At 62.8% G+C, this 55,836-nt stretch carries 57 protein-coding genes, 2 tRNA genes, 2 pseudogenes and 1 riboswitch (1 of these 62 running past the window's edge); of the genes and pseudogenes, 23 read left to right on the top strand and 38 right to left on the bottom strand.

The window, feature by feature from the left end; genetic code table 11:
* Positions 1-423: 423 nt before the first annotated feature.
* From AC0L3B_RS29100 to AC0L3B_RS29035, 14 genes and pseudogenes are all read right to left on the bottom strand, one after another.
* Positions 424-1,290, bottom strand: a pseudogene (locus AC0L3B_RS29100) (MFS transporter); the annotation flags it as partial.
* Between the two features lie 135 nt (positions 1,291-1,425).
* Positions 1,426-1,851: a CopG family transcriptional regulator gene (locus tag AC0L3B_RS29095; protein ID WP_473381485.1), complete on the bottom strand. Its 426-nt coding sequence runs from the start codon at positions 1,849-1,851 to the stop codon at positions 1,426-1,428.
* A 6-nt stretch (positions 1,852-1,857) separates the two neighbouring features.
* A complete protein-coding gene (locus tag AC0L3B_RS29090) occupies positions 1,858-3,846 on the bottom strand; it encodes a conjugal transfer protein TraG (RefSeq protein ID WP_473381484.1) in 1,989 nt (662 codons plus the stop codon).
* Positions 3,847-3,883: 37 nt separating this feature from the next.
* Positions 3,884-5,647 carry a relaxase/mobilization nuclease domain-containing protein gene (locus AC0L3B_RS29085; RefSeq protein WP_473381483.1) on the bottom strand — a complete coding sequence of 588 codons (1,764 nt, stop codon included), beginning with the start codon at positions 5,645-5,647 and terminating at the stop codon, positions 3,884-3,886.
* 564 nt (positions 5,648-6,211) lie between these two features.
* A complete protein-coding gene (locus AC0L3B_RS29080) occupies positions 6,212-7,261 on the bottom strand; it encodes an IS110 family RNA-guided transposase (protein WP_473351525.1) in 1,050 nt (349 codons plus the stop codon).
* A gap of 367 nt (positions 7,262-7,628) precedes the next feature.
* On the bottom strand, positions 7,629-8,177 hold the full coding sequence (locus AC0L3B_RS29075; RefSeq protein WP_473351529.1) for a lytic transglycosylase domain-containing protein: 549 nt from the start codon (positions 8,175-8,177) through the stop codon (positions 7,629-7,631).
* A gap of 347 nt (positions 8,178-8,524) precedes the next feature.
* Entirely contained in the window at positions 8,525-9,037 is a 513-nt protein-coding gene (locus AC0L3B_RS29070; RefSeq protein WP_473351524.1) for a S26 family signal peptidase, read from the bottom strand.
* Positions 9,034-9,498 carry a DUF2840 domain-containing protein gene (locus tag AC0L3B_RS29065; protein ID WP_473381482.1) on the bottom strand — a complete coding sequence of 155 codons (465 nt, stop codon included), beginning with the start codon at positions 9,496-9,498 and terminating at the stop codon, positions 9,034-9,036. Before AC0L3B_RS29065 ends, AC0L3B_RS29070 begins: the two co-directional genes overlap by 4 nt.
* Positions 9,499-9,787: 289 nt before the next feature.
* On the bottom strand, positions 9,788-10,669 hold the full coding sequence (locus AC0L3B_RS29060) for a replication initiator protein A (RefSeq protein ID WP_473381481.1): 882 nt from the start codon (positions 10,667-10,669) through the stop codon (positions 9,788-9,790).
* A gap of 21 nt (positions 10,670-10,690) precedes the next feature.
* The gene (locus AC0L3B_RS29055; protein ID WP_473351522.1) at positions 10,691-10,972 is read right to left on the bottom strand and encodes a helix-turn-helix transcriptional regulator; all 282 of its coding nucleotides are present in this window, start codon (positions 10,970-10,972) and stop codon (positions 10,691-10,693) included.
* Positions 10,973-11,099: 127 nt separating this feature from the next.
* Positions 11,100-11,204, bottom strand: a pseudogene (locus AC0L3B_RS29050) (DNA -binding domain-containing protein); the annotation flags it as partial.
* A gap of 23 nt (positions 11,205-11,227) precedes the next feature.
* Positions 11,228-11,485 carry a hypothetical protein gene (locus AC0L3B_RS29045; RefSeq protein ID WP_473351521.1) on the bottom strand — a complete coding sequence of 86 codons (258 nt, stop codon included), beginning with the start codon at positions 11,483-11,485 and terminating at the stop codon, positions 11,228-11,230.
* Positions 11,486-11,489: 4 nt separating this feature from the next.
* A complete protein-coding gene (locus AC0L3B_RS29040) occupies positions 11,490-11,996 on the bottom strand; it encodes a hypothetical protein (RefSeq protein WP_473351520.1) in 507 nt (168 codons plus the stop codon).
* A 115-nt stretch (positions 11,997-12,111) separates the two neighbouring features.
* Entirely contained in the window at positions 12,112-12,288 is a 177-nt protein-coding gene (locus AC0L3B_RS29035) for a hypothetical protein (RefSeq protein ID WP_473351519.1), read from the bottom strand.
* Between the two features lie 286 nt (positions 12,289-12,574).
* Between AC0L3B_RS29035 and AC0L3B_RS29030 the strand changes: the two genes are divergently transcribed.
* Positions 12,575-12,793: a hypothetical protein gene (locus tag AC0L3B_RS29030; protein ID WP_247790053.1), complete on the top strand. Its 219-nt coding sequence runs from the start codon at positions 12,575-12,577 to the stop codon at positions 12,791-12,793.
* On the opposite strand, the gene AC0L3B_RS29025 is transcribed toward AC0L3B_RS29030, so the two are convergent.
* A complete protein-coding gene (locus AC0L3B_RS29025) occupies positions 12,777-13,382 on the bottom strand; it encodes a hypothetical protein (RefSeq protein WP_473351518.1) in 606 nt (201 codons plus the stop codon). The genes AC0L3B_RS29030 and AC0L3B_RS29025 overlap by 17 nt on opposite strands.
* Entirely contained in the window at positions 13,336-13,848 is a 513-nt protein-coding gene (locus AC0L3B_RS29020) for a hypothetical protein (RefSeq protein WP_473381480.1), read from the bottom strand. The genes AC0L3B_RS29025 and AC0L3B_RS29020 overlap by 47 nt, the downstream gene beginning before the upstream one ends.
* Between AC0L3B_RS29020 and AC0L3B_RS29015 the strand changes: the two genes are divergently transcribed.
* Together AC0L3B_RS29015 and AC0L3B_RS29010 are read left to right on the top strand one after the other, a co-directional pair.
* Positions 13,841-14,170, top strand: a complete 330-nt coding sequence (locus AC0L3B_RS29015) for a DUF4238 domain-containing protein (protein WP_473381479.1) — start codon at positions 13,841-13,843, stop codon at positions 14,168-14,170. The two genes, AC0L3B_RS29020 and AC0L3B_RS29015, sit on opposite strands and share 8 nt — an antisense overlap.
* Positions 14,106-14,747 carry a DUF4238 domain-containing protein gene (locus AC0L3B_RS29010; RefSeq protein ID WP_473381478.1) on the top strand — a complete coding sequence of 214 codons (642 nt, stop codon included), beginning with the start codon at positions 14,106-14,108 and terminating at the stop codon, positions 14,745-14,747. Before AC0L3B_RS29015 ends, AC0L3B_RS29010 begins: the two co-directional genes overlap by 65 nt.
* 645 nt (positions 14,748-15,392) lie before the next feature.
* Here AC0L3B_RS29010 and AC0L3B_RS29005 read toward each other — a convergent pair.
* The 4 genes from AC0L3B_RS29005 to AC0L3B_RS28990 form a co-directional block, all read right to left on the bottom strand.
* Complete coding sequence (locus AC0L3B_RS29005; RefSeq protein WP_473351515.1) at positions 15,393-16,190, bottom strand: hypothetical protein; 798 nt, start codon at positions 16,188-16,190, stop codon at positions 15,393-15,395.
* Between the two features lie 2 nt (positions 16,191-16,192).
* The gene (locus AC0L3B_RS29000; protein WP_473351514.1) at positions 16,193-16,573 is read right to left on the bottom strand and encodes a hypothetical protein; all 381 of its coding nucleotides are present in this window, start codon (positions 16,571-16,573) and stop codon (positions 16,193-16,195) included.
* Between the two features lie 62 nt (positions 16,574-16,635).
* Entirely contained in the window at positions 16,636-16,863 is a 228-nt protein-coding gene (locus AC0L3B_RS28995) for a hypothetical protein (protein ID WP_473351513.1), read from the bottom strand.
* The gene (locus AC0L3B_RS28990; protein WP_473381477.1) at positions 16,863-17,081 is read right to left on the bottom strand and encodes a hypothetical protein; all 219 of its coding nucleotides are present in this window, start codon (positions 17,079-17,081) and stop codon (positions 16,863-16,865) included. Before AC0L3B_RS28990 ends, AC0L3B_RS28995 begins: the two co-directional genes overlap by 1 nt.
* A 34-nt stretch (positions 17,082-17,115) precedes the next feature.
* Here AC0L3B_RS28990 and AC0L3B_RS28985 point away from each other — a divergent pair, with 34 nt between their 5' ends.
* The gene (locus AC0L3B_RS28985; RefSeq protein ID WP_473351511.1) at positions 17,116-17,325 is read left to right on the top strand and encodes a hypothetical protein; all 210 of its coding nucleotides are present in this window, start codon (positions 17,116-17,118) and stop codon (positions 17,323-17,325) included.
* Between the two features lie 318 nt (positions 17,326-17,643).
* Here AC0L3B_RS28985 and AC0L3B_RS28980 read toward each other — a convergent pair whose 3' ends face one another.
* Both AC0L3B_RS28980 and AC0L3B_RS28975 read right to left on the bottom strand, forming a co-directional pair.
* The gene (locus tag AC0L3B_RS28980; protein WP_473351510.1) at positions 17,644-17,772 is read right to left on the bottom strand and encodes a hypothetical protein; all 129 of its coding nucleotides are present in this window, start codon (positions 17,770-17,772) and stop codon (positions 17,644-17,646) included.
* Between the two features lie 784 nt (positions 17,773-18,556).
* Positions 18,557-18,844: a hypothetical protein gene (locus AC0L3B_RS28975; protein WP_473351528.1), complete on the bottom strand. Its 288-nt coding sequence runs from the start codon at positions 18,842-18,844 to the stop codon at positions 18,557-18,559.
* Positions 18,845-19,195: 351 nt separating this feature from the next.
* Between AC0L3B_RS28975 and AC0L3B_RS28970 the strand changes: the two genes are divergently transcribed.
* Positions 19,196-19,570 carry a site-specific integrase gene (locus AC0L3B_RS28970; RefSeq protein WP_473351509.1) on the top strand — a complete coding sequence of 125 codons (375 nt, stop codon included), beginning with the start codon at positions 19,196-19,198 and terminating at the stop codon, positions 19,568-19,570.
* Positions 19,571-19,627: 57 nt separating this feature from the next.
* Here the strand turns inward: AC0L3B_RS28970 and AC0L3B_RS28965 are convergent.
* The 9 genes from AC0L3B_RS28965 to AC0L3B_RS28925 form a co-directional block, all read right to left on the bottom strand.
* A tRNA-Ser gene (locus tag AC0L3B_RS28965) sits at positions 19,628-19,732 on the bottom strand.
* Positions 19,733-19,912: 180 nt separating this feature from the next.
* On the bottom strand, positions 19,913-20,659 hold the full coding sequence (locus AC0L3B_RS28960; protein ID WP_007594617.1) for an SDR family NAD(P)-dependent oxidoreductase: 747 nt from the start codon (positions 20,657-20,659) through the stop codon (positions 19,913-19,915).
* A gap of 52 nt (positions 20,660-20,711) precedes the next feature.
* Positions 20,712-21,674 (bottom strand): carbohydrate kinase family protein, encoded by a 963-nt coding sequence (locus tag AC0L3B_RS28955; RefSeq protein ID WP_473351508.1) that lies wholly within the window; start codon positions 21,672-21,674, stop codon positions 20,712-20,714.
* A 36-nt stretch (positions 21,675-21,710) separates the two neighbouring features.
* The gene (locus AC0L3B_RS28950; RefSeq protein WP_473351507.1) at positions 21,711-22,403 is read right to left on the bottom strand and encodes an L-fuculose-phosphate aldolase; all 693 of its coding nucleotides are present in this window, start codon (positions 22,401-22,403) and stop codon (positions 21,711-21,713) included.
* A gap of 19 nt (positions 22,404-22,422) precedes the next feature.
* The gene (locus AC0L3B_RS28945) at positions 22,423-23,187 is read right to left on the bottom strand and encodes a hotdog family protein (RefSeq protein ID WP_473351506.1); all 765 of its coding nucleotides are present in this window, start codon (positions 23,185-23,187) and stop codon (positions 22,423-22,425) included.
* A gap of 21 nt (positions 23,188-23,208) precedes the next feature.
* Positions 23,209-23,778, bottom strand: a complete 570-nt coding sequence (locus tag AC0L3B_RS28940) for a peroxidase-related enzyme (protein WP_473351505.1) — start codon at positions 23,776-23,778, stop codon at positions 23,209-23,211.
* A gap of 14 nt (positions 23,779-23,792) precedes the next feature.
* Positions 23,793-26,105, bottom strand: coding sequence for a molybdopterin-dependent oxidoreductase (locus AC0L3B_RS28935; RefSeq protein ID WP_473351504.1), 2,313 nt, complete (start codon positions 26,103-26,105; stop codon positions 23,793-23,795).
* Positions 26,102-26,860: a CoA-transferase gene (locus tag AC0L3B_RS28930; protein WP_473351503.1), complete on the bottom strand. Its 759-nt coding sequence runs from the start codon at positions 26,858-26,860 to the stop codon at positions 26,102-26,104. The genes AC0L3B_RS28935 and AC0L3B_RS28930 overlap by 4 nt, the downstream gene beginning before the upstream one ends.
* A complete protein-coding gene (locus AC0L3B_RS28925) occupies positions 26,860-27,645 on the bottom strand; it encodes a CoA transferase subunit A (RefSeq protein WP_198288244.1) in 786 nt (261 codons plus the stop codon). The genes AC0L3B_RS28930 and AC0L3B_RS28925 overlap by 1 nt, the downstream gene beginning before the upstream one ends.
* Positions 27,646-27,915: 270 nt before the next feature.
* On the opposite strand from AC0L3B_RS28925, the gene AC0L3B_RS28920 reads away from it, so the two are divergent.
* The 4 genes from AC0L3B_RS28920 (at position 27,916) to AC0L3B_RS28905 (ending at position 32,926) form a co-directional block, all read left to right on the top strand.
* A complete protein-coding gene (locus tag AC0L3B_RS28920) occupies positions 27,916-29,070 on the top strand; it encodes an ABC transporter ATP-binding protein (RefSeq protein WP_473351502.1) in 1,155 nt (384 codons plus the stop codon).
* Positions 29,067-30,863: an ABC transporter permease subunit gene (locus AC0L3B_RS28915; RefSeq protein WP_007594627.1), complete on the top strand. Its 1,797-nt coding sequence runs from the start codon at positions 29,067-29,069 to the stop codon at positions 30,861-30,863. The genes AC0L3B_RS28920 and AC0L3B_RS28915 overlap by 4 nt, the downstream gene beginning before the upstream one ends.
* Positions 30,864-30,889: 26 nt before the next feature.
* Entirely contained in the window at positions 30,890-31,984 is a 1,095-nt protein-coding gene (locus AC0L3B_RS28910; protein WP_339035117.1) for an extracellular solute-binding protein, read from the top strand.
* 120 nt (positions 31,985-32,104) lie between these two features.
* Entirely contained in the window at positions 32,105-32,926 is an 822-nt protein-coding gene (locus AC0L3B_RS28905; RefSeq protein WP_473351501.1) for an IclR family transcriptional regulator, read from the top strand.
* Between the two features lie 733 nt (positions 32,927-33,659).
* Here the strand turns inward: AC0L3B_RS28905 and AC0L3B_RS28900 are convergent.
* The gene (locus AC0L3B_RS28900; protein WP_007594638.1) at positions 33,660-34,064 is read right to left on the bottom strand and encodes a hypothetical protein; all 405 of its coding nucleotides are present in this window, start codon (positions 34,062-34,064) and stop codon (positions 33,660-33,662) included.
* 12 nt (positions 34,065-34,076) lie between these two features.
* A complete protein-coding gene (locus tag AC0L3B_RS28895) occupies positions 34,077-34,277 on the bottom strand; it encodes a hypothetical protein (RefSeq protein ID WP_473351500.1) in 201 nt (66 codons plus the stop codon).
* 721 nt (positions 34,278-34,998) lie between these two features.
* On the opposite strand from AC0L3B_RS28895, the gene AC0L3B_RS28890 reads away from it, so the two are divergent.
* Complete coding sequence (locus AC0L3B_RS28890; RefSeq protein ID WP_473351499.1) at positions 34,999-36,327, top strand: hypothetical protein; 1,329 nt, start codon at positions 34,999-35,001, stop codon at positions 36,325-36,327.
* Positions 36,328-36,622: 295 nt separating this feature from the next.
* Here AC0L3B_RS28890 and AC0L3B_RS28885 read toward each other — a convergent pair.
* A tRNA-Gln gene (locus tag AC0L3B_RS28885) sits at positions 36,623-36,697 on the bottom strand.
* Between the two features lie 283 nt (positions 36,698-36,980).
* Between AC0L3B_RS28885 and AC0L3B_RS28880 the strand changes: the two genes are divergently transcribed.
* Positions 36,981-38,759: an acyl-CoA dehydrogenase gene (locus AC0L3B_RS28880; protein WP_473381476.1), complete on the top strand. Its 1,779-nt coding sequence runs from the start codon at positions 36,981-36,983 to the stop codon at positions 38,757-38,759.
* Positions 38,760-38,851: 92 nt separating this feature from the next.
* On the opposite strand, the gene AC0L3B_RS28875 is transcribed toward AC0L3B_RS28880, so the two are convergent.
* Complete coding sequence (locus tag AC0L3B_RS28875) at positions 38,852-40,093, bottom strand: MFS transporter (protein ID WP_085352688.1); 1,242 nt, start codon at positions 40,091-40,093, stop codon at positions 38,852-38,854.
* 245 nt (positions 40,094-40,338) lie between these two features.
* Between AC0L3B_RS28875 and AC0L3B_RS28870 the strand changes: the two genes are divergently transcribed.
* From AC0L3B_RS28870 to AC0L3B_RS28835, 8 genes are all read left to right on the top strand, one after another.
* A complete protein-coding gene (locus tag AC0L3B_RS28870) occupies positions 40,339-41,097 on the top strand; it encodes an enoyl-CoA hydratase-related protein (protein ID WP_204513897.1) in 759 nt (252 codons plus the stop codon).
* A gap of 200 nt (positions 41,098-41,297) precedes the next feature.
* Positions 41,298-42,956, top strand: coding sequence for a bifunctional metallophosphatase/5'-nucleotidase (locus AC0L3B_RS28865; protein WP_018456263.1), 1,659 nt, complete (start codon positions 41,298-41,300; stop codon positions 42,954-42,956).
* Positions 42,957-43,089: 133 nt separating this feature from the next.
* The gene (locus AC0L3B_RS28860; protein WP_018456262.1) at positions 43,090-44,019 is read left to right on the top strand and encodes a histone deacetylase family protein; all 930 of its coding nucleotides are present in this window, start codon (positions 43,090-43,092) and stop codon (positions 44,017-44,019) included.
* 73 nt (positions 44,020-44,092) lie between these two features.
* Entirely contained in the window at positions 44,093-44,344 is a 252-nt protein-coding gene (locus AC0L3B_RS28855; protein WP_007594646.1) for an exodeoxyribonuclease VII small subunit, read from the top strand.
* A gap of 599 nt (positions 44,345-44,943) precedes the next feature.
* Entirely contained in the window at positions 44,944-46,872 is a 1,929-nt protein-coding gene (gene dxs / locus AC0L3B_RS28850) for a 1-deoxy-D-xylulose-5-phosphate synthase (protein ID WP_473381475.1), read from the top strand.
* Between the two features lie 33 nt (positions 46,873-46,905).
* Positions 46,906-47,460 carry a nucleoside 2-deoxyribosyltransferase gene (locus AC0L3B_RS28845; protein ID WP_247298704.1) on the top strand — a complete coding sequence of 185 codons (555 nt, stop codon included), beginning with the start codon at positions 46,906-46,908 and terminating at the stop codon, positions 47,458-47,460.
* Positions 47,461-47,486: 26 nt separating this feature from the next.
* A complete protein-coding gene (locus AC0L3B_RS28840; protein WP_247298701.1) occupies positions 47,487-48,221 on the top strand; it encodes a TlyA family RNA methyltransferase in 735 nt (244 codons plus the stop codon).
* Positions 48,214-49,461, top strand: coding sequence for a class I SAM-dependent RNA methyltransferase (locus AC0L3B_RS28835; protein ID WP_247298698.1), 1,248 nt, complete (start codon positions 48,214-48,216; stop codon positions 49,459-49,461). Before AC0L3B_RS28840 ends, AC0L3B_RS28835 begins: the two co-directional genes overlap by 8 nt.
* On the opposite strand, the gene AC0L3B_RS28830 is transcribed toward AC0L3B_RS28835, so the two are convergent.
* Positions 49,462-50,061, bottom strand: coding sequence for a hypothetical protein (locus AC0L3B_RS28830; protein WP_018456256.1), 600 nt, complete (start codon positions 50,059-50,061; stop codon positions 49,462-49,464). It abuts the gene before it with no gap.
* 167 nt (positions 50,062-50,228) lie between these two features.
* Here AC0L3B_RS28830 and AC0L3B_RS28825 point away from each other — a divergent pair, with 167 nt between their 5' ends.
* Both AC0L3B_RS28825 and AC0L3B_RS28820 read left to right on the top strand, forming a co-directional pair.
* Positions 50,229-51,287: a class I SAM-dependent methyltransferase gene (locus AC0L3B_RS28825; RefSeq protein WP_018456255.1), complete on the top strand. Its 1,059-nt coding sequence runs from the start codon at positions 50,229-50,231 to the stop codon at positions 51,285-51,287.
* Positions 51,288-51,585: 298 nt separating this feature from the next.
* Complete coding sequence (locus AC0L3B_RS28820) at positions 51,586-52,008, top strand: hypothetical protein (RefSeq protein ID WP_247298696.1); 423 nt, start codon at positions 51,586-51,588, stop codon at positions 52,006-52,008.
* Positions 52,009-52,078: 70 nt separating this feature from the next.
* Here the strand turns inward: AC0L3B_RS28820 and AC0L3B_RS28815 are convergent, their stop codons facing one another.
* Together AC0L3B_RS28815 and AC0L3B_RS28810 are read right to left on the bottom strand one after the other, a co-directional pair.
* On the bottom strand, positions 52,079-52,711 hold the full coding sequence (locus tag AC0L3B_RS28815) for a hypothetical protein (protein WP_018456252.1): 633 nt from the start codon (positions 52,709-52,711) through the stop codon (positions 52,079-52,081).
* Between the two features lie 175 nt (positions 52,712-52,886).
* Positions 52,887-53,771, bottom strand: coding sequence for a DUF1194 domain-containing protein (locus tag AC0L3B_RS28810; RefSeq protein ID WP_018456251.1), 885 nt, complete (start codon positions 53,769-53,771; stop codon positions 52,887-52,889).
* A gap of 286 nt (positions 53,772-54,057) precedes the next feature.
* Positions 54,058-54,135, top strand: a riboswitch (Fluoride riboswitch).
* Positions 54,136-54,261: 126 nt separating this feature from the next.
* Between AC0L3B_RS28810 and AC0L3B_RS28805 the strand changes: the two genes are divergently transcribed.
* Positions 54,262-55,470 carry an MFS transporter gene (locus tag AC0L3B_RS28805; protein WP_473381474.1) on the top strand — a complete coding sequence of 403 codons (1,209 nt, stop codon included), beginning with the start codon at positions 54,262-54,264 and terminating at the stop codon, positions 55,468-55,470.
* A gap of 7 nt (positions 55,471-55,477) precedes the next feature.
* A protein-coding gene (gene crcB / locus AC0L3B_RS28800; protein ID WP_249804690.1) for a fluoride efflux transporter CrcB crosses the window boundary here: on the top strand, positions 55,478-55,836 show its 5' portion. The gene runs 40 nt beyond the window's last position; only the first 359 of its 399 coding nucleotides appear in the window; its start codon is at positions 55,478-55,480; its stop codon lies off the right edge, out of view.

The raw sequence follows: 55,836 nt of genomic DNA, 5'->3' as shown, positions 1-55,836 counted from the left end.
AGAGCCCGACACACGCAACGAGCGTTGCCGTACTCAGGGTCAAGAGCTGCTCGGTGCGCGCTTGCAGATAGCGGTTAACAACCAGCTGATTCAGTTGGTTTCGAAGCCCCTCAGATCGAATTTGCTGGAATGCCAGTTCGTAGAGCGCTCACACCGTCTAATGGGACGTAAGCTCTGACTAATGGGACGTTAGCTCTGACAGATTACGACAGGCGCAAGCAGGAGCCAGCGTGCAGCTTTAAACGTTTATGGGCGTGGATCGATCTCGAAGATGATCGACATGGACCGAACCGAGCGCTTCTTTGCCGGATGACTGTCGTGGGCACGATCTGCCTCTGCGCCGCGTTTACGATGTGGATGCTCGTTTGAGCCGCCACTCATGCCGCCAACGGAGGCGCCCTATTTCGGTGGCTGCCATCTCCCTGCGATCACGGCCAGGACGATCTCTACTCCACCCCCTCTTCGCCTTATCCAATGGACCAGTGTGCCGAACAACCAGGCACCTCCGCAAAGGACGAGTGACATTGTGAACAGCTGCCCGACAAGTCCCGTTCGATCAAATCCTTCGACGTCGGTCAGCCAGGGCGCCGCCCACAATCCTTGCAGAGACCAGGCCGATCCGACGCAAGTGGCTGACAACGGGGCAATTCGCCAAAAACGCCGATCGCCGAAGACGGAGCTCAATGTGCCGGGCATTGATCCTGATGGCTGGATGATGGCTCGTTCAGGAACCACGATATAGATGAGCACGGCCGTGACGCCGGTTGCCGCCGCCAGGATCTCAAAGAGCGGTCGCCAGCCCATCCAGGCGATCAAATGTTCGGCGGGAGCTGTCGCGGTCACCGCTCCGAGCGAACCTAGCATGACCATGTAGCCGTTCAGCAAGGCCACGCGTTCGCTCGGAAACCAGAGAACGATGGACTTCAATCCAGCCGTCAATGCCGCCGCCACCCCAAGCCCGATCATTGCTCGCGATATCAGGAGCGACAGCAAACTCGTGGACATCGCGAACAGCCAGGTGCCTGCGGCGGCGACCAAAAGCAGGCAACTCTGAACCCGGCGGGGACCAAAGCGATCCAGCAAAATGCCGATCGGGATCTGGACCGCCGCGAACACCAGGAAGTACACGGACGTGAGGAGCCCGAGATCGGCAGTGCTGAGCCCGATCTCCGCGACGAGATGACTGGAGATCAGAGCGTTGATCGTTCGGAAGAGATACGAAAGATAGTATCCGGCAGCAAATGGGAGAAAAACGCGCGCGACGAGACGCCATGCCTCCGAATTTTGCATGCTGGCCCTTTTTGCTCCTCAGCTCATGCGAGCCGATACCGCGTCCAGCTTTTCGTCGGGTTGGCTAAATTGGTGCCATCGTAGGCTGGCGTGGAAAAAGAAAGATCGGAAAAGTCTCTGACCTACGTGGTTCAATCAGGTTTGACTGTCCGTCTCCTGACGAACGATGTCCTCTGGAATCTCACGCAGAAAACTCTGCCCCTTCTGCAGCCGGCGCCCAAGCGCCTCGACAAATCCTTCAAAGCGCTCCCTTCCCTTGATCTGCGCGGCCGCCTGCGCATCGTTGGGCAACGGTGGCGTAATGGTCAGCCAGAAGCGGATGAACAGGGCCAGGGTCTCCGCCGTCAGACCGACGTCACGCTCCAGCCTCTGCATCTGACGCGATAGCCGGTCCAGGCGACGGGCAAATGCGGCTTCCCGCCTGTCCTCTCCGTCCGGCGATAAAAATGAAATAACAGCCGCTTCCACGATCGAAGACCGAGAGAGCTTCTTCCGATCGGCGAGGTCCGAGATCTGTTTCAGAAGCTCTGGCGGGAAATACACGTTCATCCGGTCGCGCATATTGCCTCACAGGTCCATACCATCGTTCGGGTCCAAGACGATCTGACGGGCGACACCGCGCATCTGCTGAGGCATAAGTCGAGATTGGCGGACAGCGTCCTCATCGTCGTCAAGCACGACAGCAAACTCTTCTGCCGGCGTTGGCTCGGTCGTCTCCTTGGCGATCGCGACATGGTCGGGGAGTTCGGGCTCGCGACGAAGGCCACTGTTCGCCGTGTCTTCCTCGGCCTCCGCGGCTTTGTCAGTTGGATCTCCCGTCGGATTCGGCGTTCCGAGCGCTGACCATCCATCCGTTCGCGATGACCGGCCGGCGGCCGCGAAATCGGGCGGCGGCAGAACCCGCTCGGTGAATCGCCGATCCTCGTAGTAGCGGACCTTCTTCGCCCGGATCGGCGGCGTGCCCGCCACCATGACGATCTCGTCCATTGGCGGAAGCTGCATGACCTCGCCTGGCGTCAAAAGCGGCCTCGCCGTCTCCTGACGGGAGACCATCAGGTGCCCCAGCCAGGGATTCAATCTGTGACCGGCATAGTTCTTCATGGCCCTCATCTCGGTCGCCGTACCGAGCGCATCGGACACGCGTTTCGCGGTCCGCTCGTCATTGGTCGCGAAGCTGACCCGGACGTGACAGTTGTCGAGGATCGCATTGTTCGGCCCATAGGCCTTTTCGATCTGATTGAGCGATTGCGCGATCAGGAAACTCTTGATGCCGTACCCCGCCATGAAAGCGAGGGCGGACTCGAAGAAATCAAGCCGCCCAAGCGCCGGGAACTCGTCGAGCATCATCAGGACTCGATGCCGGCGGTCACGGGCGTGCAAGTCCTCCGTCAGGCGCCGGCCAATCTGGTTCAGCACCAGGCGGATCAGCGGCTTGGTCCGTGAGATATCTGAGGGCGGCACCACGAGGTAGAGCGTCGTAGGACTGGCATCGGAGATCAAATCCGCGATCCGCCAGTCGCACCGGCAGGTCACCTGGGCCACCACGGGATCGCGGTACAGCCCGAGAAATGACATCGCGGTGGACAGCACGCCAGAGCGTTCATTCTCCGATTTATTAAGGAGTTCGCGGGCGGTCGAGGCGACCACGGGATGAGCACCCTGCTCGCCAAGATGCGCGCTGGTCATCATCGCCTTCAGCGTCGCTTCGATCGGCCGCTTCGGGTCGGACAGAAAGGCGGCCACGCCGGCCAAGGTCTTGTCCGCCTCGGCATAAAGGACGTGAAGGATGGCGCCGACCAGGAGCGAATGACTGGTCTTCTCCCAGTGGTTCCGCTTGTCGAGCGAGCCTTCGGGGTCGACCAGGACGTCGGCGACGTTCTGGACGTCGCGAACCTCCCACTCCCCGCGCCGGACTTCGAGCAGTGGATTATAAGCTGAGGAATTCGCATTGGTGGGGTCGAACAACAGGACACGACCATGCCGCGAGCGAAAGCCCGCGGTCAGTTGCCAGTTCTCACCCTTGATGTCGTGGACGATGGCCGAGCCCGGCCAGGCAAGCAGCGAGGGAACGACAAGGCCGACACCCTTGCCGGATCGGGTGGGCGCAAAGCACAGCACATGCTCCGGTCCGTCATGGCGAAGATAATCGCGGTCGAGCTTGCCCAGCACCACACCATCCGGACCGAGAAGTCCGACTGCTCGAACCTCTTGCGCATCAGCCCAGCGCGCCGAACCATAGGTCTCAACGTTCTTGGCCTCGCGGGCCCGCCAGACGGACATGCCGATCGCCGCCGCGATCGAGATAAACGTCCCCGACGCCGCAATGAAGGCGCCCTCGACAAAGACCTGAGGCGCATAGGCGTCGTAGACGAACCACCACCAGAAGAAGACCGGCGGGTAATAGATCTTGAAGCCCGCCAGTTCGAACCAGGGCCGCCCAAGCTCCGGCTGCCAAGCGAGCCGCCAGGCCGTCCACTCGGTCGCGCCCCAGATGGCCAGCAAGACGATCAGGCCGACAACGATCACCTGCCCCCAGAGGATCTTGGCTCCGGACATCGCGAAGGCCACTTCCGCAACTGCATTGGAGAGAATGCTAGAGGCCGAGGTCGCGCTTGCGACCAAAGTCCCATTCGATGCCACCGCCGTCCTTGACGACGCCAGTGACGTGCTGACCGAGCCTCTTCTCGAGCTCGCGCGACCAGGGCACGAGCTGGAAGCCCAGCCCGTTATCGATCATGGCGAAACGCCCCGAGGAGAGCATCAGACGACGGCGATACGTACCTGCCACATGTTCCCCGGAGGCTGCCTTCACGTGAGGCAGCCCTGTGTCGGCCGAGACTTTTGCGACGACCTCGTCGAGTTCACGTCGGCGCAACGTGTCCAGAAGATCGCGCTGCGAGATGATGCGTTGGCCCTGCCGCCGCGCCAGACCTTCCTGAAGCAGATGCTCGGTACGGGCTTCCATGGCGTCGCGGGTCTCGCGGCCGAATCCGCCCATGGCGAGCGGCACTGGATCGCGTTCGACCAGCCTGTGGTCGAGCCAGGTTGCGCCCTTCGCGGTGACTTGCCCACCGAGATCGAGATCGGAACGGGCTGCCAGCACAATGGTCGGCCGCGGATCACCGGCTTGGCCGAAGCGTCGCACTTCAACGATGCCGCCGACCGGCGGAGCATGTTCAAAGGCCTCGATCCCGCGGAAGCGGACATGGTGGGCGCGGCCGTCTGTGCCGTCGATCAGGGCATAAGCCTCGCCGGTGAGTTCGTCATGCAATCCTCGATCGACAAGTCGTCCGACGATCCCGGATGTCGGCTGTCCGCCTTCGATGACGAAGTCGGAAACGCCACGCGCTTCCCCGCGCTCACAAAAGGCGCGGTGCATCGTGTTGATGATGTCGCCGCGCATCCCGAGGTCGCGCAAGCTGCGCTCGGCCTCGAGCCCGACCATCCATTCCCCCGGTGCGGCGGATGCGGCAAAGCCCAGCTTCTCCAGATGTTGAAGGCGGCCGACCATCAGGCGCCGGATCTCGGGATCGGACTTGCCCGGATTCTCCGGGCGAAGATCGACATACCCGGTCTCATCGGCCGCCAGCCGGATCTCCCGATCGAGCCGCGTCCATCGTTCAGCCGAAACCTCCCTCTCCAGTGAATTACGGATCTCGTGCTCCGGCTTTCGACCCAGTTCAATGGCGACCAGTTCCTCGGCGCGGGAGCGTAGGCCCTGGCTGATGTAGTCGCGGGAGATCACGAGATCGGCCCCTCCCTCATCTACTCCCCGAACGAGAAGATGGACGTGAGGGTTGTCGGTATTCCAATGATCGACAGCCACCCAATCGAGCGGCGTGCCGAGATCGCTCTCCATCTGCCTGGCGAGGTCGCGGGTGAAGGCCTTTAGATCGGTCATGTCGCCGGCATCCTCTGGCGAGATGATGAACCTGAAATGATGCCGGTCGTCCTTGCAGCGGTCAGCAAAGGCCGCGCTATCCGCCTGGTCGTCGCCGGCATCGAACATCTCGGCTCTCTCGCCGCTTCGAGTCACGCCGTCGCGCTTCAGATATGAAAGGTGGGCGGTCAGGGGGGCTGAACGGAAGGCTCGGCCTTTGTGCCGAACCACGCGCGCCTTCACCACAACGCGCCGTGTCGGGCTGAACAATCTGGCGCGGCTGAAACCGAGTCTGCCGCGGCCAAAGGTCGAGCGCCCGTAGGCCGCAGAGCGCCTACCAACCGCAGAGAGACTCGAGGTGTGCCCGGCTTTTTTCGCGGCGCGCAGCACCTGGTTGAAGAAGCTCTTGGGCTTCGGCGCGCGGGTGTTGCGGATGCGCCCGGGCCGAACACGCAGATCGCTGTCGCCCGCGGTCACAACCGGACCTCCAAACGAGTGAAGGCGCATACAGTGCCGAAAGCATCCTTGACTTGATTGCTAAAAATCCAAGGCGCGGCACGCGCCCCGACCGACCGGCACGCCCGAACCCAAGCCATGTCAATGGCTTGCGGTTCGACCGGCGAGCCGCTTTTATCTCGCCTTCCTAATCGGGCGGGCAAAGTCAACTCATTCCTACGCTTTTCTTCGACTCTTCGAACTTCAGCCATTACCGACTCCTTGGACCAACAACGCGCAACTTCACCGCAGCCGCTTACGCGACTTGCATTCACCAGGCGGGGTCCATGCGTTCCTTCGCGTTCAGCACTTCGGCCGTCGCATGCTCTTCATCAGGTTCGTAAACAGGGCTGTCCAAGCAGTCCGGCGCTCTCGTCCCCGAAGGGCGGCAGCAGGCAAGAGATAGCGGACATTCCCCGTTTCGCGGCCCCGCCAGGGGACGCTCACCGCGCGCGCGGATCTCTAATTTTCGCTCCTCCTCAACATGCCGGGCGCAAACCCAGCGCTAATCCGTCGTCACTTGCAGCGCGGGCTACCGCGCAGGTTTCAACCGCAGCCGCTGCGTGACTTTGGCGCCAAACCAACGTGGAAGTCGGTCTCGCTGATCCACATCCGGTGCAGAATGCTCGCGAGCTTCCGCGCGACCGCGGTGATCGCGCACAGCATGCTCGACCGTTTAGCGATCCGCAGGCCCCAAGCGCGCAGGGCCGACCATTTTCTGACCCGCAGCAGGAGGCTTGCGGCCGCTTCGCAAAGCGCCTCGCGCACGGCAACGTCGCCCTGTTTGCTGATGCGTCCTTCGTAGTCGATCGACGTGCCGGACTGGTGCCGCCTCGGCGCCAAGCCAAAATGCGCGCCTACCGTTCGCGATCGTGCAAAGCGATGGGGGTCGTCGACGCCGACCTTGAACGACAGGGCCGCGACGGGGCCGACGCCTGGAACCGTCATCAGACGCCGGCAGACGGGGTCATGCTGGACCACCTGCAAGAGCACACGATGCAGCCGATCGAAACCCTCGAGGATGGCGCGGCGCACGTCCAGCATGGCCTCGATGGTCATTACGAAGATCGGATCGCTGCGCTCAATCAGCTCTCGGATGCGGGCTTCGTAGGCACCGCGGGCGACGGCTCCAACGAGCAACCCATAGGCCCGCAGCGCGCCACGAATGTGGTTCTCGAGGTCGATCAGCTTGCGCTTGAGCAGCTTTCGGCTGGTCAGCAGCGTGCGCATCTTCTGCATGTCGATGTTCTTGACATGTACGGCGCGGTACCAGCCCAACCGCATCATCTGCGCGATGCCGCGAGCATCGTTGCGATCTGTCTTGTTGCGCATCGTCGACAGCGAAACGCGCATATGGCGCGCTTCCACGACAACGATCGGAAGCCCCGCTGGCTGCAGTTCGCGATACAGCCAAATACCTAGCGATGACGCCTCAACTCCGACCCTATCGAGGCGATCCGCATAGTCCTCTACAGCGGAGCGGATCGCCTCCGGCTCCGTGCTCACCTTAACTTCGCGGAGCGTAAGGCCCTCGCTATCGACGATGCAAATGCTGGTTTCTTCAAGACCGACGTCCAATCCAACGTACAGCTTCATCGGAGCTCTCCTTTGTGGCGACGACGACCTAAGTCGTTGCACCGGGCTCCGGATTCGGCCACACGGCGCCTATCGCCGTGCACCGGTTTTTCGAAGCCCGATTTGAAGAGCCGTCCTGCTGTCGTGGTCTCCCGGTCGCCGGTTCCCGAAAGAGTCGCCGCGACCTGGCAGGCAGCTCGTGCAGCCCCCACTGCTTCCGGGCGCTTGCGATAGCGATCATTACCCGAAGTGCCGAGACACCCGAAGGATGGCTCGATGAGGAGCGAAGCGACGAGCACAGCGCGGGCCGAAGGCATCGCCCGTACGCCATCAGCACGTACCACTTGCCCGGTGAGGCACGCCAAGGCTTGCGAACCCGAAAACTTGGTCATTGCGATACTCCCGCATCCGATCGACGGACGAACACGCCAATATGCCGCGGGACCATGGGCGAAACATCGGGCGCCGGGATTACGGTCCTGACACCGCTCGACGGCACAAGCGCCAGCAACCGATCCCGCGTTTTCATGAGATCGGATCGCGTGACGAACAGCGTCGCAGCTGCTGATGACTGTCCGCTGGACGTCCACCTCGGCGGCAGTCCGATCGCAAGCAGTTTTGCAAGCTTTGCGACGTATGCTCGCGTCTCGTCTGGCAGAGAGCCGCCTGCGAGATGCTCTTCATAGCGAGCTGGTCCCGCATTGTACGCGGCAAACACGCCAGGCGAGCCATAGCGATCAAGCAGTTCGCGCAAGTAAGCCGTGCCGGCCAGAATGTTGTCATGCGGGTCGTAGGGGTCGTTCCCGAGATTGTAGCGCTCGCGAAGTCCCGCCCAAGTCGCCGACATGATTTGCATCAGCCCCATGGCACCCTTCGGTGACCTGGCACGCGCGTCTCCCGCGCTTTCGAAGTCCAGGACTGCGCGTATCCAGCGCACCGGCACGCCGAAGCGCCGCGAGGCCTGCTCCAGAAACTCCGCAAACCGATCGCCAGCTCGATGACTCGCTGAAGGCTCCGCGGGTCGCGTCTCGGCGACAGCAGCGGCGTTACTCACGGCCAGCGCAATGAACAACGGCAAGACAGCGCGCAGGCTCTCTTCGAACAAACGCAAGCTTGCCGCCGTGCTCGCGCCCGTCCAGGGTAAAGCCGCTTCGCGCCGGCCGTTCGGCCGCCCTGGACCGCCGCTGCGCGCAACGGCCGCGCAATTGTTGGTCGGGACGGAGGAATGGTGCAGCACTCGGCCGAACAGAGGAATAGCTGCTCGGAAACTCAATACGGGCACCATCAATCCTCCCAGGTCCACACCGGCAGCGTGCGGCCAACGACAGCCGATGCCGGCAAGAGTCCGAAATAACGGCCATCCAGTGAGCTGGTGGACTGCCAGTTCATCACAAAGAATTCGCCCTCACCGACCACGCGACAGCCCTGCCATTTCGGGAGGGGACGGCCACGGCCGTCACGCTCCCGGGCTTCGCCCATTTGGATGGAGTCAACCGAAATGGTGAGCCCGCTTCGGCAAACGGTCTGCCCGGGAAGCCCCAGCACACGTTTGAGCATCGGCAATCCGGCTGGCAGATAGCCGTTCAGATCGAGGAAGGTGGCGAGCGGCTCCGGTGGCTGTACGGCGATGAGTTCCGTAACGAACAGTTTGTCCGCCGGCTGCACGCGGTAGAGTCCGATCGGCACACTCTCGGATGCGTTCCAGATGTAGGCCGGCGTAATCTCCAGAACGATGGGCGCGACAAGTGCGACGGCACCGCTGAGCATCGTGGTCAACGTCTTGAGCCGCGGTGTCATCGCATGACCCTCTGCCGGTGAAGCCAAGCCTGGTGACGCGCCTTCGTGTAGGGGCGCGGGTTTTCGTTGACGGACAGACGGTTGTGAACGTGATGCCAATGATCGGGCGCAACATCAGAGGGATCGATGCCGAGCGCCTCGATGGCATCGGTCATCTGGAGCACTCGTTCGACCTTCGGCCGGCCGGAGAGCCGGAGCAAAATCTCTCCGCCCGGCGTCACGTACGGTACAGTCGAGCAGCGCTGTCCCGCGGCGACCGCGCGCAAGATGTCAATGCGCGAAATGATCGTGCCGAAGTCGTTGGAGGTCCAACGGACGAAGGCAAAGATGCTGCCGGGCGCAAATGACAGGACTCGGCGGTGACGATCAAGCTTCCGCTCCTTGACGATACGACCGAACCGAATGCGGTTTTCGATGCGCTTCTCAAGCCACAGCACTTCTACTTCGGTAAGGTCGCTCATGCCGCCACTCCCTGACGCTGGAGCTGGCGGCCGTGAGCTTGGTGCTCGGTCGAGAGTGTGTATGGCCTGCAAAGGCAAGCTGGCTTGTCGGACTGCCGTTGCCGAGCGTTGCCAACGCGACTTTCGGCCTGTTCCGTTAGAAGAAATCCGAAGGATTTCCGGTTAGTAAAGTTAGAGCGGCTGCAAAGCGCAGGGAAACAAGTACTTATGCTTGATTCCGGTCCTCGATAGCACGAGGATCGGGTCCCCGATAGCGCGAGGGTTGCGGTCCTCGATAGCACGAGCTGATTCACAGGTTGTCCTCCGAATTTGGAATGAGTCCGCGCCGGCGCAGGCGTGCCGTTAAGGGAGCAACGAGCGTGGGCACGAAGTTCAGCCGCTCGGCACCGTTCGGGTCGCGCGTGAGCACGAGCTGATAGCCGGGCAATGTCTGACGCTCGACGATCTGGCGTATGTCGTAAGCAAAGTGCTTGAGCGGCGAGAGGGTGCCGGACTTGCCGTGGAGATGCACAAGGTCAAAGCTCCAGCCGCCGTCCTGCCGGGCACCGTGCTTGCGCACGAGGCGGTAGAGCCAGCGCTCAAGCCCGGCCGTCAGATGGAAATAGGCGCGGTCGATCGTCAGCACGAGTGCGTCATCAATAACGCCGGCGTAGAACCAATCCGGCAGGATCAGCTCGAGCCCAAATGGACGACCATTTGCATCGGCCGTCTCCTTCCACTCGTTGATCCAGGAGAAGCGGTGTCGCCGTCGTTCTGCCGGCTGACGGATCGAGGTCAGCACGGTCGTTGACTGAAGTCTGTCAAGACCAGCCTTCAAGCGGTCATAGTCACGTGCGCTGGTGCCGCGGCCAACAAACGTCAGAATTTCGTAAGGCATTGCAGCCATCAGGCGCGACGTCTTCAGGCCGGCGTCACGGGCTTCGACGATCTGGGAAGCAGCCCAGATGAGAACGTCTGCATCCCAAATCGTTGCCATGCCGTGCTCCGCCACGGCTTCGACACGAATTGCGATCGGACCGGCACGGAAATCGATCGGTACAATCCGCTTCGTTTTTGCAAGCGAGAAGAACGGGTAAGCCATGAGATCCTGCGCATCGCGGGGCGCGAGATCGCCGGGCAGCGCCCGAAAGAGTTCCAGCTGGTCGGGCTCGGAATGTTGTTTGCGCCGCATGGTCACTGCTCTCGCCCGCGATCAGCGACGTTCCTGGCCCGCATATGGGCGCAGCACCGGATGCTTCCTGGCCGGCAGCACGGTCCCCTTCCCGGGGTCAGACGTCGATGTCTTCGCGCCCAGGTCAGCCCAGGCTTTCAGATCGTCCAGAGCGTAGACGACGCGCCCGCCGATCTTCCGATACGTCGGCCCGGTGCCGTACGTGCGGTGCTTCTCGAGCGTGCGACCGGAGAGGCCAAGGTAGCGCGCAGCCTCCGGTGTACGCAGGAAGCGCGGGGGAAGACCGGCCATCGGATCGGGCATTTGAGAACTCCAGGAGGACAGCGCACTACGCTTGGCTAGGCCGGCGTGTGTGCGGTCATCATGGAGGAGCAGGATCTCGGAGTGGGATGCCGAATATGGAGGTGGCGAATTTCGGCACCCCTCTGCGCTACTGATCCTTGCGCCCGGGCCGCAAGAGTTTGCGGTAACCACCGCGCATCAACGCAAGGCCACCTTGCACCAAGCGGATTGTGCGATTGCGAAGATCATGGTCTTCACGGCTCGCCCGACTGGGCGTCAAACGCCCCAGCCCCCTGCGACCGCGATGACGTGGCTAGGCCCGTGCTGGACGATATTCGCCGGGTGTCCGGCCTGGCTGGCCAGAATCGATGCGGTGAATGCGAACGTGGCGCAGTTGCCCCACACCTCCTGGTGCTCGACGATGACGCGCTTGTGGGTCTCATCAATTATGCGAACCGCCCATTCAGGCGGAGGACTGCCGAGATCGGCAGATGCGCAGCCGGTCAACAGCAAGGCGACGAGAGCCAGTTTCAAGAACTCACTTTCCATTATGAGCTGGCGAGGAAGATACGGCCTCCCTCGCCTGCCCGATCGGTCCCGGCAGCTCGAACACCTCGCGGTGCAGCTCCGGGTGTTTGGCATCTAGGAACCGCCTCTCACCCTGCGTGTCCCTTCGAACCCGTTGGACGAGAAGCAGATTGATCCCGAATGCGGCGAACCACTTCGCGCGTGTCTCTTCGCTGAAGACGGCGCACATGGTCTGGGCCGCGCGCGTCTTCCCTTGCAGCATATACTTGCAGGCGCGGGCCTTGGTCTGGCTGGTGAAGGGACCGCCGACTTCGGGGAATCGGCCCTTCAGCTTCCTCTTGCCGCCGTCACCCTCGTATTCGAGAACGGTCTTGGCGCCGCCGTTTAGGATACGGGCGAGGCCCCGACGATGCGCAGGCGCACCGCGCGGAAGGCGGACTTGCCCTCCTCGGTTACATTGACGACGTACCAGCTTGTGGCGTTGGACTTCATGGGGTTGGTTTTGGGTGATGTTCACCGTTTGGGGCGCTGAACCTTGTTTTAGAAAATCTTCCAGATAAGGACGTACAGGACGATGCACCCCGCCAAGTTCGACACCGCCTCAGCCAGCTCATGAGCGGGTGTGCAGTCCATCACAACTTCCCTGTCCAACGATGCCAGCGGTAAGTATCCTGCCCGCTGGCGTTCGGACGCTCCTCATGCTCGGCCGGATCGTCAGCCGCGTACAGGTAACCCTTGTCACGCAGGCGGCTGAAGATATTGCGGGCATCGGTGGTGCCGAGCTTCTGTACAGTCACCTGCTGCTGCACCTGCGTCAGCCCATGCCCGCTCCCGCCCAACCCGGCGCCGGCAGCCTCTCCGTTCGATGCGCGATCCCCTTCTAGTGGACGCGAACACCAGCCGTGATGCAGACGCCGCCGAAATGGCGGCTCTGTATCGCGCTGCCGACGACAGAGGCAGGGAGTTTGCCGCGCACATGGACAAGACCGTGTTTGCTTTGGCATAGAATGAAGCAGGCGCGTGAGGAGCGGGACGCCTTTAAGGCCGAGTACAAGGCTAGGTACCAACTCGGCGGTAACGAATAAACGATACGACATGACCAGCAAAGCTAAGCGCACCATCAGCGTCTCTCCTGAGAGCGATTACGAAATACACCGGCTTGCAAATCTCTGGGGCGTCACCGTCACCAGGACGCGGGAGCGCTGCTATCACTACGCTGCGACGGGGCGCATCGGAGAGATTGCAGAAATCAAACGAGCTTCCTCCATTCGCCAAGCGGAGGCCAAGGTTGAAATGCTCAAGGCTGAGCGATAGGCCAATCATCCATCAGCTTTGTCCGGCCCTTCGGCAGCTCTGTGTATGGGCTATGAGCCAGCAGGAAGTCGCGCCAGAATCGCATGACCGCTTCAAATAGCATTGCGGCTGGGGCCACATGCGGCAATCCCTCATGCATGCCCATGTCTAGGACGAAGTAAGAATAACCTTCATTGTAAGCCTCTTCATTGAAGGCAAAACTGTTCAGAGGGCCAACATCGACCGTACTGATTTGAAGACCACCCGCCGGTCGAAAATGTTTTGAGCCGTTCGCCAGCGGCTCCATCTGCGCGTACCAGACGTGACTATTCAGCCAGTCCCTATACGCCTTGAAGTCCTTTGCAATGCCTATCTCCTGCCGTCGGAGCGCGTCGTTCTTGAGGTAGTCCTTCCACACCCACTCATGAAGATGATATGCCGTGATGACGAAATTCATCGCGTGCCGCGCGGAGCCTTGATTGTCGCAGAAGTCGTCGAACTCCTGCACAAGCTTTCCGTAAAACTGGAGCGGGTTGGTGATGCCGAACACAGCGGCCCCTTTGCTAATCCGCCATTGACGTAAACGGGTTCCGAGGTTGCGGAAGCTCATTCTGCGGGCCATATTGTTTGAGGAAGTCTGACCAGAACATCACAACCTCCTCGACGACAATCACTGCCTCGATCCAGCGGTCGTCTTCAACTTCAACTTCAAGCATTCGCTCCTGATATCCATCCTCTACATAGCCGTCTTGAGCATAGGTCGGCGACGACTTCGTCTTGGCGAGCTTACTGGCGAAATGCTTGCTACCGTTTGCAACAGCCTGTGTGATCCTGAACCAGGGCTGGGCTTGATCGACCCAAGCCAGAAATGACGGCTTGTCCCTGATTCCCAGGGCGGTCCACGTGACATAGTCGGTCTGGAGCCAGTCCCCCCAAATCCATTCGGCGATGTGGTAGGCCGACAGCATGCAGTTAATAGCATGCCTCGGGGATCCGGGCTGCTCTACAAAGTCATCATAGTCCTCAAGCATCTTGCCGTAAAAACTGACCGCGCTATCTATTCCAAACATGACCATCCCGCCGAAGCCACCGAAGCACCATTATATCCCTGTTTTCTATCTCCGCGAGTGGACCAATCATGAAGGCCGGCTGATTGAATTCAGCCGCCCTACCGGCCAGGAGGTTCAACCGCGGGCGACGGCGCCCAAGGGTACAGGCTTTGTCAGAGGGCTCTACCGGCTTGATCACCTCAGCGGCGACGCAGCAGAGGCCTTTGAGCGATTTTTCTTCTCCTTGGTCGACAATCTAGCCAAAGACAGTATGGACATTCTGCTTGGCAGGCGAGAGGTGCCCTTCGACCACCGAAGCCGCAGCTGTTTTAGGGATGCTGTTCCGTAACCCCGAACGGCTCTCAGCCACGCGGAAGTACGTCGAGGATTTTACGCTCGATAACTACGAGCGGGACAAAATCGCGTACGAAGCGCAGAAAGCTGAGGACGATCCGGAGTACATTGAGTACCTGGTCCGCAACGTAGCTTTCACGACGATGGACTGGATTAAGGGAATGCTGGAGAGCTCGAAGCTGGGGCAGCACATGAACAACATGTACTGGTCCGTCCGCGACGTTTCCGATGGAGGGCTGAAGCTCTTCACTTCAGACCGCCCCGTCGTGATGACGAACGGGCTGGGCTACAACTGGTCTAACTTGGTGATGCCCATTAGCCCGACGAAGGCATTCATGGCGACCAACACGGTTGAGATCATGCAGCAGCTCAAGGGTATGAGCACCATGGAGTTCATCAAGTTGTCGAACGAAAAGGTGCTGAAGTACGCACAGAAGTTCGCATGGAATACGAATGCCGACCAGATCAACGTCGCTCGCCGTTACCTTTCACTGGATGCTGAAGTAAGCCGAACCTTCTTTGACGCCCCGCCGTTTCGTCAGGGCCAGTTAGTCCAACAACCGAGAGTCTAAGGCATAGGCGCCCGCCCAGGCGGCGTCCCGCTTCGTCCTCGCCGAGGTCTTTCCCCAGCGCGCCTTTCGCGGCCGCCTGCATCTCAGGCTTCTTCGCGTTGCCCTTGCCGGTGGCGTGAACCTTCAGCTTACCGAGGTGGATCGTCGACTATGGCAGCCCCGCCAGCTCGCAGGCGAGTACGGCAGCTCCGAGCATTGGGAAGAGAGCTTTGACGCTGGAGAACTGGCCGGAATGGCTCCTCGATGCAGACGCCGATGCAATCCGGTCCTGCGAAGCGCTGGACGCCCCCGTCAACGCCAACCGTCCTGCTGCCGATGTTGCCTCAAACCGAAGTGCCTGGGCATCTAATCCTCCATCAACATAAACCCGGCTAACGCCGAGCGTCGTCCCAGATCCAATCCCGAGCACGTACTTGCGGCTCAAGCACGGGGCTTTGTTGGGTACCACAACGTAGAGAGGAAGCTTGCGCCCGGCTTTGCGGATCAGAGATTTAGTCTCGTCCACGAGTTTGGCTGGCACGCGAAGAGGAACGGTAGGTTCGCCATACGGCCCGCTGCTCGGCCTTCGGTCAGATCGCATCTGGGGCGGGTATGTTTGCATGAATCGATCGTGAGCCGAGGAGAGAACCCCGTCAAACCATTTGATCAAAGCGTGGGCAGGACTTCCCGCTTCTCAAATGTCCGATCGCTTCGGTAAAAGCTCTCGTAGGATTTATCGTCGCCGTAAAACACGGAATGGACCCCATACTCGTTGGTGTCCTTGAACCAGAACCCTTTCACCACTTCAGCGACGTCATAGAGCTTGAAAACGGCTATCTCCGCCGACTCGTAGAGCTGGCTGCCGTCAGACAACTGAAAATCGGACAGTGCACTCCGGCGAGCGGCGTTGAACTCCCTCACCGCTTGCTTCAACCGCTCCTTGAATTTCGAATCCTTCACCTTCTGCACGTAGCCGAGGAGATGGTCTTCCTCTTTCTTGCTGAGCATCGGCATCTGCATGCGCCATTCCTCTGACGCCGCACGCTGCAGCGAGTGGAATTTCACGAGATTGAAGAAGTGCTCATCGAGGTCGTCTTCGCTATAGCGTTCAAGGCTCTCCCGGTAGAGAACATAGGGACGCGTCCCGATGAAGTCGAAGTTCTCGTACACAGGGTATCGCTCGGTGAGGATGAGGAGTTGAGCCTCCCGCACCTTTGCATCCGCTGCAAACAGCTTTTCTTGCTCCGCCAGTGCCCGGTTATAGATGGTGTAATAGCGATCCGGGTTTATCTCGATGAGGTAGTTGGACAGCTCGCGCGCATATGCGTGGATGAGGTTGCTACGGTCGATAGCCGATGCCTGCGATGACACGGAGGCGTCCTGCGACGCGGGCTTTGCCTTGGGACGATACCCGTAGCCAGCAAGCGCCCCCATGGCGAAGACCAGAATGTATCCCCACTCCATCGTCAGTCCTCGTCGTGCAGAAGCACGCCTTCCTTCTGGAAGGTGCTGTCTGTCCGGTAATAGCTCTCGAGGAAATCGTCATCGTTGCCGGCGAAGAAGCTGTACATCCCGTATTCGTCGAGGTCCTTGAAATAGAACCCCACGCGAGTCTCAGCGAAATGGTCGAGATGGAAAGCTTGGAGGTGAGCGGTCTCGAACACCATCTCGCCGTGCTTGGCTCGCCAGAGAGGCTGGTCCCGCTCGCGCCAGTGGTATTCGCGCATGCCCGCTTTGATGTGATCGTATAGGAGGTTGTCCTTCGACAGCCGCTCATTGGCGACTTTCGCCTGCTCCAAGTTCCTTGACCGCTGCCACAGGTACCACCCGCCAGCGATCACCAGCACGATAAGCCATGACTCCATGGTGCTCCCCCCCCGGCCCATTATCGCCCGGAGGTTGCGGCAGCTCAATACTGCGGACGCTTCAGCAACTCGGGCAGCCGGGAGATCGCTTTGGCGATCCGTCTCGCCTCCTCGCGGGACAGGAATTGGTGGGCGCACTGGTAGCCGTTGCGATGGAGATCTTCACGGAGGGGGACGCCGCAGATAAAGAAGCCGCTGGCGTCCTTCACCTCGAAGCCGTCCTTGCGCTCCTCCATGGTCCAGGGAGCCGGAAAGCGCCAGAGGTTGTCCATCAGGCCCTGCGGTGTGCGGGGGTACCCTTGATGCGCTTGCCGGAAGCATAGCTCTTCAGGTTCAGCCCCTCCTCGGCCAAGAGCTGATCGCGCTGGCCGCAGAGGCCTTCGACCTTGGCCTGCATCCGGGTCAGCAGCGTTTCGGCCGAGGCGGTCGAGATGCCTGCCCGGCGCAGGGTCTGTATTTCCGTTTGCTGGCGGCCGATTTGTCGCCGCATGTAGCTGATTTCGTTCCGGATTCCGTCCAGTCCCATGGCCACACCCTTGAATGCGACCGTAGAACAAAACGGGATCATAAGAGTCAACGGCTCAGAAGCGGCGAACCAGAATAATTCCGACGCCCAGCAAAAAGCCCGCGATTACGGCGGGCAAGCCGATCGCGGTGATATGGGCGCCCCAGAGGCTCATTTCGAGAGAAGTCTGCACTTGGATGTCTCCATGTTGGAAACACCCGGCGGGTGACCACTAGTTTACTACTTGTGCAGCGCAGCGAAGAGCGTTTGGAATCGCCACAAACGAAAGGGCCGCCCCAAAGGACGGCCTTTCAGAATAATCTCTAATCGAATGTAATTCCTAAATCGGGGAGCTCTGACCATCCCCTTTATTCGATCACCTTGTCAGGATGATCTTGATCCTGATGCTGATAAGCATTTGGACCTCTTTCCGCCGCCGGGCGCTACGTCGGCTTTTGGATTACGGACAGCGCCGTCCGCACGCGCCATCAAGCACAGCGGGAAGTTGTCCGCCAGAAGTATATATTCTCGGCGGTGCGGAACCAATTCAGGTATGCAGGACGAGAAGACCTCGCAGGAGCCGGTCCCTCTCCATGACTCCCGGCCCGATCGCCAGCCGGATATCGGCGATGAATTCGGCGACGCTGGGCAGCTTGGTCCGGCCGACCACGTCCACTTCGCCGCCTTGCGGATGGCCTAGAGCGGGATTCGAGGTAGCGGCACCATTCGGCGACCTGCAGCGTCAGCTTAGCCTGATCGCCCGTGTAGACGTTCATCACCGCGACCATCGGGGCGTTCACCTTCTCCAACTCGTTGCCACGCATCTTCGCGGGCTGCACACGTCAGAAAGGGATCTCACTGCCTGGGCGACAGTGTCCCTCACCTGCTCCGTCAGTGACGACACTGCCGGCGGGTGCTTGCCCCGTATCGAGACCGCCACAGCTGATGCTGCTCCATGACGGCTAGCCATGACTGCACTGAGGGCGGCAGCAAGTCCATTGTCAAAGCGACCGCCAGTTGTTCGGCTTTCGCCGCGGTTCGCGGAGCGGCGACAGTGAGAGCGCCAGGTTGCCGGCCAGTCTGCCTTGCGACCGCCGTGGACGGCATTTCCGCTGGTCCAGTAGTCGGAGAAGTCGGCCCACTCGTTGCTGATACGACTGACGTCCCATCCGAATTGTTCGTTTGCCCGGGAGGGAGTGTTGCGCTATTTCGCAGAAACTCTTCAAGACGGATTGCAGACGTAGATCCTCGACGGGGGGCTTTCTTGGTTGGGAGGACTCAGAAGGGGTATCCGTATATGTATCTGTGTCTGCAACAGTAATCGTTTGGACTTTTCGGCCGATCGTTTGGCTCTTTCGGCCAAACTGTTCGGCGCTTTCCGCCAAGCGATACCAATACGTGCGCTTACGTTGCCAGCGCTGAATTGATCTCGCGCGATGAGTTTCGCCATGAGCAACCGCTCAATCGCATTGCGGATTTGCTTCTCGCCAAGATACGGGAAGAGACCGCACCACGCGGAGCGCTGTTGTATGCCCATCGCGGACATTTTGCCCGTTCAAGGCGTTGCGAAGGCACCAGTGCTCGATGTTGGAGAAGATGATGGCAGCTTCTACGCGGACTTCGGCGGCAAGATCGATGTCGAAGGAGTGCATAATACGGGTGCCCTCGTGCAAAGGAGAGCAGATCTCAACGACCCTCCGGCATGTCTCAACATCGAACATTCCGATGTGGCAACGCTTCCGGTTGATGCCTAGTTGCTCAGACAGCCAGCGATAACCAGAGCCACGAGCCCAAGCCTTCCTATAATTTTCGCCTCGGTCTCGGCGCCCCCTTGAGCAATTTGGCCTGCCAGAGAGGATCGAAAGCAGCCCCTAGCCCTCAACGCCAAGCTTGAGTCAGGAATTCGTATACAGCAAGCACAAAACCGACTTATCTTTCCTCAGCTGTTATCTGAACGAGAGGGTGTCGGCGCCTTCGAGATCGGGCACTACCGCCCGAAGGAGCGTCCGAACAGCGTCAAGATCGTACACCCCAAGAATGGAGAGGAAGCTTGGTGGCCGCTCTTCGACGAGGCGGGCGAGGCGCTGTTCCCCGAACTGATGGCCGAACTCGACGAGATTAAAAAGACAACAATCTCCGGCCTCGTCTTTCGGCGGGACCACGCGCATCGTAGGTCCCGCACCCCGCTGCCATGGATCACCGAAAAGAAAGATCTCCGCTACCTCCGCGATGTCGTGAAGGAGATCATCCGAGCCGCCGGCCTGAGGGAGGAATTGTCGTTTACCTCGTTCCGGCATGGCGGGTTCACCGAGGGAGCAGACAGCGACCTAACGGACGCCGAACTGCGCGCAGCTGGTCGACACCGTTCGTCGCGGCAGTTGCCGACCTATGCGAAACGCACGCGCAAGCAGCTCATCTCGGGCACCAAGAAGCGCCGCGACGAGCGAACAAAAGCAGCCGGTTTGTCGGAATAGCCGCTGACCGCTTGTCGGAATGGGCGGCTCGCAAGGTATTCAAGCTATTGAAAAGCTTGGTGGGCGCACCAGGGCTCGAACCTGGGACCCGCTGATTAAGAGTCAGCGACGGATTGAGAACAATCAAGGACTTACTGGTCGCACCACAGGGCTTATCCGACCGATAATCGGCATTCGTCGCACGATCTAACGATTGTACTGCCTGATATCCGAACCCGCGCACTCGGATTTTACGGGTTCAGCGGCGATTACGAGGCCATCGACAGGTTCAAGTCCGGGGAGTCGCAACCATCTCAAATTGCTGTTTGAGATAAGGGCTTGAACGAGCGATCGACCCCGTTACTAGCTGTAGAAGATGCCTCCGTCCACGTTAAGGGCTTGACCGGTCACAAACGCTGAATCATCGGACGCGAAAAACGCCACGGGCCCGACGACGTCCTCCGGCTGCCCGAGCCTGTGCAGGTCCGTGACCTTTTCGAAATAGGCGACCCGCTCGGGATCGCGAAGATTGTTCATCCCCATCTCCGTCATGATGATGCCCGGGCATACGGCATTGACCGTGATGCCGAAGCCTCCGAACTCCATGGACGAAACTCGGGTGAAGCCGACCACGGCCGACTTCGATGCGGCGTAGTGGGACTGTCCCGGACCGCCCGTTCGGGCCGCGAGCGAGGCAATGTTGACGATCCGTCCGTATTTGCGCTCCTTCATGTGCGGCACCAAGGCCTGGGTCATCTGGAATACGCCGCGCGTGTTGACGGCGAACGTCTGATCCCAGGTTTCGGTGGTCAATTCGTCGATGGTCGCCAGCCTGAGTATTCCCGCATTGTTGACGAGCACGTCGACGTGTCCGAGACCCCGGACGGCTTCAGCCACGGCTCGCCTGCAATCGCCGACGTCGCTGACGTCGCCCAGCACCGGGATGCAGCGGCGGCCGAGCTCCTTGACCTCTGCAACGGTCTCGAGGAGGACCTTCTCCTGGGCCGTGATGTCAGTCAGCGCGAGATCGTAGCCGCGCCTGGCAAGACCAAGCGCTATCGAGCGGCCAATTCCGCGGCTTGCTCCGGTCACGATCGCATGTCGGGCCATGTTGCGTTCTCCCCTGTCGTTCGGATGAATGTTTCTTGATGGTGTGAATGGATCAGACGCGAGCCGGTTTGCGGACCGGGAGGCTGTTCATGGCCTTCACGGTCTCGTCGAACGATACGAGATTGGCGCCCGAGCCCAACCCCGTCGCGACGATCGCGGCCGTCGCGGTCGCGAGCTTGGCGCAGTCGAGCAAGTCCCAGTCGCGCGCGAGACCGGCGATGAAACCACCCGTGTAGGAATCGCCGCATCCCGAGGTGTCGCGCACCGCAACCTCGAACGCCGGCACCGTGAACTGACGTCCGTCACGGGTCATCACGAAAGAGCCCTCGGCGCCGAGAGAGATGGCACAGGCCCCCGCTCCCCTCTCGATGAAGAACCGCGCACACGCGGCGGGATCATCGGTTCCGACCATGGCGCTGGTCTCGTCGATGCTCGGCATGAAGAAGTCGACGTAAGGCAGCAACGGTTCGACCAGCGCCAGCGTTTCGCCTCGCGCCTGGATCAGATCGAGCGTCGTCGTGCAGCCGGCCGCTTTCGCGTCCCGCAGCAAGGCAACGGATGGCGCGCCGTCCATCGCGAGCAGGGAGCCGACCCCGCCGAGATGCAGAATCTTGCTCCGGCAAGCGGCCACTTGCGTTTCGGGCGCGATCCGCCAGCGGGCAGAAGCGCCCCTTGCGTGCATGACCGGACGCGAGCCGTCGGGCCGGATCGGCAGGATCGTGGCCGAGGTCGGACTGCCGGCCATCCGCTCCATGAGGGAAATGTCGATGCCTTCGCGCTCCAGCGCGTTCAACATCCAGTCGGCCTTCTCGTCGGAGCCGACGGCGCCAACCGCGAGCGCCTTCAGACCGAGGCGCGCGCAAGGCACGACCGTTCCGCCGGCGGTGCCTGCGACCGCGAGCCGGATTTCTTCGATCAGCAAGCGTCCGCCACCGGGCGGAATCTCGGTGACCGGGACCCCCAGAATATCCAGAATATATGTGCCGCAGACGCTGACGTCGTGAGTGTTTGCCATGAGTTCTCGCAGGAAAGTGGTTTGAGCAGGATTCATCTAGCTCGGTTGCAGGGGAATCTTGAGCGCACCGTCGTTGTCGCGCAGGCCGTACTGCCCCCATCGCTTCAGGATGCTGTCGATCTCCTCGTCCGGCAGCAGCGGAGGAGAGCCGAGTTGAAGGCAACCGTGATATTGCTTGGCAAGCACCTCCACCTCCACCGCGAGCCACATCGCCTTGCGCAGGTTGGGACCTATGGCGATCAGGCCGTGATGGGCGAGCAGGCAGGCGCGTCGATAGCGAAGCGCGTCCAGGGCCGCCTGCGAAAGTTCGGCCGTGCCGTATTGGGCGTAGGGTGCGCAGGGGATGTCGTTGCCGCCGGCGGCAGCAATCATGTAGTGAATCGCAGGGATCGCGCGGTTCATGATCGCGATGACAGTGCAGAAGATCGGATGCGCGTGAACGACGGCGCCGACTTCCGGCTTCGATCTCAGGATGTCGAGGTGAAAACGCCATTCCGTCGACGGGACGTTGCCCGCCGACGCGGCCCATGAGCCATCCCACTTCATGGCCACGATGTCCTCGGGCTTCATGCGGTCGTATGGAAGACCGGACGGCGTGAGCAGCACGCCGTCGTCGGTTCGGACGCTGATGTTTCCGGACGTCCCCTGGTTGATGCCTTGCGCCGCCATCTCACGACATGCGTCGATGACGGACTGACGAAGCTCGAGCTCTGTTTCGCGACTGGTCATGCGCTGTTCCGACTCCCGTTCATGTCGTTGCTCCGAGCTGAACCTGGCGGTCGACCAGCAGCCACGTGGTTCGTGCGATCGCCAACACGTCCTGTTCCGAGCTCAACAAAGCGCTCTCGGCAAAGAGCTTGCGGCCCTCCCGCGCGGTCGGCCAGGCCGTCACCACACAACGATCGCCGGGGCGTGGCCGGCGATTGATCCGCGCCGCCATGCGTCCGAGCAGGGCCGTCTCGTTTCCGTTCAAGCCCAGATGACGGGCACCCACGCTGCAATAGCCGGTGGGACAATCGAGGGCGGCCCAGACGAATTCGGGCGCGACGTAGCCGTCGTCGCCGGACAGGCTGCCATGAGGTATCCAGGACGCCGCGAACACCACGGGCTTGCCGGGGACTGCTCCCGCCTGCAGCGGACCTGCGAAGATTCGGAGACCGTCGCCATGGGCACGCGCGGGGCCGCAGACAAAGCAATCCGGAAGGTCGTGGGTCCGTTTGTCGTAAGGCGTTCTGCGGACCGCCTCTTCGGCGGCTTCGTAGCTCACTTTGGGAACGTCCGGCACATCGATGCCCGTTACATGCGCCGTCGCGAGCAGCTTGTCGTTCTCGCGCAGCTCGATGGGGCCGTCAGCCCCCGTCCGGACGTCTAGCGGCCGCTCCAGCGGAGGCGGCGCGCGTAACGTGACTTCGGCGTCTCCCGCGACGTGCCTTGCGAGACATCCGCATACATAGCCTCCGTTGCCGGAGTTCGGCGGTCCCCGGAAGCGTCTGTCGATGACAAGCGATACCATTGCGGTCTTCGTCCGAGGCGTTCAGCGGCCCATCGCAAAGAATTCGTCGTTCGGACGCATGCTGGTGACGTTGGCGAGGCGGTTCGACATCCCGAAAAATGCAGCGATGGCCGCGATGTCCCAGACGTCCTCCTCCGTGAACCCGTGTCCCTTGAGATCCCGGACGTCGACATTGTCGACCTCATAGGCACGCGCCGAGACCTTCATCGCGAAATCGAGCATCGCCCTTTGCCGCGCGGTGATATCGGCCTTGCGATAATTGACGGCGACCTGGTCCGCGATCTGCGGATTCTTCGCCCGTACGCGCAGGATCGCACCGTGTGCGACGACGCAATACTGGCATTGATTGGCGCTGCTGGTCGCCACCACGATCATCTCGCGCTCGGCCTTGGTGATCGGCCCGGGCTTGTCCATCAGCGCGTCGTGATAGGCGAAGAACGCCCGAAATTCGTCCGGGCGATGCGCGAGCGTCAGGAAGACGTTGGGCACGAAACCGGACTTCTCCTGAACCGCCTCGATCCGCGAGCGGATATCCGCAGGCAGGGTCGCGATGTCGGGAACGGGAAAGCGGCTGATGGGGGGCGCAGACATGTTGCAAGCTCCTGTTAGACTGCCGCGAGCGCGACGAGCGTTTCCTGATAGGCCTCGAACGCATCGCGCCGGTCGGCGGCGTAGGGCTCGACCCGCACGAGGCAGGTGTGGGCCGAACAGCCCTGGCCGAATTGAGACGTGCCGATGTCGAGCGTGAGCACGTTCGGATTGCCGGCAACCTCGAGGCCGCTATTGCCGATCGGCGTGAACCAGGCGCCGGTCGGGAGCACCAGCACGCTCCCTCGGACCTTGTCGGTGACCTCGGCCGTCGCCAGGCACTCCCCGCGGCCGTTCCAGATACGGATCGTCTGACCATCGGCGATGCCGAGAGCAGCCGCGTCGTCGGGATGCAGGTGAGCCCGTTCACGGCCGTTGCGCTTCATGGCCCTGCTCGATGCGCCGGTTTCGAGCTGGCTGTGAAGACGGCCCGCCGGCTGGTGCGAGATGAGGTGCATCTGGCCGGCATCGGCGGCGTTGCCGAGCCATTCAGCCGGCTCGATCCACGCCGGATGCGAGCGACAATCGGCATAGTCCAGCCTGGCCAGAGTCTCGCTGCCAAGCACGATCTTGCCACTTTCGGTCCTCAGCGCATGGGCCTCCGGCTCGTTGCGGAAGTCGGCGAGGAACGTCTGCTCGGCCTTGACCGGGCAGCGAGCATAGCCGGCTTCCCAGAACGCATCAAAATCGGGCATCGTGAAATCAAAGCGCTCCGAAGCGTCGCTGCGGCTTGCTTCGTAGAGATGCCGGACCCAGCCGATCTCGTCCCGGCCCTCGTTGAAGCGATCGGCCACTCCGAGCTTGCCTGCGATGGCGTTGAAGATCTCGAAGTCGGAGCGAGATTCGCCCAGCGGCTCGATTGCCTGCTTCATCGCCAGGATGAAGTCGGAACGCCTGTTGCCGGCAAGATCGTTGCGCTCGATCGACGTGGTTGCCGGCAGCACGATGTCCGCGCGCTGAGCTGTCGCCGTGAACATCGGATCCTGCACGATGATCGTCTCGGGCCTCGTCCAGGCGTTCGACAGGCGATTGAGATCCTGATGATGGTGGTAAGGATTGCCGCCCGCCCAATAGACCAGCCTCGTATCCGGATAGGTGCGGATCTCGCCTTCATAGCTGAATGGCCGGCCGGGATTGAGCAGCATGTCGGTGATCCGCGCCACCGGGATGAAGCTGTCGATCGGTCTGGTCAGCTGTGAGATGGCCGGAGACCGGGCCAGGTTGAGCGGCGCTCCCACGCCCCCCAGGGACGCGTAGCCGTAGCCGACGCCGCCGCCCGGCAATCCGATCTGGCCGGCGATCGACGCGAGTCCGAGCGCCGCCCAGAACGGCTGTTCGCCGTGATGGGCGCGCTGCAGGCTCCAGCTCACGGTCAGCATGCTGCGCGTGTCGACCAGGCGCCTTGCGAGCCGGGCGACCTTCTCCGCATCGAGGCCGCAGATGCCCGCAGCCCAAACCGCCTCCTTGCGGACGCCATCCGCCTCGCCTTCGAGATAGCGAAGCAGACGATCCGCGCCGCTGGTGCAGCGCGCAAGGAAATCCCTGTCGTGCCGCCCCGCCGTCACGATCTCGCCCGCAAGGCCGAGCATCAGCGCAGTGTCGGTGTTCGGGCGGATCGGCCACCATTCGGCATTGACCCAGTCGGGCAGATCGTCCTTCAGCGGCGAGACATGAATCACCTTGATGCCGCGCGCGACGATTTTCCTGAGATAGGTTTCAAGCCGGTGGCTGCCGATTCCGCCGGCCTCGTTCTGCGCGGTTCGAGGCGAGAGCGCGCCGAACACCACCAGCGTCTCGGTGTGCTGCGCGATGGTGTCGAGCGTGTTGGCACGGCCGCCGCATGCATCGTCGCTGCCCAGCGTGTGGCGCAAGATCACCGGGCCTGCCGCGATCGAATAGGTGTCGACATGCCTGGTGAAGCCGCCAACCAGGTTGAGCATGCGCTTCAGAAGCGAAGAAGCATGATGCAGGCGGCCGGAGTTGGTCCAACCGTAGGAGCCGGCGAAGATCGACGCATTGCCGAAGGTGCCGGCGACGCGGCGCACTTCGTCGGCGACCAGCGTCGTCGCCTCGTCCCAACTCACCGGCACGAATTTCTCGCGGCCGCGGCCTCGGCGATCGCTCTTCTCGCGCTTGTCCAGCCAGCCGGAGCGGACCATCGGTCGCAGCACGCGACGCGCCGGGTTCGCCCATTCGGCGACAGAATGGATGATCGGGGAAGGAGCCGGATCGTGCTCGAACGGCTCGACGCCCACGATGCGATTATCCTCGACGAGGATCGTATATGCACCCCAATGGCTGCAGTGCGGGACCCGCTTGACTTCGCTCATGCGTCAACCGTCCCAAGCTCGCGCCGCATCTGCGCGGCGAATTCGGGATAGGTTTCGGCGAGTTCGTCGAACACGCGGCCGCGGAGCAGGTCGAGTGTCGCTCGATCGGGCAACGCGGTCTGCCGCGGCTCGGCGTCGTGGGCGAACCGAAAGCCGGTCGCCTCTTTGATCTCCGCGAGATCATGCCCGGGATGGACACTCTCCAACTTGAAGCCCGGCCGCGTCTTGTCGAAGCGGAAGAGGCCTTTGCCGGTCAGCAGGGCGATAGGACCGCCGGTCCGGAAAACCCCGTCCGGACTGACACCTGGGGCACTGATGAAGTCCACCTTCTCGACGAAAACACGCGGCGTATGCTCCTCCCGGAACAGGATGACGCGCGGCACGACGAAATAAAGATAGGCCGACCCGAACGAGCCCGGCCAGCGCACGCTCGATCGCGGATAGTCCCCGGCGCCGACGAGGTTCACGTTGCCGAAGCCGTCGATCTGGCCACCGCCGAGGAAGAACGCATCGATCCGGCCCTGACCCGCGCAATCGAACAGTTCCGCCGAACCGTTGGTGAAGAAATTGTGCTCGACGGAGCCGAGAATGGAGATGCGTGGACCGACGGCGCCCTCCGCTTCCTTCATTGCGCGCAGCAGCATCGCGCCGGCGGCGGGAATCGGAGACGAGGCGCCGACCGCGACATGCCTGACGCCATCGAGCAGCCGCGCGATGGTGCAGATCAGCACTTCGCGAGGGAGGACGTCGGCCATCACGCGGGCTCCATCTGCGCCTGGGCCATATAGGCGGAGAAGCCGTCGGCCGTTCGCGCGGCTTTCGCGTAGCGTCCGATCTCCGCGCTGTCTGTCGGATACTCGCCCCACAGACCATAGGGCCACGCCCCCTTCGGAGCGCGCGCGACCGCCGTGACGTAGAGCGCGGGCAGCACGCCGGCAGCGCTCATCTCGTCCGCAAGCAGATTCTCTTCGACGATGCGCTCCACCGTGACGAGCGCGATCCGCGAGGCGTAGGCCATCACGGCAAGCTCGCGGCGCCGTCCGATCCAGACATTGCCGAACCGATCTGCCAACGGCACGTGGAAGATCGTGACGTCGGGCTTGATGGCGGGAATCAGCACGATCGGATCGCCTCCGTCCGCCATCGGATTGTCGACGACGCGCCAATCGTCGCGATGCCGGAGCAGATCCGTTCCGATCAGCCCCCGGAGCGGCATGAAGGGACTGCCCTTCTGCGCCGCCATCAGGCCCGCGTGGATGGCAGGGCACGTCGCGTCCTTTAGTCGAACCGCGCCTTCCTTGACGGCGGCGTTGAAGCGGGGCGCTCCGCCCGCTTCGCCGAGCGAGACGGCGCTGGTCTCCACCGTCCGGACCAGACCTGCGCCGACGAGCTGGTCGACCTGCAATCCGCCGGTCGGCACGCACACGAGTTCGAGGTCGCCCGCGCCATGCTCGATGATCGGCCGGGTCATGGCCATGGAGACGCCGGCATAATCCACCGGCAGCGCCACGCGCATGCCGGGCTCGATGTGCTTCGCCATTGCACGAGGCTCGCTCAACACCATCATCCTCCCTGCGGATGTTCTATATTATAGAACGTTATTCCAAATAAATGTTAGACGGATTTGAACGCGACTGTCAATCTGGCTTCACCGGATAGGCCTTTGTTTGCAGGGGATGTCACCTGCGCAGGCGATCGCGGCGCGCGCGGCTGCGTCGCGGATTGAACGGCGCGACTTGACAAGTGCGCGCGCTACGCCAACAATAATTGGAATAGCGTTCTACAATATAGAACAATTGGGAGGAGAAGAATGGGTGAGCCCGCGGCTCTGCGCACAACGCGCTCCGGCGACGTAGGCGCTCGGACGTCGCCAAGCGGCCTCCCACGGGAGCGCGGCACCATCGGATCGAGCATCGCCGTCCGCGGCGCCGTGAAGCGATACGGCAGCTTTCATGCGGTCGACCGGATCAGCATCGACATCGAGCCGGGTGAATTCATCACGCTTCTCGGCCCTTCCGGGAGCGGCAAGACGACGCTGCTCAACCTCGTGGCCGGATTCCAAAGCCTCGACAGCGGCGAGATCCTCGTCGACGGCAAGCCCGTCCACAACGTGCCCACGCACAAGCGCGGCTTCGGCATGGTCTTCCAGAGCTACGCGCTGTTTCCCAACATGACGGTGAGCCAGAACGTCGCGTTTCCGCTTCGCATGGCGGGCGTCGACCGGTCAACCACGGACCGACGCGTCGCCGAGACGCTGGAAATCATGCGCCTGACGGAGCATGCGACGAAATCCCCCTCGCAGATGTCGGGCGGACAGCAACAGCGCGTCGCGATCGCCCGCGCCATCGTCAGGAGGCCCAGGGTCGTGCTGATGGACGAACCGCTCAGCGCCCTCGACAGGCGGTTGCGCGAGTCGATCCAGATCGAGATTCGCGACCTGCACCGGACCATCGGCAGCACGATCCTGTTCGTCACCCATGACCAGGGCGAAGCCCTGACCATGAGCGACCGCATCGCGGTGCTCAACGCAGGCAAGATCGTCCAGATCGGCCGCCCGCTGGACATCTATCGACATCCAACGGATCGCTTCGTCGCCTCCTTCGTCGGCGAGAGCAACCTGATCGAGGCGGAGATTCTGCAGAAGCGCGGATCGACGCTGACGATGAAGAACCGCGCGGGATACGTGTTCAGCGCCGAAAGCCGCGACACGATCGACGTCGGGCGCGCAACCGTGCTGGTGCGTCCGGAACGCATTGCCGTATCGAACGAGCCGACCGCGAATTCCACGCCCGTCAGCGTCACGTCTGCGATCTTCCTGGGCGAGATCCTGCGGATCGAGGCTCACATGGAGGGCGGAGAGCCGCTCCTGATTAGATGCACCGACATGGCGGACCGGCCCCTGCCCTCGGTCGGGGATCGCCTGCATGTGAGCTGGGGCGCAGCGGACTGCTGGGTGCTTGCATGAGCTCGGCATCGATCGGCGTCCAGGCGGACCGCCCCGCGGAGCTTGATCTCGTCAGGAGGCTGAAGGATCCAGCGCTGCTGCTGCTGCCGGCGCTAGCCTTCCTTGCCTTCATCTATCTCCTCCCGCTGATCGATCTGATCCGTATCAGCGTCAGCGGACCGTCTTGGTCGTCGTATTTCGCGCGGGTGTTCGCGATACCGCTCTATTGGGATTCGCTCGTCCGCACCATGCAGATCTCGGTGACCGTCGCGGGCCTGTGCCTGCTGTTCGGATATCCGACTGCGCTGCTCATTCACCGCAGTCGCGGCATTGCCCAGGTCCTGATCGCGACCGCGATCGTGCTGCCCTATTTCATCGCCATCCTGATCCGGACCTACGCCTGGATGGTCCTGCTCGGCCGCAACGGGCCGGTCAACAAGCTGCTGGTCTCGATCGGCATATTGAGCGAGCCGGTGCAGCTTCTGTTCAATCGCGGCACGGTGCTTCTCGGCATGACCGCGGTGCTTCTGCCGCTGATGGTGCTGACGATCTATTCCAGCGTAGCGCGCCTCGACCAAAGCCTGACGCGCGCGGCGCTCGCCAGCGGCGCCGGGCCTCTTGCGGCGTTCTGGCGCGTGTTGCTTCCGCTGACCTTGCCCGGGATGGGCGCCGGCTTCCTGCTGGTCTTCGTCGCCGCGATCGGCTTCTTCATTACGCCGACCCTGCTCGGGGGACCCGGTGACCAGATGTTTGCCATGCATATCACCCAGCAGGCGGACTCGGTCACGTCCGAGGGATTCCTGCAAGCCTTGGGCGTGGTGCTGTTGACGATCACGTTGGCGGTGGTCGCGGTGGCCGGACGTTTCCTCGGCTTCGAGTTCATCTGGGGCGGCCGCAAGCTGACGGAGACCGCGCCGAGAGCCACAGATCGCCACACGGGCGATGTCGGCCGCCGCAGCTTCGGCGCCTCGGTTGCCGATTTCATTGGTTGGCCGCTCCTGCGGCTGTTCGGGCGGCTGCCGGCGAGCTGCGGGACTTGGACCGTGCGCGTCATGGGCGGCCTGGTCATTGCCATTCTCATCCTGCCGATCATCGTAGTGATGATCATCTCCTTCAGCAGCGCGAGCTATCTGACCTTCCCGCCGCCGGGCTTTTCATTGCGCTGGTATGAGCAGTTCTTCTCGGATTCGAACTGGATGCGGGCGTTCTGGACGTCCCTGGTCGTCGCGTCGATGTCGGCCGCTATCGCGATCGCGCTGGGCGCCTCGGCGGCCCTCGGCATCGTCAGGAGCAACATTCGCGGCAAATCAGCCATCATGCTGCTCCTCGTGAGTCCGATCATCGTTCCCCCAGTCGTCCTCGGCCTGTCGCTCTACAGCCTGTTCCTGCGTTTCGATCTCGTCGGCTCCGTGTTCGGCCTTGCCGCCGCGCATGCGATCGGCGGCCTTCCCCTCGTCGTGGTGATCCTGTCCGCCTCGCTTCAAGGCGTCGATACCAGGCTCGAGCAGGCAGCGGCCGTCCATGGCGCGTCCTCCCTGACGGTGTTCCGTCTGGTGACGCTGCCGGCCATCATGCCGGGCCTTGCCGCAGCGACGTTCTTCGCCTTCCTGCATTCGTTCGACGAACTGGTGCTGACGCTGTTCCTGTCGAGCGCGGAGCTGAAGACGCTTCCGCTCATGCTGTGGGGCGACGTCAACTATCGGCTCAACCCGGTGCTGGCCGTGGTCTCGACGCTGGAGGTGCTGCTGGTGGTCGCAGGGCTCGCCCTTGCTCGCCCCGTTCTCGCGACGTCGCGGAAGGCGACGTCACAATGATCGACTTCAACTGGAGGAAAGAGAAAATGCTGGGAATGAAACGCTGGCGGCTATCGGCTTCCGTATTGGCCTCGGCCCTGTTCGTCGCGATGGGAACGGGTCTGGCTCAAGCGCAGAGCAACGTCGTGATCATGCAGGATCCGGGCGGCGGGTATGGCGATGCATTGCGCAAGGTCATGTACGACCCCTTCGAGAAGGAGACCGGCATCAAGGTCGTCACCGTCCAGGAAGCCCGTAGCGGCCCGCGCATCAAGGCTCAGGCCGAAGCCGGCAAGGCGCAATGGGACCTGACGTTCATCTTCGACCAGGAGACGAAACTGCTCGGCGACTGCTGCCTGGCCGATATCGACTATTCCAAGCTGTCGGACGGGGCGAAACAAACGCTGGCAGCGATGCCGGACAATTTGAAGCGCAAGAAGGGCGTGGCCTTGCAGGTGATCGGCGTCGGCCTCGTCTACAACAAGGACAAGTTCAAGGGCGAAAACGTACCGACGAGCTGGGCCGACTTCTGGGACGTGAAGAAATTCCCCGGCCGGCGCTGCATGCCGGCCTGGCCACGTTTCGTGTTCGAAGCAGCGCTGATGGCCGATGGCGTGGAGAAGAGCAAGCTCTACCCGATCGACATGGAGCGCGCGCTGAAGAAGGTCAAGGAGATCAAGCCGCATATTGCCAAATGGTGGACGACGTCCGCACAGCCGCCGCAACTCCTGCTCGACGGCGAGGCCGACATGTGCATGGCCTACACCGGCTCGATGAGCAAGCTCGCCCTGGAGGGCGCGCCGATCGACCTGACCTTCAACCAGGGCTTCGTCTACTACGACTTCTTCTCGATTCCCAAGGGGGCGCCAAACTACGACAACGCGCTGAAACTGCTGTCCTGGCGGCTCGAGCCCAAGCGCGCGGCGCAGCTGACCTCGACCTTCCCGGTCGCCCTCCCCTCCCGGGTCGTGTTCGAGGCGGCGACCGACAAGAAGCTCGCCCGCTATTGGGCCAACAACCCGGACAACATCTCGAAGGCAATCGAGTGGAGCCCGGATTACTGGGGCGGACCTTCGCCGGCCGGAAACTCCACCAACGAGGAGTACGGGCAGGAGAAGCTCAACGCCTTGCTGGCTCAATAGGCAGGCTGGTCCGAAGATGTCCCCGATCCGCCAGGATCGGGGACATCTGATCCCCGGGACTATGGCCGGCCGCCCGGCCATGCTAGATCGGACGAAAGATCATTCTATTTCGGGAGACGGATGGACAAGGCTTTCATCAAAGGACTGCGCCTGCTGGAAGCGCTTGCTCTGAGCGAGCAACCTCGCGGGGTCACGGACCTCGCGAGCGAGTTGAAACTCACCAAGAGCAACGTGCATCGGCTCCTTATGACGTTGCAGTCCCAAGGCTATGTGCGTCAAATCCCCCCGCACAGCATGTATGAGCTCACGACCAAGATCTGGGCGCTGGGCAGCCATGTCATCCACCGGATGGACCTGATCAACGTCGCGCGACCGGCGATGATGAAACTCGCCGAGATCACCGGCGAAACCATTCATCTTTCGGTGCTCGAGGACACCGAAGTCGTCTACGTCGACAAGATCGAAAGCGCCCACCATATTCGCGCCCATACCAGCGTGGGTATGCGTGCCCCCGCCTTCACTATGGCGACAGGAAAGGCGATGCTCGCACATATGCCGGATGACTACCTCGAACGGTTCCGGCCGCATCTCCGGCGGTACACCGAAGCGACGCGAACGACGATCAAGGAGCTGCGCGAAGACATCGAGCTGGCGCGCACGCAGGGTTACTCATCCGTGCTGCATGGTGAGTGGCGCGAGGGCATCGCGGCCTGCGCTTGTGCGATCCTCGGCCGCTCCGGCGAACTCGTCGGAGCGATCGGCATGTCCGGCCCCGACAGCCGCATCAAGCGCAAGCAGATCAAGGATTATTCAGTTCACGTGATGGAGGCGGCCCGAACCATCGGCGCCGCCCTTGGCTATTCCAGGCCGGCGGCATACCCCGCCATCAAAAGCCATTCGTCGGATCCTGCGCCCTCACATCAATCACGACGCGCCCCTTGATCTTGCTATCGCCGGATTCACCGCCCCCGGCGCCGTAATGGCACCAAGATGACATGCAGAGCGTCAGAAGAGGTCGCACCGGCCCGCTTCGCAGGCCTTCATCACGTTGTTGGGGCTCACTTCGTGTGCAGCCTGGCAAAACACCGAGTGAAAAGCCTCTTCAGTCCGGCGCTCTTGAACGGCTTTGCTCGCTAACGTCTTGACTTATTTGGTGGGCCGCGCCAGGGCTCGAACCTGCGACCTGCTGATTAAGAGGCGTATGATTTACCAAGGAGATCAGTTCGGCGTCGGAGACGCCCAGGAACTCCCTTCGCGCAGCGATCGCCTCGCTACGAAATGAGCAGCAGATCTCTCCAGCGTCCGTTTCGCTCGCTAAAGCACCCTATTCTACGACAGTTATGTAATCCGCTTGTATCACGCGACGTTCGCACTCTATCTCATGCTGCGAACGTACTACGAGGGACAGAGCCAAAGTGGGTGTGTGACTTGGTCTTGACCGACGAGAGGTTAGATCAACCGAAGCTTCCAGCCAGAAGGCCCGTTCTGGGGCACAAACCTTCCAAGTGATTGATATCGCTTGGTGGGCGCACCAGGGCTCGAACGTGGGACCCGCTGATTAAGAGTTCAGGACCATCGCGATCATTGGCACCTTGAAGCTACTGCTCTGCCTCGTAGCTTCTACGAACTACGCCCGGGTCCGGCCCTCCTTCGAAGCAGGACCGCGTCGGCACGATTAGGAAGCGTTAGCCCGCGCTCGTTCTCGAGCTTCACGACGCCGCTCGCGACGTTCGCGTCGCCGTCTAGCGCGCTCCGCCAGTTGCGGAAGCGGTGGTATGGGCGCATCCCTGCTCTCGGCTGGCACTGTCTCTGTCGGAGGTTCGACGGCGGGGCGCGCCTCCATGAACTCCAGCACTGTCCGTCCGCTGACGGTGATCTTCCAGCCGCCGTTTTCGCGCTCGACGAGGCCTTGCGAAAAGATGTCGAGGTCCGGGACACGCGCAGCGAGCCGCTTTGTGCGGTCGGCCCAGTCGCGGCCGCTGGTCGCCAGGATCGCCATGTCGCGCTTGAGATCGGCCATCGTTGCAAATCCATCCGGATAGCTCACGAGGATCTTCAGGACCGTGACCTGGAAATTCACCCCCGCCTCCGGTCAGCGCCGTATGGTAGGCGCCTGCGAGAGAGCGAGGCGCCCGATCTGCTTGAGGTGATCCGGAGAGGTGTCCCCTTTGGTCGCGGCTTCCAGGATTCTCGAGGCCACGTGGGTACGGGCGCAGGTTCCGGTCCGGGAAACCTTTTCGCAGACCTCATCTAGGACGGCGCGCAGAAGCGCGGTGGTCGAGGAATCGAACATGAGAACCCCCACAAGAAAAATTACCATACGAAATGGCGGCGACGTCAAATTTAAGCGTGTTAAAAATCAGAAGAAGTCTACACCCCTGTTAGGGCTTGGCAATATCGGCGGGACTGGCTGTGAACCAGAGGTATGAAAGCGCCTGCTGTCTTGTTCGCCGGACGCGGCGAACTCCGCCAGTGAATACGTCCAGGCTTCCTGCGCAGGCTGCCTCCGTCGCGTCGGGTTGCGGTGCGCTGGGCTCTCTGCCGACTCCTCGTACCTCTGCGGTAGCCGCCGTCTCCAACTGAGGCGTATCGCCTTCTGCTGAGGCAGTAGGCAACGTCGTTCGCTCTCGCCGCCGAGGCAAGTAAGTCCAAAGTGTCCTTTTCAGGCGCTGCACTACGCTCCTGCGCGATCCAGTTACCCTCGCAGTTTCAATCCTGCTGGTGATCACCATGATGGGCAGGACGAGCAAAGAGCGAGTTTCAGCAGCTGACGGTTATGTGATGACACGTCCTGCCATCATTCCAGCGGGTTCTTGGCCGCGCCGTATGTCTGCTGGAATCGCAGCAGGGTATTGCGGAGAAACGACTGTTGAAGCCTTTCTCAGACGGGTCGGGAAGGAGTATCCTCAACCACGTGTCAAAGAAGGGAGGCGTCAGCTGTGGTTGAGAGACGATCTGGACCGAGCTATTGCGCCGGACATCGTGCCGGGCGACCTCGCCGAGGATTTGTAACGTTGGAGCGCCCGCTTCCACGCTTCGTGGAGGTACGGCGGCTTGCCCGCGGGTTGACTGCTTTCTACTTCCGCATCCCCACACATTACAGGAAACTCGGTTGCGAGATGGCGAATGAGCCACTCGGGACGAGCTACGAAGCCGCATGCGGCGAAAACGGAAAAGGCGGACGCGCCGCCACCCTCAATGCCTTGTTCGACGAATGGAATAACCAGCGCAAGGGTACGCCGGGCGAGCAGGGAAAGATCGCGCGCTACGGCACGATTGATTGGCTGTTCCGACAATACAAGACCGAGAAGGCCTATACTGAGAAGGTCTCACCTCGGTCGCGCCCGGACTACGAACGGATCATGCAAATGATCTGCGACACGGTCGGTAACAGCGGACTGCGGATCGGCGAACGGCAGATCATAGAAGTCACGCCCCGCGCCGCGGATAAGATATACGACAAAATCATCAACGGTCCGAACGGCGTCAGATTGCGGCAAGGAGAAAAGGTGGTCGGGCTGTGCCGAAAGGTATGGCGGATCATGCGTCGGCTGCACCCGGAGCTGTTTGATAGGAAGCACCCGAACCCCTGGGACGATTTCACCCTCAAGAGCCGCACCAAGACCAAAAAGCACGCGGTCACTCGAGAAGAGGTCTATAAATTTGCATGGGGCTGCATCAAAGAAGGGCGGCCTGAACCGGCGGCAGTCGCGGTGATCTGCTTTGAATGGCTGCAACGGCCGGAGAACGTGGTGGCCGGGTTTTTGACTTGGCCGGACTATCGCAGCAAAAACTGGCCACACGCTGTGCGCATCGAGCACCACAAGAACAAGGCGTTGGTCTGGCATCCGCTCGAAGAGACTCTCGATGGAGAGACCGTGAAGTTTTACGCCGAAGCGGAGGACGTTTTGAGCCATCTGCCCAAGCTCGGCGTTCCGATGATCATGCGTCGGCTTCAAAAGGGTGAACGCAAGGGCGATGCCAAAGTGTGGTCCTACCCTGGCATGGAAAAAGTGGTGCAGCAGATGCGCAGGAAGATCGACGGCGTGTCAAAGCTGTTCACGCTTGATGCTTGTCGACACGGCGGTATGACCGAACTCGAAGAGGCCGAGCTGACGGACGGCCAGGGTCGTGCACTCTCGGGCCACAAGACCGCACAGGCCTATCGCGGCTATGCCAAGGAAACGATGGTGCGAGCGTTGGCTGCGACCCGTAAGCGGCATGCACATCTCTTGGCGCAGAAGGAGCTCGATCAGCAGAATGCTGATGGAGCAGCATCGCCTCAAGACGAAATGCAGCAAACCTCCCCAACGTCGAAGACTAGCGTCGGATCGCGAAGATAGACTTCGTGCTTCGTTGAACGCTGCAAAAGGGTCGACAGCGTTTTGCCGCTGGCGATCCCGCATGCGACTTGAAAGGCAACGATCGAAAGCTTGCAACTCACAGACAGCGTTCACGTGCTCAATTCGCATTTTGATAAGTTGAGCGGCGTTCAACTAGCGATGTCATCCATCGGCCTTCGATCCAAAAACGAAACCAGCACAGAATTTCCAAATGCAGGGCAAACCGAATTTCCAAATGCGCCGGAAACCCCGCATCGAATAGGGAATTTACACAGTAAAATCAGTGCATTGGCTCTGGCTGGGGCGGGAGGGATCGAACCTCCGAATGGCGGAATCAAAATCCGCTGCCTTACCACTTGGCTACGCCCCATCAGGCCCTGGGGAACGGCGGCGACACGAGCGTCCGCGGATTCCCTCGAGTGGTGCCGGTCTATAGGGAGAGGCGCGGCATTACAACCGCCCGGAGGGGCAAAATACCACAGGCGCCGGTGGCGCCGCGCCATGCCTTACAGGAGCGCTACGCCAGCCCGTTGCCGACGGGCGTTCCGCCACCCCTCCTGACGGTTGAGACCTCCCCCGTTTCATGGGAATACGGCGGCAAGACCAGTCTAGCGAAGACCTGTACCGCCAAGAACTGTCCACGGGAGTGAGCCATGACCTACCGCGCGCCGATCTCTGACATGCTGCTGTCGCTCAACCACGGCGCCGGCCTGAAAGCTGCCATGGAGGCCGGCCATTACGGCGATTTCGACGGCGATATCGTGAGCGCCGTGCTGGAGGAAGCCGGCAAGTTCGCAACCGACGTGCTGGCGCCGCTCAACAAGGTCGGCGACGAGCACGGCATCAAGCTCAGCGACGGCAAGGTCACGACCGCGCCGGGCTGGCCGGATGCCTACAAGCGCTGGACCGAGGGCGGCTGGAACGCGGTCTGCGGCCCCGAGGATTTCGGCGGCCAGGGCCTGCCGCTCGCGATCAACGCCGCCTGCACCGAGATCTGGAGCGCCGCCAATGTCGCCTTCGGCCTCTGCCCGCTGCTGACGGCGTCGGCGATGGAGGCGCTGGACGCGCATGGCAGCGACGAGCTGAAGAAAATCTATCTCGAGAAGCTCGTCTCCGGCGAATGGACCGGCACGATGCAGCTGACCGAGCCGCAGGCCGGCTCCGATGTCGGCGCGTTGCGCACCCGCGCCGAGAAGCAGGCCGACGGCACCTATCGCATCAAGGGGACGAAGATCTTCATCACCTACGGCGAGCACGACATGACCGACAACATCGTGCATTTCGTGCTGGCGCGCCTGCCGGACGCGCCCGCAGGGACCAAGGGGATATCGCTGTTCCTCGTGCCGAAATTCATGGTCAACGAAGACGGCTCGCTGGGTGCGCGCAATGACATCTTTGCCTCCGGCGTCGAGCACAAGCTCGGCATGCATGCCTCCCCCACCTGCACCATGACCATGGGCGATCATGGCGGCGCGATCGGCTTCCTGGTCGGCGAAGAGAACCGGGGCATGCGCTGCATGTTCACGATGATGAACCAGGCCCGCCTCGGCGTCGGCCTCGAAGGCGTCGGTGTTGCCGACCGTGCCTATCAGCAGGCATTGTCGTACGCACAAGAGCGCAAGCAGGGCCGCGCCCTCGGCAACAAGGGTGACGGTTCCGATGCGATCTTCGTGCATCCCGACGTCAAGCGCATGCTGATGCGGATGCGGGCGCAGACCGCTGCGGCGCGCACCATCTGCTATGCGACCGCGGTGGCGATCGACGTCTCGACGCGTGCCAGGGATCCGAAGGTCCGCGCCGACGCTGCCGCGCGTGCGGCATTGCTGACGCCGATGGCCAAGGGCTATTCGACCGACATCGGCAACGAGGTCGCCTATCTCGGCGTGCAGGTGCATGGCGGCATGGGCTTCATCGAGGAGACCGGCGCGGCGCAGCACTATCGCGATGCCCGCATCACCGCGATCTACGAGGGCACCAACGGCATCCAGGCCATCGACCTCGTCACGCGAAAGCTCGCGGCCAACGGCGGCGCGTCGGTGTGGGCGCTGCTCGACGAACTCTCCGCAATCGTGAAGCAGGTCGAAGCCTCCAACGATCCCGCCTTCGGCACCACGGGCGTGAAATTGCGTGAGGCACTGGAGGCGCTGACGCGCACCAGCAAATGGCTGCTGGAGCGGCTTCCTTCCGCGCCGAACGAGGCGCTGGCCGGCGCGACGCCGTATCTGCAACAGTTCGGCGCCACGCTCGGCGGCTGCATGCTGGCGTCTGAAGCGCTCGCCGCGAAATCCGACGGCATCGCGGACGCCGGGCGCTACGTCTCGCTGGCGCGCTTCTTCGCCGAGAACATCGCCGTGCAGGCCGGCGCGCTCGAGCGCACCGTGACGGAGAGTGCGGAGTCGGTCGCGGCAGCGGATGCGGTGCTGTTGGGGTAGCTGGGACGCGTAGCCCGGATGGAGCGCAGCGCAATCCGGGGCCATCATTGCTGGTGACACGAATTTCCGGATTGCGCTGCGCTCCATCCGGGCTACGAAGCCGCAAGCTTCGTACGTCGCCCCGGCCGCCATAGTACGACGCTCGCCGCCACCACGTCGAGCACCACGCACATCGCAAACGCGCTCGTGTAGTCGCCGGTTACGCTGCGCACGAGACCGACGATGCCGGGGCCGAAGGCGCTGACGATGCCGCTGATCGAGGTGCCCAGCCCCATCGCAGCGGCGAAGGCGCTCGCGCCGATCTCCCGCTGGATGATCAAGGGCGGAAACGTGATCATGTTGCCGATCGAGAAACCGTAGACGGCGCAGCACACGAGCAGCACGGTCGGATTCGTGCTTTGCAGAAGCACGAACAGCGCCGCCGCCTGGCTCGTCATCGATGCCGCGCAGGCGAGCCGCGGATCGAGCCGGTCCACGAACAGGCCGAGCGAGAGGCGCCCGACCACCGCCATCGCCGCCATGACGGTGACGGCAAGGCCCGCACTGGCGCGGCCGATCAGCGGTTCGAGGAACGTCACCTGATGGATGATGAATCCCATCTGCGCCAGCAGCGCGACCGCGATCGGCAGCACCATGGTCCAGAACGCCGCGTTGGCGAGCAGCGTCTTGCGTGAGTGAACCGAAGGCAAGGCAGTGCCGCCAGTGGATGAATTCCCACCCGACGTCGGCGGCATTTCGGTTCGCCACCCGGTGAAGATGACCACCACCGGCAGCACCAGCACCACCATCGCCAGCGTGGCCGCCAGCATCGCGGAACGAAAGCCGATGCTGCCGCTCAGCGACAGCAGCAGCGGCACGAGCACGATGCCCCCGCAGGTCGCGCCGTTGTAGGCGAGGCTGAGCGCGAGCCCGCGGCGCCGTTCGAACCAGGAGTTCAGCACGGTCGCGATCACCACCGTGCCCATGCCGGTCCAGCCGACCGACATCAGCGCATAAGCGAGATAGAGCTGCCACGGCGTCTGCAGCAGCGCCAGCAGCACCGTCGAAGCGCCGAGCGCCGACAGGCCGCACAGGATCAGCGACCGCAGCCCGATGCGGGCGAGCAGATCGTCGGTGAAGATGACGAGGACGGCAGTCAGGAGAAAGGAGAAGGTGCTGGCCGCGGAGACCAGCGTGCCCGGCCAGCCATGGGCGCGCTGCAGTTCCGCGAGATAGACGCCCTGACCGTACAGGCCGAAGCCGAACATGAAGAAAGCCATCAGGAAGCAGGCCAGCACGACGCGCCAGCCGCGATAGTGCAGCGAGGATTCGTCAACACGAGTGGCGGCAATCATCAATCGGGCAATCGGCCAAATGGAACGGCGCGAGGCGATCGTGCACCACAACCAGTGGTTTTTCAATCGAAAATGGCGGTTGATCATTGCAACGCGGAACACGGCGGCGAGCGTGATGCGCCCGTCTCGGGCGAATTCGGTCTCCAAAAGGTCGCGCTAGCGCATTGGCACGCCTGCAAGATGATGTAGGCTGACGTTTCGCGAGTCTAGCAATGTCAGTATCGCGGCGACCGCAGGGGCCCCTCATGCCGAATGGCAATATCGTCGTCAGCGAAGAGCGCGGAACGCGCGTGATCACCCTGCGCCGCCCGAGCAAGAAGAACGCGATCACGCAGGACATGTATCGGGAGATGAGCCGCGCGATCGACACCGCGCAGAACAATCCCGACATCCGCTGCATGATCATCACCGGGGGCTCCGGCGTGTTCACCGCCGGCGACGACATCGACGATTTCATGCACGCCGACACGTCGCGCCCCGAGACGCTGTCCGACGGCGCCAAGTTTCTCTATTCGCTAGCTCACAACGCCAAGCCGGTGATCGCGGCCGTGGACGGCGCGTCGATCGGCATGGGCACCGTGATGCTGTTCCATTGCGACTATGTGCTGGCCTCGAACGCGGCGACCTTCTCCGCGCCCTACATCCATCTCGGGCTCGTGCCAGTCGGCGCGTCCAGCCTCTTGATGCCGAACACGATGGGCTACCAGCGCGCCTTCGCCATGCTGGTGATGGGACGGACTTTTACGGCCGCGGAAGCGCATGCCGCCGGCTTCGTCAACACCGTGGTCTCGCCGGGTCATACCGAGGTCGAGGCACGCAAGGTGGCGCGCGATATCTGCCGGCTTCCCGCCGAAGCGGTCGCGATCTCGCGCAAACTGCTCCGCGTCGCATCCGAGGAGCTCACCCGCCGCATCGATCAGGAGGCCCATCTGTTCGGCGAGCGGCTGAAGTCGGAAGAAGCCACCGCCGCGTTCAACGCGTTTATGAACAGGAAGAAGCGGTAGGCTGTCTTCCCTCTCCCATGGCGGGAGAGCCTGGCTCGCCGCAAAGCGGCGAGACGGGTGACGGGTTCTATCCGCGAGTCGAACTCACATTTGAATTTGCGGAGACACCCCCTCATCCGGCGCTTCGCGACACCTTCTCGAGAAGGGGAGAAGGAAGAAAGCTTCGTGAAATCTTCGTGCGGAACGACTAGTCTGGTTTCATGCAACATGTTCTCCGGCTGACCGTCTTCTCGCTCGCGCTCGCCGCCCTGCCCGCGTCCGCCCAAACCGCCGCACCCGTCGAGCTGCGCATCCTGGCGATCAACGATTTCCACGGCAATCTGCGCCCGCCGCCGGGCGGCATCCGGATCAGCGATCCCGAGGACAAGGCCAGGAAGGTGATGGTGGCGGCCGGCGGTGCCGAATACATGGCGACGCTGGTGAAGCAGCTGCGCGAGGGCCACAAGAACACGATCTTCGTCGCCGCCGGCGACCTGATCGGCGCGAGCCCGTTCCTGTCGGCGATGTTCCACGACGAACCTTCGATCGAGTCGCTCTCGATGATGGGGCTCGCGATCAGCTCGGTCGGCAATCACGAATTCGACGAAGGCAAGACCGAGCTCCTGCGGATGCAGAACGGGGGCTGTCATCCCGTCGACGGCTGTCAGGGGCCGCATTCCTTTACGGGCGCCAGATTCCGCTATCTAGCGGCGTCCACCATCGAGACGGCGACGGGCAAGAGCGTGCTGCCGCCTTACGAGATCAGGGAATTCGAAGGCATCCCCATCGCCTTCATCGGGCTGACCTTGAAGGACACCGCGGGCATCGTCTCGCCATCGGGCATCACCGGCCTCGAATTCCGCGACGAAGCCGAAACGGTGAACGCGCTGGTGCCGCAGCTGAAAGCGGGTGGGGTCGAGGCGATCGTAGTGCTGATCCACCAGGGCGGCGAGCCGGCCGGCGACTACAATGAATGCCCTGCTATCACGGGGCCGATCGTCGACATCGTGAAAAAAATCGATCGCGCCGTCGACCTCGTCGTCAGCGGCCACACCCATCGTGCTTATGTCTGCGATATTGACGGGCGGCTCGTCACCAGCGGCGACAAATACGGTACTCTGGTCACCGCGATCGACCTCAAGCTCGATCCGGCAACGCGCGACATCGTCAGCGCTAGGGCCGAGAACGTCCTCGTCGCCAATGCCTCGCTGCCTAGGGATCCCGAGCAGACCGCATTGATCGACGCTTACGACAGGCTTTCGGCGCCGATCGCCAATCGCCCGGCTGGATCGGTGACGCAGACGCTGTCACGCGTGCCGAACGAGGCCGGCGAAAGCCCGCTCGGTGACGTCATTGCGGACGCGCAGCTCGCCGCGACCAGGGACGCCAAGGACGGCAGCGCCGTCATCGCGCTCACCAATCCCGGCGGCATCCGCACCGACATCGTGCCAAAGGAGAACGGCGCGATCACCTTCGGCGACGTTTTCGCCAGCCAGCCGTTCCGCAACCGGCTCGTCACCATGACGCTCACGGGCAGCCAGCTCAAGGACATGCTGGAGCAGCAATGGCTCGATCCGAAGCGGCCGCGGATTCTCCAGGTCTCGAACGGGTTCAGTTACGCCTGGGATGCGGCGAAGCCATACGGCGAGCGCGTGATCAACGAGAAGATGACGCTCAATGGCAGGCTGATCGAAGCCGGAAGCGGCTACCGCGTCACCCTCAACGATTACCTCGCAGTCGGGGGCGACGGGTTTACGGTCGCCAAACAAGGCACGGGGCCGCAATATGGCGGCTACGACGCTGACGCGCTGTTCGCGTTCTTCCGGGCGCACGGACCGATCGGACCGCTGCCGCTGAGCCGCATCCTGCGCGTGAATTGATCCGGATCAAACAGGCCGCTCCGGGACACCCTTTGCCATTCCCGGGGGAACGCATAGATTGGGTTTTGCATTTGCGTTTTGGCGCCGGATGCGCCAAGCGACGTCGAGAGCCCGCATCCCATGAGGCCGACTGATGAGTACGCTTCTCCTCTCCCACAAGGCCTGCCTCGACCACGTCACGCCGCCGGGACACCCTGAAAGGCCGGACCGCCTGCGCGCGGTGGAGGAAGCGCTGTCGCATGAGCGCTTCCAGTTCCTGGTGCGCGACCAGGCGCCGGAGGGCGATCTCGACCTCGTCACGCTCTGCCACAACGAGCACTACGTCACGGAGCTGCGCCACATCGCGCCGACCAGCGGACAGGTCTATATCGATGGCGACACCTCGATGTCGCCTGGCACGTGGGAAGCGGTGATGCGCGGCGTCGGCGGCGCGGTCGCGGCGACCGAAGCGGTGATGGCGGGCGAGCATCGCAACGCCTTCGTCGCGGTGCGCCCGCCCGGCCACCACGCCGAGATCGGCAAGCCGATGGGTTTCTGCTTCTTCGACAACGTCGCCATCGCCGCGCGCCACGCGCAGCGTAAATACGGCATCAAGCGCGCGGCCATCGTCGATTTCGACGTGCATCACGGCAACGGCACGCAGGATATTTTCTGGTCGGACCCGACCGTGATGTACTGCTCGACGCACCAGATGCCGCTGTTTCCGGGCACCGGTGCCAAGAGCGAGCGCGGCGACCACGACACCATCGTCAACGCACCGCTCGCCTCCGAGGACGGCGGGCCGGAATTCCGCATCGCGTTCGAGAATCTGATCCTGCCGCAGCTCGAAAAATTCAGCCCGGAGCTGCTCGTCATCTCTGCCGGCTTCGACGCGCATTATCGCGATCCGCTGGCGTCGCTGAATTTGCGCGCGGAGGATTATGCCTGGGTGACGCGTAAGTTGATGGACCTCGCTGACAAGACCGCCGGAGGGCGCGTTGTTTCTGTGCTCGAGGGCGGCTACGACCTGCAAGGACTGAAAGAATCTGTTACGGCGCATGTCGGCGCCCTGATGGGCGCCTGACACACCCGCCACATTGCGCCCGCAAAACTTTGCTTTCTCCGACGTGAAGCGAATCGGGCAATCGGAAACTTATATGGCCGAAAATACCCAAATCGACATCTCCAGGCTGACCTTCGAACGCGCCATCGAGGAGCTCGAAACGATCGTGAAACGGCTCGAGGACGGCAAGGTGCCGCTCGAGGAATCCGTGACGATCTACGAGCGCGGCGAGGCCCTGAAGCGCCGCTGCGAGGAGTTGCTGCGCCAGGCCGAGGCGCGCGTCGACAAGATCACCACCGATGCCAGCGGCCAGGCGACCGGCACCGCGCCGCTCGACGTCCAGTAAGGGCCGCCTTCAAAGCCGCCTATCTCACGCAGCGCGCACCGGCAATTTTTCATGATCGCACGCCGCCGTCGGCGTTGCTGCTGCTTGATTCCAGGGAACCGGCGCTCCGGAGATTATGGAACCTCCCTCAGAGCGCCCCTCGTCCTCCTGAATCCGGCCTAAAAATAGCTTCCCCACGCGAAAAACCTTGCCGAGGAACCGGGCTAGCTTTGGAACCCTTTCGATGGCGCCAGGATTAACCACTCTGGCCCGCGGGTTGCAGGTGCATGCCCGTAATCGGGCCCAGCGGGTTGGCTTTGGCCCAAGCTTTGGTGTAAAGCTGCGCGGAGTGTGGCTTTTTGTAAGCCTTGCGTGGGCACTGATTACCGACGGCAAGCGCTTCAAACTGCTGATGAATTGGCTGGGATGGACGAAGCCGATCTAAGTGACAGGGATCACAGAGACTGAACCGGAGAGCACTTAAGCTCACCTAAGCTTGAAGACGGGGCTTTGCCCCATGCAGGTGGCTCCGACGGTTTAAGGACTCGCGCTGCGCCGATATTGAGCAAACCCATCGCGCGCCGGAACGATCTTCCGGCGCTGACAAATTGGAAATCGCCGTGAACGCATATAGTAAAACGCCGCTTCTCGACACCATCCGGACGCCGGACGACCTGCGCAAACTCAAGGTCGAGCAGGTTCGCCAGGTCGCCGACGAGCTGCGTCAGGAGACCATCGATGCCGTCTCGGTGACCGGCGGTCACTTCGGCGCAGGCCTTGGTGTGGTCGAGCTCACCACTGCAATCCATTACGTCTTCGACACCCCGCGCGACCGGCTGATCTGGGACGTCGGCCACCAGGCCTATCCGCACAAGATCCTCACCGGCCGGCGCGATCGCATCCGCACGCTGCGCACCGGCGGCGGCCTGTCCGGCTTCACCAAGCGCAGCGAGAGCGATTACGATCCGTTCGGCGCCGCGCATTCCTCGACCTCGATCTCCGCCGGCCTCGGCATGGCGGTCGCGCGCGACCTCTCCGGCGGCAAGAACAACGTTATCGCCGTCATCGGTGACGGCGCGATGTCGGCGGGCATGGCCTATGAGGCCATGAACAATGCGGGGGCGATGAACTCGCGCCTGATCGTCATCCTCAACGACAACGACATGTCGATCGCGCCGCCGGTCGGCGCGATGAGCGCCTATCTGTCGCGGCTCTACTCGGGCAAGACCTATCGCACGCTGCGCGATGTGGCCAAGCAGATCAACCAGCGCCTGCCCAAGATCCTCGCCAACCGAGCCAACCGCGTCGAGGAATATTCCCGCGGCTTCATGATGGATGGCGGCACGCTGTTCGAGGAGCTCGGCTTCTATTACGTGGGCCCGATCGACGGCCACAACCTCGACCATCTCCTGCCGGTGCTGAAGAACGTGCGCGACATGGAGACCGGCCCGATCCTGCTCCACGTCGTGACGCAGAAGGGCAAGGGCTATGGCCCGGCGGAAGCCTCCGCCGACAAGTACCACGCGGTCGTCAAGTTCGACGTCGCGACCGGCACCCAGGCCAAGTCCAAGCCGAACGCGCCGGCCTATCAGAACGTATTCGGCCAGAGCCTCGTCAAGGAAGCGGAGAAGGACGACAAGATCGTCGCCATCACCGCGGCCATGCCTTCCGGCACCGGCGTCGACATCTTCAACAAGGCGTTCCCGGACCGCACCTTCGACGTCGGCATCGCCGAGCAGCACGCAGTGACGTTCGCCGCCGGTCTCGCCACCGAAGGCTACAAGCCGTTCTGCGCGATCTACTCGACCTTCCTGCAGCGCGGCTACGACCAGATCGTGCATGACGTCGCGATCCAGAGCCTGCCCGTGCGCTTCGCCATCGACCGCGCCGGCCTCGTCGGCGCCGACGGCGCCACCCATGCCGGTTCGTTCGACAACGCCTATCTCGGTTGTCTGCCGAACATGGTGATCATGGCCGCGTCCGATGAAGCCGAGCTGGTGCACATGGTTGCAACCCAGGTCGCGATCAATGATCGTCCGAGCTCGCTGCGCTATCCGCGCGGCGAAGGCCGAGGCATCGAGATGCCCGAAGTCGGCATTCCGCTCGAGATCGGCAAGGGCCGCATCGTCCGCCAGGGCAGCAAGATCGCCCTGCTCTCCTTCGGCACGCGCCTCGCCGAATGCGAGAAGGCCGCCGACGAGCTTGCAGCCCACGGCCTTTCGACCACGATCGCTGATGCGCGCTTCATGAAACCGCTGGACACCGAGCTCGTGCTCAAGCTCGCGCGCGACCACGAGATCCTGATCACGATCGAGGAAGGCTCGGTCGGCGGTTTCGGCTCGCATGTCGCGCAATATCTGACCGATCAGGGCGCGCTCGACAGCGGCCTGGTGCGGTTCCGCACCATGGTGCTGCCCGACGTGTTCCAGGACCACGACACCCCGGCGGCGATGTACGATCGTGCCGGTCTCGACGCCAAGGGCATCGTCGCCAAGGTGTTCGAGGCGCTCGGCAAGGACGTCAAGGCCGAGACGGTCAAGCTCGCCTGATAGCGAGCTTCGACCTTCCGCGAAGCAGCTGTGATGAAAATCTATCTGGCAGGCCCCGACGTGTTCCTGCCAGATGCGGTCGAGATCGGCCGGCACAAAGTCGCGGTCTGTGCCGCGCACGGCGTCACCGGCCTCTATCCCCTCGACAACGAAATCGACCGCGCCGCGCCCGACGCCTCGCGGCAGATCTTTTGCGGCAACGAGGCGATGATGGACGCGGCCGATGCGATCATCGCCAACCTCACGCCGTTCCGCGGCGCCGGCGCCGATCCCGGCACCGTCTACGAGCTCGGCTACATGGCCGGCCGCCGCAAGTTCTGCCTCGCCTATTCCAATGACGGTGCCGCCTATGCCGACCGTGTCAGTCGCTTCATGGACGTGACGTCCGAAGACGGACGGCTGGTCGATGCGCAGGGGCTGACGGTCGAGGATTTTGGCCTCGTCGATAATCTCATGATGATCCACGCGCTGGAGCTGCATGGCTGCCCGCTGGTGACGCCGGCGCAGATGCCGATCGACGTCTGGCACGATCTGGCCGCGTTCGAGGCTTGCGTCCGGATGGCGGCCGCGCGATTGATCGCTACATAAGCGCCTCAGGCGTCTTCGGAGAGATGATGTCCCCTGCCCGCAAGCGCGCGGATGTTCTGCTGGTCGAGCGCGGCCTGTTCGAGAGCCGGGCGCGGGCGCGCGCGGCGATCGAGGCCGGGCTCGTCACCGCCGACGACAAGCAGGTCGCAAAGCCGTCGGAGACCATCGCCGAGGACGCCGTGATCCAGGCCGAGCCCGCGCACCCCTACGTCTCCCGCGGCGGCGTCAAGCTCGCCGGCGCGCTGGAGCGCTACCCGATCGAGATCGAGGACCATGTCTGCCTCGACGTCGGCGCCTCCACCGGCGGATTCACCGAGGTACTGCTGGCGAATGGCGCGAGCCTCGTCTTTGCCGTCGATGTCGGCACCAGCCAGTTGCATCCCTCGCTGCGCGGTCACGCCAAGATCGTGTCGATGGAAGAGACCGACATCCGCGCCTATGACGGCAAGCGCCTGCCGGCGCGGCCCGATGTCGTCGTGATCGACGTCAGCTTCATCTCGCTCAAGACGGTGCTGCCCATCGCGCTGTCGCTGGCCGCCGCGCCGATGAGCCTGCTGGCGCTGATCAAGCCGCAATTCGAGGCGGACCGGAAGCACAACAAGAAGGGCATCGTCCGCGACGCCGCCGTGCACAGCGAGATCTGCGACGACATCGCCGCCTTTGCTGCCTCGCTCGGCTGCACCGATATCGAGGTGTTCCCGTCGGCGATCACCGGCGGCGATGGCAACATCGAATTCTTCCTGGGCGCGCGCCGTGGTTGAGCGCGTGACGATCGATCACGTTGGCCATCGCGGCGACGGCGTCTCGCTCGACGCCGGCGAGGCCATCTATGTGCCCTACACGCTCGGCGGCGAGACCGTCGAAGTCGATCATGTCGTCGGCAATCATCCCGACCGCCGCAAGCTGCTGGTAGTGGACGTCGCCAGTCCCGAGCGCGTCGCGCCATTCTGTCCGCATTTCGGCGTCTGCGGCGGCTGCGCGATCCAGCACTGGGCGACTGAACCGTATCACGCCTGGAAGCGCGGCATCGTGGTCGAGACCCTGGCCCAGGCCGGCATCGACTGCGAGGTGACGCCGCTGGTCGACGCTCACGGCGCGGGGCGCAGGCGCATCACGCTGCACGGCCGGTTCGGCACCCATGACATCCTCAAGGTCGGCTTTTCGGCTGCCAGCGCGCACGACGTCATCCCGATTGATCGCTGCCCGATCCTCGATCCCGGGCTCGAGGGTGCACTCGATGCCGGTTGGGCGCTCGCCGAGCTGCTGACGTCCAAAATGCCGGTGACGAAACCGCTGGACATCCAGGTCACCGCGACCGCCAACGGTCTCGATGTCGACGTGCGCGGCTCCGGCCCGCTGCCAACGCCGCTCGTGACGGCGCTGTCGCGCGTGGCCGAGCAGCACCGCCTGGCGCGGCTGACACGGCACGGCGAACTGGTGCTGCAACGCCTGCCACCGACCCTGCAGATGGGCCGCGCCGAGGTGACGCTGCCGCCGGGCTCGTTCCTGCAGGCGACCGTCGCCGGCGAAGAGACGCTCGCGTCGCTGGTCGCCGAGCGCATCGGCAAGGCGAAGAACGTTCTCGATCTCTTCTGCGGCGTTGGTCCGTTCGCGTTGCGACTCGCCGAGAAGGCCCGCGTCACTGCCCATGACAACGACGCCGGCGCCATTACGGCGCTCGCAAAGGCCGCGCGCACGCCGGGTCTCAAGCCGATCAAGGCCGAGCCGCGCGATCTGTTTCGCCGTCCCCTGGTGGCACCGGAGCTGCGCGATTTCGACGCCATCGTGTTCGACCCGCCGCGCCAGGGCGCGCAGGCGCAGGCCTTGAAGCTCGCCGCGAGCAAGGTGCCTGTGGTGGTCGCGGTCTCCTGCAACGTCGCGACCTTTGCCCGCGACGCGCGGCTGCTGATCGATGGCGGGTACAAGATCGACGTAGTCGTGCCGGTGGATCAGTTCCGCCACACGCCGCATGTCGAGCTCGTTGCGAAGTTCACGCGCTAGTTAGCGTCGAAGGCCACTCAACGCCGGCGACTCGCCGGGCAGCATGTTCGATCTGAGATCGCTGTCCATGCGGCCCGAGTCCTGCTGGGTGAACCCGGCCCCAAACGACAGGCTGAGGTTGGAGGTCGGCTTGAACTCGACACCCGCAAATGCGCCGTAGCCGGGCGAGGCGCTGGAGGTGAGCGGCGCAAGCGAGCTGCCAATGCCGCCGCCGTATTTCAGGGTGTCGAACCCGGCAAAGAACGTGACGGGCATGCCGCCCGCGGTCTTGGTGTTGTAGCCGAACTGCGTGCTGTCGTAGGAGAGCGCGCTGAAATTGCCGCTCAGTCCGGCCGGGCTGAGGCCGCTCCAATTGAGATTGCCATGCTGGCTGCCGACAAAGAAGCCGTTCGAATTGCTGCGGCCGCTTGCGTCGCCGCCATTGAAGCTCGGGAAAATGCCGTAGCTATCGGCGCTCTGGCCGGCAACACCGCCGAATCCAAAAGGTCCGCCGGGGATCCAATATTGCAGGGGTGCGGCTTGCGCATGAGCCGGCGCTTCGCCGAGGCAGAGCAGGGCAAGAAAAACCGCGAGACCGCAAGAGGGTGTAAGCCTGAACATTCAAATAACCGTCGAAAGCTTGCGAATTATACCCACCAGACATCATGAATGCCAGCATAGCGACACCATTCTCCCCCTGAGTTCCGGGATCACGTTTTTCTGCCAATTTGAACTTCCCCCATGCCGGATTGACCCACCTAAGGGGGCGCGTCAGCACGGAGGCTGTCATGGAGGTCAATTCCGACAAGTTGAATGCCTTTATGGGCAAGATGGTCACCGAATTCGGGGCGGCGATGAATGCATCGCTGGTCCTGCTCGGGGACAAGCTCGGTCTCTACCGTACCCTTGCCGCCAAGGGACCGATGAACTCGTCCGAGCTCGCAAGCGCCACCGGGACGGCGGAGCGCTACGTCCGCGAATGGCTCGCGAGTCAGGCGGCGTCCGGCTACATCGAATACGATTCCGCTTCGGCAAAATTCTCGATGCTACCGGAGCAGGCGATGGCGCTTGCCGATGAGGACAGTCCGGTGTTCCTCGGCGCGTTCGGCAATGTCATTGCCTCGGCGTTTCTCGACGAGCCGAAGATCTCGGACGCATTCAAATCCGGCAAGGGCGTCGGCTGGAACCGGCGCAGCGAGTGCCTGTTCTGCGGCACCGCCCGCTTCTTCCGGACCGGGTACATGCATCATCTGGTGCAGGAATGGTTGCCCGCGCTCGACGGCGTCGTGGACAAGCTGAAGCGCGGCGCCAAGGTCGCCGATGTCGGCTGCGGGCACGGCGTCTCGACACGGCTGATGGCGGAAGCCTTCCCGAACTCCCGCTTCTACGGCTTCGACTATCACGAGGGTTCGATCGAGGCCGCGCGAAAGGCGGCCACCGAAGCCGGATTGGGCGACCGGGTCAGCTTCGCTGTTCATTCCGCCAAGACCTATCCGGCCGAGGGCTATGATCTCGTCTGCTTCTTCGATTGCCTGCATGACATGGGCGATCCCGTCGGCGCCATCGGCCACGTGCGCGAGACCATGGCAAAGGACGGCACCTGCATGCTGGTCGAGCCGTTCGCAGGCGACCGCCTCGAGGACAATCTCAACCCGGTCGGGCGGGTCTATTATGCGGCGTCGACCATGATCTGCACGCCGGCCTCGCTCGACCAGGAGGTGGGCCTCGCACTGGGCGCGCAAGCGGGCGAGGCAAGGCTGCGCAAGGTCGCGCGAGAGGGCGGACTGACGCGCTTCCGCCGCGCCGCTGAAACGCCCTTCAATCTGATTCTGGAGGCGCGGATCTGATCTTCCGATTCCGGCGCGTGGCCGCGGCATATGCCATGCCGATGCTGCAGCCACGCCCGGCGCCGACACCCTCCCTCGCTCGCGCCGCGACGTAAGCTGGCGATCGGACAAGGCGACGCGAGTCCGTCATGACGGGAGGACGACGAAGCCGCTCTCCATGAATTTGCGATGGCGCTGAATGGGGGCCGTGGATCATCGGAGGTGCCTGGCTGTCCGTTGGCGGACAAAGGGTCGATCTGCTCTATCGCAACGCCGACGCTGTGTCGTCATGGAATCCTGTCGGGCCGGCATCATCACCATGGACTACCAGCCCGGCCATCCACACGGCTTCTGCTCGGCGATCTGGATGGGCGAGATCGCCTATTGCCAACCACTGCGCGATCCGCAAGACCTGATCAACCGGTTGAAATCGATCGCGCTGCCCTACCCGCAACCGTTGCGGAATGCTCTGATCCGGCGCTTCCAGTGGGAAATCCTCTTCGGCATCGAGAATGCGGAGCTTGCGGCCGCACGTAACGAGCAGACCCATTATCGCCGGATGCGTCTACCGGTCGCTGGCCTGCGTTGCGCAGATCGTGTTCGCACTGAACGAGCGTTATCTCATCAACGAGAAGGGTGCGCTATGGAAGCAGCGCGGTTACCGCTGACAATTCCGCATCTGGACGAGCAGGCGACGGAGATCTGGCGACTGATCCGCAATGGCGCTTTGGCGACCGCCTGAGACGTCTTGCGTCAGATCGACCGGCAATTGAAGGCGCTGACGCGGTCCAGCGAGCAGCAGCCGTGATCTGCTACGCCGTCCTGTCCACCGAGGACGACGTATCCGACGGCGGATATTTGGTCACGGGCACCACGAAGGACTTGTTGCGGACCTGGTAGATGATCTTGCCATTCTGCCCGTCGTCGGTCGCAATCTGCGCCTGGCCGAACATGATGACGTTTTTGTAGACGGTGCCGGTGCCCTGACGGGTGACGCCATCTGTGGTGACGCTGACCTGCGCTTCGTTGCCGTTGACAGCGAGCACCCTGAAGCTCGCGCTCTTGCCATTGTCACTGGAATAGCCGCCCCAGCTTCCCATCAGGCGGCTGTCGGAGGCCGGCGGCGCCTGCTTCTCGAGAGTCGCGGTCTGCTTGCCCGCGCCTGCAGATGACAACAGCACCAGACTCTTGCCGTCCTTGGTGCCGACCGTGACCGTGCCGAAGGTGAGAAGCGAACCGGCGACCTCGCCAAAGCCGCGCTCGGTGCGCCCGTTATGGGTGTACTCGACTTGCGCCCGGGCCCCGCGGATGTTCACGACCTTGAAGCTGACGGGCTGGTTGTTGCCAGCCCAATTGCCCTTCCACTCACCGAGCAGGGAGCTCTGGTGATACACTCGCTCGAGAGCGGGAGAAATCTGGCTGGTGCTCGAGGTGACGATGGCCATTGGGTTGCTCGGCGGATGTGTCTGACAGGCCCGCTTCTTTCGCGCCCCGACAGCAACGTCAGAACCTTATCCGGAAACAAATGAAAGCAGCCGATTAGGGCCACGCAACGGTAAACGCATGGTTAAAATTCCATCGCCGGCAAATAGGGCAAAAGGTCTCGTCCGGTGGCCGCGCTCAGCGACCCCAGCGGTCCGACCAGATCTTCTCGCCGATCATGCAGTTCACACGCGGCTCCTTGTCCTTCTCCGCAACCCGCATCACGGGACGCTCCGGCATACGGCCCGCAACCTCCATCAAGAGCTTGGTGCGGATGGCTTCCTTGAACTTATCGCGGTCCTTGATCGTGATGACGAAGGAACCGGGGCCGCCGATGACGCAATCCTCATAGTAGAAATCGAGATTGTCGATATCCATGGTCGAGTAGGAGGGTTCCTTGACCATGATCGGCAGGCCGTTGATGACGATACCCTTCTCGATCGCTGCGTCGCGCGCAATCGTGACCGGAGTGCCATTGTTGTTGGGACCGTCGCCGGAAATGTCGATCACGCGGCGCAAGCCCCGATAGGGATCCTCGTCGAACAGCGGCATCGCGAAACTGATCGCGCCGGAGATCGAGGTGCGCGAGGCACGCCGGATCGGCGTCTTCAGGATTTCGGCGGCGACGGCATCGGCGGTCTCCGGTCCGTCGACCAGCCGCCACGGAATGATGATCTTCTGGTCGGTCGAAGCGGCCCACTCGAAATAGGTCACCGCGATCCGGCCGTTCGGGCCCAGCTTCAGCGCCTGCAGGAATTCCTTCGACTGGATCGCCTGCGCATAGCCTTCACGCTGGACCGCGAGTTCGTCCATGTCCATGGAGTAGGAGACGTCGACGGCGAGGATCAGCTCGACATCGACCGTCTGCGCGTCTCTGTCGGCTGCTTGCCGCTGCGGCTGATTTTTGAGTAGCGCCAGTCTGGGCGACTCAAACTTGGGTCCTGGTGCCGCGATGCCCGCGACGTCCCCTCCGGCGAACATGCCGGTCACCAGCACAGCCCCGATCGAGAACAGCAAGCGCATCGCAGCCTCCCGTCGTATGACCTGATGGTGACATGCAATCGCCTTGCCGCAAAGTCCGAAGATCGCTCGCGCTTCACATTCCGGTTAGGCATTTGCCAGTTAGGCATTTGCAGGCGGAATTGCGAAGCAGTACGCAAGGCGGCCGCGATGTTGCCGCGCTCGCGCCGCTGGACTGCGCGATCGCTGGCGCCGGCATGCCGTCATGTGCGGTCCGCTCCCGGACTGACGGGCCACTGGACAGCGCACCTCGCCCACTTGTCCGGCGCGATTTCCATGTTAGGCTGGCCGGACAGATGGGGATGGAGTCCCCCGACAACCGCCCGGCGGCCTGTGACCGTAGTGGGCTGATGACTCCTGCTTGAGGAGAGGCAATTTCTAGGCCTCTGCCTTCGGCGGGAGCATGGACAAACCCGCCGCCGGCGGGTTTTTTGTTGCCTGGATGAAGGCCGAGGAGAGGTCAAGCAGAGGCCGAGGAGAAGTCCTGGACGTGATGACGACAACACCGAATGCTGCGCGTGCGGGGCTGCCCAGGGGGATCTGGGTGCTCGGTTTCGTCTCGATGCTGATGGACGTCTCTTCCGAGATGATCCACGCGCTGCTGCCGGTCTATCTCGTCACCGTGCTCGGCGCCTCCACGCTCACCGTCGGCTTCATCGAGGGCATTGCCGAGGCGACCGCCTCGATCACGAAGATCTTCTCCGGCGCGTTGTCCGACTGGCTCGGTCGGCGCAAATTGCTCGCTGCGCTCGGCTACGGGCTGGCCGCGCTGACAAAACCGCTGTTCCCGCTTGCCCCCAGCGTCGAATGGCTGGTTGCCGCGCGCTTCATCGATCGCGTCGGCAAGGGCATTCGCGGCGCGCCGCGCGATGCGCTGATCGCCGATATAGCACCTATCGGTCTGCGCGGCGCGAGCTTCGGTCTGCGTCAGTCGCTCGACACCATCGGTGCGTTCGTGGGGCCGCTCATGGCGATCGGCCTGATGTGGTGGACGGCGGACAACTTTACGATGGTGTTCTGGGTGGCCGTGCTGCCGGGCTTCCTGTCGTTCGGACTGATCGCGTTCGCGGTGAGCGAGCCGGTACCGGACTCAGGCCGGGAGCCGTCAAGGAATCCGCTGAATACCGCCGCGATGCGCCAGCTCGGGTCCGTGTACTGGCGCGTGGTCGCGGTTGGCGTCGTGTTCACGCTGGCGCGTTTCAGCGAGGCGTTTCTGATCCTGCGCGCACAGAATATCGGGCTCAATGCGATGTGGGTGCCGGCCGTGCTGGTGCTGATGAACATCGTCTATGCGTTGTCGGCCTATCCGGCCGGCGTGCTCTCGGACCGGATCAACCGCACCGGCCTGCTCGCGCTCGGCCTCGTCTTCCTCGCCGGCGCCGATCTCGCGCTCGCGCTGCTGCCAAACCTTGGCGGCCTCGCCCTCGGCGTCGTGCTGTGGGGACTGCATATGGGATTGACGCAAGGCCTGCTCTCGGCCCTCGTCGCCGGCGCAGCGCCACCGAGCTTGCGCGGCACCGCGTTCGGCTATTTCAACCTGTTCACCGGCCTTGCCTTGCTGGCCGCAAGCGTGATCGCCGGCGCCTTGTGGGATGCCTATGGTCCGGCCGGCACGTTCCTGGCGGGGCTCGGCTTCGCGCTGGTCGCGCTCATGGGACTATTTGCCGTCGGTAACGGGCTGGCAATGGAGGAGAAACGATGACGGAGGGCTGTTCGCCGTGCTGAGCGGAGTGCTTGCGATTATGATCGGCAGCGTGCTGGGCGGCTGTGCGCGCTATTTCATCTCCGGCGCGATCGCGCGGCGGCTGGGCGAGACGTTTCCGTGGGGCACCGTGACCATCAACGTCACCGGCGCCTTCCTGATCGGCATTTTTGGCGCATTGGCGACCCATCCCGGCTCGGTCTTCGCCGCGCCCGATCCATGGCTGTTCGCGGTCACCGGCTTTCTTGGCTGCTACACCACGGTGTCCTCGTTCAGCCTGCAAACGCTGACGCTGGCGCGCAACGGCGAGGCGATGCACGCGCTCGGGAATGTCGCGGTCTCGGTCGTGCTCTGCCTCGCAGCCGT

Source organism: Bradyrhizobium sp. Kon56 (assembly GCF_055807635.1).
Note: the sequence above shows the minus strand (reverse complement) of the source record. Positions and strands in the feature narration are given on the sequence as shown.

Bases quoted from the DNA above. Each gene is read 5' to 3' on its own strand.
- AC0L3B_RS29095 (WP_473381485.1), bottom strand. From the start codon at position 1,851: ATGCGCGACCGGATGAACGTGTATTTCCCGCCAGAGCTTCTGAAACAG.
- AC0L3B_RS29090 (WP_473381484.1), bottom strand. From the start codon at position 3,846: ATGTCCGGAGCCAAGATCCTCTGGGGGCAGGTGATCGTTGTCGGCCTG.
- AC0L3B_RS29080 (WP_473351525.1), bottom strand. From the start codon at position 7,261: ATGAAGCTGTACGTTGGATTGGACGTCGGTCTTGAAGAAACCAGCATT.
- AC0L3B_RS29070 (WP_473351524.1), bottom strand. From the start codon at position 9,037: ATGACACCGCGGCTCAAGACGTTGACCACGATGCTCAGCGGTGCCGTC.
- AC0L3B_RS29065 (WP_473381482.1), bottom strand. From the start codon at position 9,498: ATGAGCGACCTTACCGAAGTAGAAGTGCTGTGGCTTGAGAAGCGCATC.
- AC0L3B_RS29060 (WP_473381481.1), bottom strand. From the start codon at position 10,669: ATGCGGCGCAAACAACATTCCGAGCCCGACCAGCTGGAACTCTTTCGG.
- AC0L3B_RS29055 (WP_473351522.1), bottom strand. From the start codon at position 10,972: ATGCCCGATCCGATGGCCGGTCTTCCCCCGCGCTTCCTGCGTACACCG.
- AC0L3B_RS29030 (WP_247790053.1), top strand. From the start codon at position 12,575: ATGACCAGCAAAGCTAAGCGCACCATCAGCGTCTCTCCTGAGAGCGAT.
- AC0L3B_RS29025 (WP_473351518.1), bottom strand. From the start codon at position 13,382: ATGAGCTTCCGCAACCTCGGAACCCGTTTACGTCAATGGCGGATTAGC.
- AC0L3B_RS29015 (WP_473381479.1), top strand. From the start codon at position 13,841: ATGACCATCCCGCCGAAGCCACCGAAGCACCATTATATCCCTGTTTTC.
- AC0L3B_RS29020 (WP_473381480.1), bottom strand. From the start codon at position 13,848: ATGGTCATGTTTGGAATAGATAGCGCGGTCAGTTTTTACGGCAAGATG.
- AC0L3B_RS29005 (WP_473351515.1), bottom strand. From the start codon at position 16,190: ATGGAGTGGGGATACATTCTGGTCTTCGCCATGGGGGCGCTTGCTGGC.
- AC0L3B_RS28995 (WP_473351513.1), bottom strand. From the start codon at position 16,863: ATGGACAACCTCTGGCGCTTTCCGGCTCCCTGGACCATGGAGGAGCGC.
- AC0L3B_RS28990 (WP_473381477.1), bottom strand. From the start codon at position 17,081: ATGCGGCGACAAATCGGCCGCCAGCAAACGGAAATACAGACCCTGCGC.
- AC0L3B_RS28985 (WP_473351511.1), top strand. From the start codon at position 17,116: ATGGCCACACCCTTGAATGCGACCGTAGAACAAAACGGGATCATAAGA.
- AC0L3B_RS28970 (WP_473351509.1), top strand. From the start codon at position 19,196: ATGGCCGAACTCGACGAGATTAAAAAGACAACAATCTCCGGCCTCGTC.
- AC0L3B_RS28960 (WP_007594617.1), bottom strand. From the start codon at position 20,659: ATGGCCCGACATGCGATCGTGACCGGAGCAAGCCGCGGAATTGGCCGC.
- AC0L3B_RS28955 (WP_473351508.1), bottom strand. From the start codon at position 21,674: ATGGCAAACACTCACGACGTCAGCGTCTGCGGCACATATATTCTGGAT.
- AC0L3B_RS28950 (WP_473351507.1), bottom strand. From the start codon at position 22,403: ATGACCAGTCGCGAAACAGAGCTCGAGCTTCGTCAGTCCGTCATCGAC.
- AC0L3B_RS28945 (WP_473351506.1), bottom strand. From the start codon at position 23,187: ATGGTATCGCTTGTCATCGACAGACGCTTCCGGGGACCGCCGAACTCC.
- AC0L3B_RS28940 (WP_473351505.1), bottom strand. From the start codon at position 23,778: ATGTCTGCGCCCCCCATCAGCCGCTTTCCCGTTCCCGACATCGCGACC.
- AC0L3B_RS28935 (WP_473351504.1), bottom strand. From the start codon at position 26,105: ATGAGCGAAGTCAAGCGGGTCCCGCACTGCAGCCATTGGGGTGCATAT.
- AC0L3B_RS28930 (WP_473351503.1), bottom strand. From the start codon at position 26,860: ATGGCCGACGTCCTCCCTCGCGAAGTGCTGATCTGCACCATCGCGCGG.
- AC0L3B_RS28925 (WP_198288244.1), bottom strand. From the start codon at position 27,645: ATGGCGAAGCACATCGAGCCCGGCATGCGCGTGGCGCTGCCGGTGGAT.
- AC0L3B_RS28920 (WP_473351502.1), top strand. From the start codon at position 27,916: ATGGGTGAGCCCGCGGCTCTGCGCACAACGCGCTCCGGCGACGTAGGC.
- AC0L3B_RS28915 (WP_007594627.1), top strand. From the start codon at position 29,067: ATGAGCTCGGCATCGATCGGCGTCCAGGCGGACCGCCCCGCGGAGCTT.
- AC0L3B_RS28910 (WP_339035117.1), top strand. From the start codon at position 30,890: ATGCTGGGAATGAAACGCTGGCGGCTATCGGCTTCCGTATTGGCCTCG.
- AC0L3B_RS28905 (WP_473351501.1), top strand. From the start codon at position 32,105: ATGGACAAGGCTTTCATCAAAGGACTGCGCCTGCTGGAAGCGCTTGCT.
- AC0L3B_RS28895 (WP_473351500.1), bottom strand. From the start codon at position 34,277: ATGTTCGATTCCTCGACCACCGCGCTTCTGCGCGCCGTCCTAGATGAG.
- AC0L3B_RS28880 (WP_473381476.1), top strand. From the start codon at position 36,981: ATGACCTACCGCGCGCCGATCTCTGACATGCTGCTGTCGCTCAACCAC.
- AC0L3B_RS28875 (WP_085352688.1), bottom strand. From the start codon at position 40,093: ATGATTGCCGCCACTCGTGTTGACGAATCCTCGCTGCACTATCGCGGC.
- AC0L3B_RS28870 (WP_204513897.1), top strand. From the start codon at position 40,339: ATGCCGAATGGCAATATCGTCGTCAGCGAAGAGCGCGGAACGCGCGTG.
- AC0L3B_RS28865 (WP_018456263.1), top strand. From the start codon at position 41,298: ATGCAACATGTTCTCCGGCTGACCGTCTTCTCGCTCGCGCTCGCCGCC.
- AC0L3B_RS28860 (WP_018456262.1), top strand. From the start codon at position 43,090: ATGAGTACGCTTCTCCTCTCCCACAAGGCCTGCCTCGACCACGTCACG.
- AC0L3B_RS28855 (WP_007594646.1), top strand. From the start codon at position 44,093: ATGGCCGAAAATACCCAAATCGACATCTCCAGGCTGACCTTCGAACGC.
- AC0L3B_RS28845 (WP_247298704.1), top strand. From the start codon at position 46,906: ATGAAAATCTATCTGGCAGGCCCCGACGTGTTCCTGCCAGATGCGGTC.
- AC0L3B_RS28840 (WP_247298701.1), top strand. From the start codon at position 47,487: ATGTCCCCTGCCCGCAAGCGCGCGGATGTTCTGCTGGTCGAGCGCGGC.
- AC0L3B_RS28830 (WP_018456256.1), bottom strand. From the start codon at position 50,061: ATGTTCAGGCTTACACCCTCTTGCGGTCTCGCGGTTTTTCTTGCCCTG.
- AC0L3B_RS28825 (WP_018456255.1), top strand. From the start codon at position 50,229: ATGGAGGTCAATTCCGACAAGTTGAATGCCTTTATGGGCAAGATGGTC.
- AC0L3B_RS28820 (WP_247298696.1), top strand. From the start codon at position 51,586: ATGGACTACCAGCCCGGCCATCCACACGGCTTCTGCTCGGCGATCTGG.
- AC0L3B_RS28815 (WP_018456252.1), bottom strand. From the start codon at position 52,711: ATGGCCATCGTCACCTCGAGCACCAGCCAGATTTCTCCCGCTCTCGAG.
- AC0L3B_RS28810 (WP_018456251.1), bottom strand. From the start codon at position 53,771: ATGCGCTTGCTGTTCTCGATCGGGGCTGTGCTGGTGACCGGCATGTTC.
- AC0L3B_RS28805 (WP_473381474.1), top strand. From the start codon at position 54,262: ATGACGACAACACCGAATGCTGCGCGTGCGGGGCTGCCCAGGGGGATC.